The 42,168-nt window shown below is 70.0% G+C and carries 31 protein-coding genes; 14 read left to right on the top strand and 17 right to left on the bottom strand.

Annotation, left to right across the window (positions count from 1 at the left end; translation table 11 throughout):
- The 5 genes from ftsZ to murB form a co-directional block, all read right to left on the bottom strand.
- The coding region (ftsZ, locus tag MET9862_RS16180; protein WP_142583942.1) for a cell division protein FtsZ at positions 1-1,599 on the bottom strand (1,599 nt) is incomplete at its 3' end.
- 95 nt (positions 1,600-1,694) lie between these two features.
- On the bottom strand, positions 1,695-3,017 hold the full coding sequence (gene ftsA / locus MET9862_RS16175; RefSeq protein ID WP_142583941.1) for a cell division protein FtsA: 1,323 nt from the start codon (positions 3,015-3,017) through the stop codon (positions 1,695-1,697).
- 59 nt (positions 3,018-3,076) lie between these two features.
- Positions 3,077-4,009, bottom strand: a complete 933-nt coding sequence (locus MET9862_RS16170; RefSeq protein ID WP_142583940.1) for a cell division protein FtsQ/DivIB — start codon at positions 4,007-4,009, stop codon at positions 3,077-3,079.
- The gene (locus MET9862_RS16165; RefSeq protein WP_142583939.1) at positions 3,976-4,899 is read right to left on the bottom strand and encodes a D-alanine--D-alanine ligase; all 924 of its coding nucleotides are present in this window, start codon (positions 4,897-4,899) and stop codon (positions 3,976-3,978) included. Before MET9862_RS16165 ends, MET9862_RS16170 begins: the two co-directional genes overlap by 34 nt.
- Before the next feature lie 35 nt (positions 4,900-4,934).
- The gene (gene murB, locus MET9862_RS16160; RefSeq protein ID WP_142583938.1) at positions 4,935-5,858 is read right to left on the bottom strand and encodes a UDP-N-acetylmuramate dehydrogenase; all 924 of its coding nucleotides are present in this window, start codon (positions 5,856-5,858) and stop codon (positions 4,935-4,937) included.
- A 149-nt stretch (positions 5,859-6,007) separates the two neighbouring features.
- Between murB and MET9862_RS16155 the strand changes: the two genes are divergently transcribed.
- Entirely contained in the window at positions 6,008-6,265 is a 258-nt protein-coding gene (locus MET9862_RS16155) for a type II toxin-antitoxin system RelE family toxin (protein ID WP_142583937.1), read from the top strand.
- A 4-nt stretch (positions 6,266-6,269) separates the two neighbouring features.
- The gene (locus tag MET9862_RS16150) at positions 6,270-6,659 is read left to right on the top strand and encodes a helix-turn-helix transcriptional regulator (RefSeq protein ID WP_244612743.1); all 390 of its coding nucleotides are present in this window, start codon (positions 6,270-6,272) and stop codon (positions 6,657-6,659) included.
- A gap of 16 nt (positions 6,660-6,675) precedes the next feature.
- Here the strand turns inward: MET9862_RS16150 and murC are convergent, their stop codons facing one another.
- From murC to MET9862_RS16135, 3 genes are all read right to left on the bottom strand, one after another.
- Positions 6,676-8,082, bottom strand: a complete 1,407-nt coding sequence (gene murC, locus MET9862_RS16145; RefSeq protein ID WP_142583936.1) for a UDP-N-acetylmuramate--L-alanine ligase — start codon at positions 8,080-8,082, stop codon at positions 6,676-6,678.
- Between the two features lie 62 nt (positions 8,083-8,144).
- The gene (gene murG / locus MET9862_RS16140) at positions 8,145-9,254 is read right to left on the bottom strand and encodes an undecaprenyldiphospho-muramoylpentapeptide beta-N-acetylglucosaminyltransferase (protein ID WP_142583935.1); all 1,110 of its coding nucleotides are present in this window, start codon (positions 9,252-9,254) and stop codon (positions 8,145-8,147) included.
- The gene (locus tag MET9862_RS16135; RefSeq protein ID WP_142583934.1) at positions 9,251-10,417 is read right to left on the bottom strand and encodes an FtsW/RodA/SpoVE family cell cycle protein; all 1,167 of its coding nucleotides are present in this window, start codon (positions 10,415-10,417) and stop codon (positions 9,251-9,253) included. The genes murG and MET9862_RS16135 overlap by 4 nt, the downstream gene beginning before the upstream one ends.
- Before the next feature lie 250 nt (positions 10,418-10,667).
- Between MET9862_RS16135 and MET9862_RS16130 the strand changes: the two genes are divergently transcribed.
- A complete protein-coding gene (locus MET9862_RS16130) occupies positions 10,668-12,143 on the top strand; it encodes a methyl-accepting chemotaxis protein (RefSeq protein ID WP_142583933.1) in 1,476 nt (491 codons plus the stop codon).
- A 72-nt stretch (positions 12,144-12,215) separates the two neighbouring features.
- Here the strand turns inward: MET9862_RS16130 and glgB are convergent, their stop codons facing one another.
- The 7 genes from glgB to MET9862_RS16095 all read right to left on the bottom strand — a co-directional run bounded on the left by glgB (position 12,216) and on the right by MET9862_RS16095 (position 31,924).
- Positions 12,216-14,495 (bottom strand): 1,4-alpha-glucan branching protein GlgB, encoded by a 2,280-nt coding sequence (gene glgB, locus MET9862_RS16125; protein WP_142583932.1) that lies wholly within the window; start codon positions 14,493-14,495, stop codon positions 12,216-12,218.
- Positions 14,496-17,756 carry a maltose alpha-D-glucosyltransferase gene (gene treS, locus MET9862_RS16120; RefSeq protein WP_142583931.1) on the bottom strand — a complete coding sequence of 1,087 codons (3,261 nt, stop codon included), beginning with the start codon at positions 17,754-17,756 and terminating at the stop codon, positions 14,496-14,498.
- 150 nt (positions 17,757-17,906) lie between these two features.
- Positions 17,907-21,290 carry a maltotransferase domain-containing protein gene (locus MET9862_RS16115; protein WP_142583930.1) on the bottom strand — a complete coding sequence of 1,128 codons (3,384 nt, stop codon included), beginning with the start codon at positions 21,288-21,290 and terminating at the stop codon, positions 17,907-17,909.
- Positions 21,291-21,405: 115 nt separating this feature from the next.
- A complete protein-coding gene (locus MET9862_RS16110; RefSeq protein ID WP_142583929.1) occupies positions 21,406-26,304 on the bottom strand; it encodes a malto-oligosyltrehalose synthase in 4,899 nt (1,632 codons plus the stop codon).
- The gene (treZ, locus tag MET9862_RS16105) at positions 26,301-28,106 is read right to left on the bottom strand and encodes a malto-oligosyltrehalose trehalohydrolase (RefSeq protein WP_142583928.1); all 1,806 of its coding nucleotides are present in this window, start codon (positions 28,104-28,106) and stop codon (positions 26,301-26,303) included. The genes MET9862_RS16110 and treZ overlap by 4 nt, the downstream gene beginning before the upstream one ends.
- A gap of 160 nt (positions 28,107-28,266) precedes the next feature.
- A complete protein-coding gene (gene glgX, locus MET9862_RS16100) occupies positions 28,267-30,378 on the bottom strand; it encodes a glycogen debranching protein GlgX (RefSeq protein ID WP_142583927.1) in 2,112 nt (703 codons plus the stop codon).
- Positions 30,379-30,502: 124 nt separating this feature from the next.
- Positions 30,503-31,924 (bottom strand): alpha,alpha-trehalose-phosphate synthase (UDP-forming), encoded by a 1,422-nt coding sequence (locus MET9862_RS16095; RefSeq protein WP_142583926.1) that lies wholly within the window; start codon positions 31,922-31,924, stop codon positions 30,503-30,505.
- Between the two features lie 505 nt (positions 31,925-32,429).
- Here MET9862_RS16095 and MET9862_RS16090 point away from each other — a divergent pair.
- The 7 genes from MET9862_RS16090 to MET9862_RS16060 all read left to right on the top strand — a co-directional run bounded on the left by MET9862_RS16090 (position 32,430) and on the right by MET9862_RS16060 (position 36,678).
- Positions 32,430-32,945 carry a hypothetical protein gene (locus MET9862_RS16090; RefSeq protein ID WP_142583925.1) on the top strand — a complete coding sequence of 172 codons (516 nt, stop codon included), beginning with the start codon at positions 32,430-32,432 and terminating at the stop codon, positions 32,943-32,945.
- Positions 32,946-32,953: 8 nt separating this feature from the next.
- Positions 32,954-33,367: a phage holin family protein gene (locus tag MET9862_RS16085; RefSeq protein WP_142583924.1), complete on the top strand. Its 414-nt coding sequence runs from the start codon at positions 32,954-32,956 to the stop codon at positions 33,365-33,367.
- Positions 33,364-33,744, top strand: a complete 381-nt coding sequence (locus tag MET9862_RS16080) for a DUF3618 domain-containing protein (protein WP_438616621.1) — start codon at positions 33,364-33,366, stop codon at positions 33,742-33,744. Before MET9862_RS16085 ends, MET9862_RS16080 begins: the two co-directional genes overlap by 4 nt.
- A 34-nt stretch (positions 33,745-33,778) precedes the next feature.
- Entirely contained in the window at positions 33,779-34,585 is an 807-nt protein-coding gene (locus MET9862_RS16075; protein WP_142583922.1) for a hypothetical protein, read from the top strand.
- A gap of 119 nt (positions 34,586-34,704) precedes the next feature.
- Positions 34,705-35,775: an apurinic/apyrimidinic endonuclease family protein gene (locus MET9862_RS16070; RefSeq protein ID WP_142583921.1), complete on the top strand. Its 1,071-nt coding sequence runs from the start codon at positions 34,705-34,707 to the stop codon at positions 35,773-35,775.
- Positions 35,776-35,813: 38 nt separating this feature from the next.
- Positions 35,814-36,365 carry an RBBP9/YdeN family alpha/beta hydrolase gene (locus MET9862_RS16065; protein WP_142583920.1) on the top strand — a complete coding sequence of 184 codons (552 nt, stop codon included), beginning with the start codon at positions 35,814-35,816 and terminating at the stop codon, positions 36,363-36,365.
- 88 nt (positions 36,366-36,453) lie between these two features.
- A complete protein-coding gene (locus MET9862_RS16060) occupies positions 36,454-36,678 on the top strand; it encodes a hypothetical protein (RefSeq protein WP_142583919.1) in 225 nt (74 codons plus the stop codon).
- A gap of 3 nt (positions 36,679-36,681) precedes the next feature.
- Here MET9862_RS16060 and MET9862_RS16055 read toward each other — a convergent pair whose 3' ends face one another.
- Together MET9862_RS16055 and MET9862_RS16050 are read right to left on the bottom strand one after the other, a co-directional pair.
- Positions 36,682-37,707: a YcjF family protein gene (locus MET9862_RS16055; RefSeq protein ID WP_142583918.1), complete on the bottom strand. Its 1,026-nt coding sequence runs from the start codon at positions 37,705-37,707 to the stop codon at positions 36,682-36,684.
- A 19-nt stretch (positions 37,708-37,726) separates the two neighbouring features.
- Positions 37,727-39,172: a YcjX family GTP-binding protein gene (locus tag MET9862_RS16050; protein WP_244612744.1), complete on the bottom strand. Its 1,446-nt coding sequence runs from the start codon at positions 39,170-39,172 to the stop codon at positions 37,727-37,729.
- A 516-nt stretch (positions 39,173-39,688) separates the two neighbouring features.
- Here MET9862_RS16050 and MET9862_RS16045 point away from each other — a divergent pair.
- From MET9862_RS16045 to MET9862_RS16030, 4 genes are all read left to right on the top strand, one after another.
- Positions 39,689-39,967, top strand: a complete 279-nt coding sequence (locus tag MET9862_RS16045) for a hypothetical protein (RefSeq protein ID WP_142583916.1) — start codon at positions 39,689-39,691, stop codon at positions 39,965-39,967.
- A gap of 42 nt (positions 39,968-40,009) precedes the next feature.
- Positions 40,010-40,141 (top strand): hypothetical protein, encoded by a 132-nt coding sequence (locus MET9862_RS30460; RefSeq protein WP_280178973.1) that lies wholly within the window; start codon positions 40,010-40,012, stop codon positions 40,139-40,141.
- 840 nt (positions 40,142-40,981) lie between these two features.
- On the top strand, positions 40,982-41,374 hold the full coding sequence (locus MET9862_RS16035) for a hypothetical protein (protein ID WP_142583914.1): 393 nt from the start codon (positions 40,982-40,984) through the stop codon (positions 41,372-41,374).
- 66 nt (positions 41,375-41,440) lie between these two features.
- Positions 41,441-41,695, top strand: a complete 255-nt coding sequence (locus MET9862_RS16030; RefSeq protein WP_142583913.1) for a hypothetical protein — start codon at positions 41,441-41,443, stop codon at positions 41,693-41,695.
- Positions 41,696-42,168: the final 473 nt, after the last annotated feature.

The raw sequence follows: 42,168 nt of genomic DNA, 5'->3' as shown, positions 1-42,168 counted from the left end.
GCGCGGGGCCGGAGCGGCCGGAGCCTGGGGCTGGGGGGCGCGCGGCTGGGGACGCGGGGCCGGAGCAGGCTCGGCCTCCTCGCGCCGGCCGCCGAAGCCGACTGTGGCGAGGCGGCGCAGCAGGGAGGTGCGCTTGGCGTCGGCGGGCTCGGCTGCCGGCTCCGCCCGGTTCGCCATGATCTGGTTCTGGGCGATCGGCGGCAACTCGTGGATCTGCGGCATGCGCGGGGCTCGAGCCATCGGCGCGGCGGCCGGGGCGGCCGGGCGCGGCGGCACGAACGGGCCGGCATGGTGCTGGGGCATGGCCTCAGGCTGAGGGGCGGCCGGAGCGGGCACGAAGGGCGCTGCGGCCCGGGGCTGCGCATGGGTCAGCACCACGTCGTCGCGCATCAGGGATGCGGCTTCGGCAGCGGCCTCCATGGAGGGCAGCACTGGGGCCGAGGCGGGAGCCGGGGCGACCGGGATGTGAGCGGCCGGGGCCTGAGCCAGCGGTGTCTCGGTGCGGATCGAAGGGATCGCCTGACCAGCGGCGGCGCGGGTGCGAGCCTCGGAGCGCAGGCGTTCGGCGACTTCGGCGATGCGCTGCTCGGTCTCGGCAATGGCCGGGTTGTTCGGCGAGTTCGCCGAGATCAGGGCCGGCTCGATGCCGGTGGCGACCACCGAGACGCGGATGATGCCGTCGAGGCTCTCGTCGAAGGTGGCGCCCAGGATGATGTTGGCGTCCTGATCGACCTCTTCACGGATGCGGGTCGCGGCCTCGTCGAGTTCGTAGAGGGTCAGGTCCGATCCGCCGGTGATCGAGATCAGCAGGCCGCGCGCACCCTTCATCGAGACATCGTCGAGGAGCGGATTCGCTATGGCCGCCTCGGCCGCGCGGTTGGCGCGCTTCTCGCCGGAGGCCTCGCCAGTTCCCATCATCGCCTTGCCCATGCCGCGCATGATCGCGCGCACGTCGGCGAAATCGAGGTTGATCAGGCCCTCCTTCACCATCAGGTCGGTGATGCAGGCGACGCCCGAGTAGAGCACCTGATCGGCCATCGCGAAGGCGTCGGCGAAGGTGGTCTTCTCGTTGGCGACCCGGAATAGGTTCTGGTTCGGGATCACGATCAGCGTGTCGACCGCGGCTTGAAGCTCCTGGATGCCGGATTCGGCCGTGCGCATGCGGCGCATGCCCTCGAACTGGAACGGCTTCGTCACGACGCCGACCGTCAGGATGCCCATGTCGCGCGCCGCCCGGGCGATGACCGGCGCGGCGCCGGTGCCGGTGCCGCCGCCCATGCCTGCGGTGATGAAGCACATATGGGCGCCCGAGAGCTGGTCGCGGATCTCGTCGATCACCTCGTCGGCGGCGGCCGAGCCGACCTCCGGGTGCGAGCCAGCGCCAAGACCCTGCGTGACGTTGAGGCCCATCTGGATCACCCGCTCGGCCTTCGAGGAGGTGAGCGCCTGCGCGTCGGTGTTGGCGACCACGAATTCGCAGCCGAGGAGGCCCGACTCGATCATGTTGTTGACGGCGTTGCCGCCCGCACCGCCGACGCCGAACACGGTGATACGGGGCTTGAGTTCGCGGATGTCGGGCGCCTGGAGGGAAATGGCCATGGTGTCGAGCCTCTCGTGACCTCTGTGTTGCGTGCGGCGCATCAGGCGCCGGATTTTCTCGATCGGCCCGCCCTCGCGGAGGAGCCGGGAAATCGTCAGAAGCTTTCGCGGATCCAGCGAACGACCTTGGGGAGGTAGCGATCGGTCCCGGTCGCGGCGAAGGCGCCGGGCCCGCGGGGCTCGAAATGCTCCGCGTGCGCCACCTGCGGGTAGACGAGCAGGCCGACCGCCGCTGAGAAGGCGGGGCCCTTTGCGGCCTCGGGCAGACCGCGGATGCCGAGCGGCCGGCCGATGCGGACCTGGCCCTGCATCACCCGGCGGGCGACCTCGGGCATGCCGACGAGCTGGCTGGCGCCGCCGGTCAGCACAACCCGGCGCCCGGCCTGGGCCGCGAAGCCCGCGTTGCGCAGGCGGTCGCGGACCAGCTCAACCACCTCCTCGACTCGCGGCTTGATGATGCGCACGAGCTGCGAGCGCGGCACATGGGCGGGCGCCTCGCCCTCCTCCTCGCCGACGCCGTGCACGGCGATCATGTCGCGCTCGTCGGAAGGCGTGGCGATGGCCGAGCCATAGAGTGTCTTCAGCCGCTCGGCCGCCGCGACGCGGGTCGAGAGGCCGCGGGCGATGTCCATGGTGACATGGTGGCCGCCCACCGCAATCGCGTCCACGTGGACGAGATGACCGCCAGAGAAGACGCCGACGCTCGTGGTGCCGCCGCCCATGTCGACCACGCAGACGCCCATCTCCGCCTCGTCGTCGACGAGGGCTGAGAGGCCCGCCGCGTAGGGCGTGGCGATAACCGCCTCGACGCCGAGATGGCAATGCTCGACGGCGAGCATGACGTTGCGCGCGGCCGCAGCCTCCGCGGTGACGACGTGGAGATCCACGCCGAGCGCCTCGCCGATCATGCCGGAGGGATCAATGACAGCACCCTGGCCGTCCAGGGCGTAGCCGGTCGGCAGGGCATGCAGCACGGCGCGGCCGGGGCTGACGCCGTGGGCACTCGCGGTCTCGAGCACGCGCTCCACGTCGTGGCCGGTGACCGTGCCGGTGCGGACGTTCACCCGGGCCTGGAAATGCTGCGACGCGAGCCGTCCGCCCGACATGTTCACGATGACCGACTGGACCTCGACCTTCGCCATGCGCTCGGCAGCGTGGACGGCCTGCCGGATCGCGCCCTCGGCGGCCTCGAGATCGACGATGGCGCCGCCCTTCAGGCCGAGTGAGCGCTGGTGGCCGATGCCGATGATGCGCGCGAGATGAGTACGGCCCTTCAGAGTGGACATCGCTTCGGCCGGCTGCAACTCGGCGATCAGGCAGACGACTTTGCTCGTGCCGATATCCAGCACGGAGAGTGTCGTCGCACGGCGTGCGGAGAGCGGCTTCAGTCGGGGCGTGAGGCCGTGATGGCTGTGCATCGAACGCTACCGGGCGACGGGTTGGGCTGGGGCGGGGCGGCGGGACGTCTCGAGGGCGGTCACGAACTGGTGCCCTTCTTCGTCTTCTTCTGCGCCTCGGCGCGGGCAGCGGCGGCCTCTTCGGTCAGGCGGACCACGACGCGGTCGGGGAGGCGCAGATCGAGGGCGATGATGTCTTTCTCGAGGATGCGCTCGTTGCGCTCCAGCTCCACCAGGCGGTTGAGCGCCGCTGCCGGATCGGATTCGGGAAGACGGATGTCGACGCCGTCGAGCTTCAGGGTCCAGCGCCGGCCGGAGACGAAGGTGCCGGCCTTCACGCGCTCGGCGAGAGCCCCCGACGCGGCGATCAGGGCGAGGTACTCTCCGAGCTTGGCGTTGGCGCCCTCGCCGACCACCAGCGGCAGGCTGGCGTAGCGGTCGTCGCGCAGGGTGTCGATCACGGTGCCGTCGGCCGCGATGACGCTGACCTCGCCGTTCCGCTGCCAGAGGGCGGCGGGCTCGCGCTCGACCTGCGTGATCACGATCTCGTTCGGGTAGATCTTGCGGACGGAGGCCGAGGCGATCAGCGGCACGGCGAGCAGCCGCGCGCGCACCTCGACGACGTCGAGGAAGGGCACCGAGGTGCGCCAGTCGATCCCGGCAGCGGCCAGCACCTCGCGCTCGTACATCCGCGAGATCCCGGAAATGGTCACGCGCTCGACGCCGAAGCCGGCCAGCCGCGCCGCGATATCGAGGGGGCGGCCATGCTCGGCCACGAACCCGTCATAGCGCCCGCTCGCCACGAAGCCGGCCAGCGCGACGGATGCGAAGGCCGCCGACAGCGCGACGGCGCCGAGGCCGCGGGGCAGGCGCCGCTCGAGCGGCTCCTTGGGCCTGAACCCCGAGCGGCGGAGCGAGCGGGGCAGGCGCTCGGCGAGCCCGGAGACCAGCCGCGCGGCGAGGCCGGGGGCGGCGGGGCTCAGCGGCCCAGAGAAGCGTCCTCCACCATCCATCGGACGAGCTCACCGAATCCGTAGCCCGCATGGGCCGCCATCTCCGGCACAAGGCTCGTCTGGGTCATACCGGGTTGCGTGTTGACCTCGAGCACGACGAGGGCACCGGTTCCACCCGGTGTATCGTCGTAGCGGAGGTCCGCACGGCTGACGCCCCGGCAGCCCAGTGCTTGATGCGCCGTTAACGCCAACTCTTGGACACGCTGGTAAACATTTGGTTTAAGGTCGGCCGGCAGCACGTGGATCGACCCCCCCTCGGCGTACTTCGCCTCGAAGTCGTACCACTCGCCCGAGGCCGGCTTGATCTCGATGACGCCGAGGGCTGTGTCGCCCATCACCGCGCAGGTCAGCTCGCGGCCGGCAATGTAAGTCTCCACAAGGACTTCCTCGCCGTAGGTCCATTCGTCCGAGGCCAGGATCTGGGGCGGGTGCGAGCGCCCGTCGCGCACGATGATGACCCCCACGGACGAGCCTTCCGAGACCGGCTTGACCACGTAGGGCGGGGGCAGGACGTGTGACTTCGCGGCCACGTCACGGTTAACGACGCGGCCCTCCGGCACGGCGACGCCGGCCGCCCTCATCACCACCTTGGCCCGCTCCTTGTGCATGGCCAGCGCCGAGGCGAGCACGCCGGAATGGGTGTAGGGGATCGTCAGGATCTCCAGGAGGCCCTGGATGGTGCCGTCCTCGCCGGCCGGCCCGTGCAGGGCGTTGAAGGCCACGTCCGGGCGCAGATCGGCGAGCACGGCGGCGATATCCGCGCCGACATCGACGCGGGTGACGCGGTAGCCGACGCTCTCGAGCGCGGCGGCGCAGGCATTGCCGGAGCTGAGCGAGACCACGCGCTCGCTGGAGGTGCCCCCCATCAGGACGGCGACGTGCTTGGGCATGGATGGTCTCCGGTCGTCGAAAGTTCGGGCGGGATTCACGCTGCCGCGGCCACGCCGATGCGCCGGATCTCCCAGTGCAGCGCGGTTCCGGAGGTCTCGCGCACGCGGCGGCGCACCTCCTCGCCGAGAGCCTCGATGTCGGCGGCGGTGGCGTCGGCCCGGTTGATCAGGAAGTTGCAGTGCATGGGCGAGACCTGGGCGCCCCCGAGGGTGAGGCCTCGGCAGCCGGCCGCGTCGATGAGCTGCCAGGCCTTGCCGCCTTCGGGGTTCTTGAAGGTGGAGCCGCCCGTGCGCTCGCGGATCGGCTGGGCTGCCTCGCGGGCCGCGGTGACGCGCTCCATCTCGGCCTCGATCGCGGCGCGCTCGCCCGGACGGCCGCGGAACAGCGCGCTCGTGAAGATGACGTCCTCGGGCGCCGCGCTGTGCCGGTAGGTGAAGCCCATCTCGGCGTGGCTGAAGGTCCGGACCTGCCCGCGCCGGTCGATCCCGCGGGCCTCGACCAGCACGTCGGTGGTCTCGCCGCCATGGGCGCCCGCATTCATGCGCAGCGCCCCGCCGATCGATCCCGGGATGCCGCGGAAGAAGGCGAGTCCGTCGAGCCCGGCCTCGGCCGCAGCCTTGGCGAGGCGCATGTCGGGCACGGCGGTGCCGACCCGGAGCGTGTCGCCGTCCACGGCGATGCTCCCGAAGGCTCGGCCGCCGAGACGGATCACCACCCCCGGCACGCCGCCGTCGCGCACGATCAGGTTGGAGCCGAGACCGATCACGGTGACCGGCACGGCTGGATCCAGCGCCGCCAGAAGGGCGCCCAGATCCTCCTCGTCGGCCGGTGTGAACAGCACCTCGGCCGGCCCGCCGACGCGGAACCAGGTGAGGTCGGCGAGCGGCTGGTTCGCGAGCAGGCGCCCGCGCAAGGCCGGCGCCGCGGCGCGGATGGAATCGTGGAGCGTGTTGGTCATGCGAGAGCGCTGTCCGCCGAATTGGATGCCGGGTCTGCGTGAGAGAGCACGCCAAGACAAAGACTTAGAGCCGCTCCCGATTGCAACGCGATCGGGAGCGGCTCTAAGCTTCGCACTGGCCGGACCGGCTTGCGTGAGGGGAACGCGGCATGGGCAAGGACCTTGTCTTCACGCGCGCGGCCGCGCGGACCTTGAGCCGGATGCCCCGCGATACGGAGGATCTGATCCGCAGGAAGCTGCGGCAGTACGCGTCGGACCCGGCGAGCCTCGCCAACAACGTCAAGACGCTGAAAGGCGAGGGAGAACGCTGCCGCCTGCGGATCGGAGACTGGCGCGCGGTCTTCACGATCGAGGCGGATCGGATCATTGTCCATGCCGTCGGCCCGCGCGGCTCGATCTACGGATAGGAGCGTGACCGTGACGATCGTGCGAACACGGACGCCCTCGGGCGAGGCCATCGTGATTCTGCCCGAGGCCGAGTTCGAGCGCCTGCGCGAACTGGCTGAGGATGCCCTCGACGCAAAGCTCGTGGACGAGTCGGCGGCCCGGCTTGAGGCCGGCGCCGACGAACTCCTGAGCGAGGCGGATCTCGACGCCCTGCGCGCCGCGCCGAGCCCCCTCGCCTTCTGGCGGGAGCGCCGCGGCCTCACGGTTGCGGCCCTCGCGAAGGCGGGCGGGGTTCCCGAGGCGCGCATCGCGACGCTTGAGCGGAACGAGGCCACGGCAGAGCCGGCGCTCTACGAACGGCTCGCCGGGGCCCTCGACGTGGACGTCGAGGACATTCGGCCGGAAGCGGCATGAGCGGCAGGCACGCGCCTCACCCCTTCAGCGCGGCGAGGTCGCCCGGCAGCGCGTAGGCCCATTGGGTGATGTTGCCGGCGCCGAGGCAGACGACATAGTCGCCGGGCTTGGCCAGCCCCGCGACGATCCGCGGCAGATCCTCGGGCCGCTCCAGCGCCTGCGCGTCGCGGTGCCCGCGGGAGCGGAGACCCGCGACCAGGCTGTCACGGTCGATGCCCTCGATCGGCTGCTCGCCCGCCGCGTAGACGGGGGCGACGATCACGGTATCGGCGTCGTTGAAACAGGTGCAGAAATCGTCGAACAGCGATTGCAGGCGGCTGTAGCGGTGCGGCTGGACGACGGCGATGACCCCGTGCTCGGTCGAGGCGCGGGCGGCCTTCAGCACCGCCTTGATCTCCACCGGATGGTGCCCGTAATCGTCGAAGATCGCGGCGCCATTCCACTCGCCGGTGCGGGTGAAGCGGCGCTTGACGCCGCCGAAGCCGGCCAGCGCCTGCCGGATCGCCTCCGGTTTCACGCCGAGCTCATGCGCCACGGCGAGCGCCGCGGTCGCGTTGAGCGCGTTGTGCTTGCCCGGCATCGGCAGGACGAGATCCTCCATCTCCATCCGGTAGCCCGGTCGCCGATCGCGGATCATCACGCGGAAGCGGCTCTGGCCGCCGCGCAGGTCGACGTCGATCAGGCGCACGTCCGCCTGCGGGTTCTCGCCGTAGGTGATGATGCGCCGGTCCTCGATATGGCCGACGAGGTCCTGCACCACGGGATGGTCGATGCACATCACCGCGAAGCCGTAGAACGGGATGTTGTCGATGAAGCGCCGGAAGGCATCCTTGACCGCGTCGAACGAGCCGAAATGGTCGAGATGCTCAGGGTCGATGTTGGTGACGATGGCCACATCCGCCGGCAGCTTCAGGAAGGTGCCGTCGGATTCGTCGGCCTCCACCACCATCCATTCGCCCTCGCCCATGCGGGCATTGGTGCCGTAGGCGTTGATGATGCCGCCGTTGATGACCGTGGGATCGAGATTGCCGGCATCGAGCAGCGTCGCCACGAGGGAGGTCGTCGTGGTCTTGCCATGCGTGCCGGCGATGGCGACGCAGGACTTGAAGCGCATCAGCTCGGCCAGCATCTCGGCGCGGCGCACCACCGGGAGACGGCGCTCGCGGGCGGCCTTCAGCTCCGGGTTGTCGCGGCGGATCGCGGTCGAGACCACGACGAGGGCCGCCTCCTCCACGTTCGCGGCGTCGTGGCCGACGAAGGTGCGCATGCCCTTGTCCGCCAGGCGGCGCACATTGGCGTTGTCGGAGGCGTCCGAGCCCTGCACCGTGTAGCCGAGATTGTGCATGACCTCGGCGATGCCGGACATGCCGATGCCGCCGATGCCGATGAAGTGGATGGGGCCGAGCTTGTCGGGCAGCTTCATGGGTCGAACCGTCGTGTCGCAGGATCCGCAGAGAGCGGTATCCCTGAAGAATCAGGTGAGAATCAGGTGCGCGCGGCCGTCTCGGCGACCACGGTGGCGAGCCGCTCGGCGGCGTCGTGGATCCCGGCGCTTTTGGCCGCCTCCGCCGCGCGGGTCAATTTTTCGGGATTTTCGAATGCATCGACCAGCTCCGCCGTGAGGCGGTCCGGGGTGAAGGCGGTCTGCGGCAGGCTCAGGGCCGCGCCGATGGCCGCGAGCGTCGCGGCGTTGGCCGCCTGGTCCTGATCGAGGGCGCCCGGCAGCGGCACCAGGATCGCGGGCCGACCGATCGCGGCGAGCTCCGAGACCGTCGAGGCGCCCGAGCGCGAGACCACGAGGTGGCTCGCGGCCATGCGGCCGGGCAGGTCCTTGAAGAAGGGCGCGGCCTCGAGGCCGGCGAGGCCCATGGCGAGATAGTCGTTCTGGACGGCGGTGAGGTCCTCCGGCCGGACCTGCTGGACGAGGTGAAGGCGCGCGCGCAGGTCCGCTGGCAGCTGCGCCAGCGCCTTCGGCACCACCTCGCCCATCACCCGCGCACCCTGGCTGCCGCCGAAGACGAGGAGGCGCAGCGTGCCGTCCGGGGCCAGCGCCGGATACGGCGTCCGCGCCGCCTCGATCACGGCGGGGCGCAAGGGGTTGCCGGTGTGGATGCGCGGCGCGGTGGCCTTGGCCGGGACGCCGCGCACCTCCGCGAAGCCGGTGGCGATGGTGCGGGCGCCCCGGGCCAGGAAGGCGTTGGCCCGGCCCATCACCGCGTTCTGCTCGTGCAGCACGGTGGGCACGCGCAGGAGTTGCGCGGCCAGCACGGGCGGCACGGTCGGATAGCCGCCGAAGCCGACCACCGCCGCCGGGTTGATGCGCTTGACCTCCCGGGCGGCGACGCCGAAGCCGCGGCCCAGGGTCAGCACGGCCCGCGCCCGCTTGACGAGGTTGCGCCCCGACGGCGTCGCCGAGGGGATGGTCACGATCTCCGAGGCCGGGAACTCGCCCTTCAGCGCGTCGACCCGGGCATCGGTGGCGAGCGCCACTCGGATGCCGCGGGCGCGCAGCGCGTGGGCGAGGCTCTCGGCGGGGAAGAGGTGGCCGCCGGTGCCCCCTGCGCAGAGCAGGATCGTGGGGGTGAAGACCGTCACCGCATCACCCCGGCGACGGTGGCCGGCGCGGTGCCGGGCGGCTTCTGGCTGAGAAGCGTGCTGCGCGGGCGCTTGCGGGTGAGCGCCACGAGGAAGCCCATGCCGAGCGCCAACGAGATCAGCGAGGAGCCGCCATAGGAGACGAAGGGCAGCGTCATGCCTTTGGCCGGCATGAGCTGGGTGTTCACCGCCATGTTGATGCAGGCCTGCAGGCCGAACAGCGTGGTGAGCCCGGTGATCGCGAGCCGCGAGAAGGTGTCGTCGGTCCGGCGCGCCTGCTTCAGGCAGCGCAGCACGATATAGGCGAAGAGGGCCACGAGGCCGAGGCAGACCAGCACGCCGAATTCCTCGCCGGTGACGGAGAAGATGAAGTCGGTATGTGCATCGGGGAGGTGGCGCTTGGCCACCCCCTCCCCCGGACCCGTCCCGAACCAGCTGCCGGACCGGAAGGATTCCTGCGACCAGAACACTTGGAAGCTGTCACCCGAATCCTTGTCGAGGAAGCGCTCGATGCGCTCCCGCACGTGGTGGAAGAAGGTGTAGGCGGCGAACACCCCGGCCATGCCGATGAGGCCGAGCGCGCCCACCCAGATCAGGTGCAGGCCGGCGACGAAGAACAAGGCGCACCACACCAGCGTGATCAGCATCGTCTGCCCGAAATCGGGCTGCAGGAGCAGCGGCACGATGGTCACGGGCAGGAGCAGCATCCCCAGGATGCCGCCGGGCATGTCGCGGCGCTGCGCGCCCTCCGAGAAGGCCCAGGCCGCCACCACCACGAAGGACGGCTTCACGAATTCCGAGGGCTGCAGGCCGAGCGAGCCGAACTGGATCCAGCGATGCGCGCCCTTGATCTCGGGGCCGAACTTGGCCGCGACGACGCAGAGGACGACGCCCACGGCCCAGGTGATGAGCGCGAGCCGGCGCACGCCGCGCAGCGACAGGAAGGAGACGGCGCAGATCAGCAGGATCGTCGGGACGAGATAGATCGCCTGACGGTTGAGGAAGTAGAAGGTCGGCAGGCCGATGCGCTCGGCCACCGGCGGGCCGCCGCCCATCAGGAAGACGAGGCCGGCCACCATCAGGCAGCCCAGGGCCGCCAGCAGGCTGCGATCGACGGTCCACCACCAATCCGTCAGGGGCGTGCGTTCCGCGCGGGACATCATGGCTGGGGACGCGTCTCCGGGGCGTGCGGCGGGAATCCTGCGCGCCGGCCGCGATCCTGTGCCGGATTGGTAAACGCATCCTTGATGGATGCAGTCCCGCCGGGCGGGCGGAGCGCTGTCGGCCTCAATCGAATGTTAACCTGCATTTTACAACCATAGGTCGAATCGATCGACCGATCGAGACCGGCGGCAGGGTGCGACCGCCGGACGCCGCACCCGGCCGAGCCACACGGCCGCCCGCGAGACGATGATGTTCACAGCCAGGAAATCGCGCGAGGAGCGCGCGAAGCTCGTCGCCCTCGATCGCGTGCAAGCGGTGATCGAGTTCGATCTCGACGGCACCGTGCTCACGGCCAACGAGAATTTTCTGCGCGTCATGGGCTATGCCCTGCCCGAGATCGTCGGGCGTCCGCACGCGATCTTCGTGGCGCCCGAGCAGCGGCAATCGCCGGATTACCGCGCCTTCTGGGAGCGGCTGCGCTCCGGCGCGGGCGCGGCGGCGCAGTTCCGCCGGATCACCAAGGACGGGCGCGAGGTCTGGATCGAGGCCGCCTACAACCCGATCCTCGACGCCTCCGGCCGGCCCTACAAGGTGGTGAAGTTCGCCACCGACATCACCCGCCAGAAGGCCCTGGATGCCGATCTGGCCGGCCAGATCGCGGCGCTCCACAAGGCGCAGGCGGTGATCGCCTTCGACCTCGACGGCACCATCCTCGACGCGAACGAGAACTTCCTCGCCGTCGTCGGCTACCGGCGCGAGGAGATCGTCGGGCGTCATCACAGCCTGTTCGTCGACCCGGCCTATGCGGCGAGCCCCGAATACGCCGCCTTCTGGGCCGGCCTGCGCGGCGGCACCTACCAGGCCGCGCAGTTCCGCCGCATCGGCAAGGACGGGCGCGAGATCTGGATCCAGGCCTCCTACAACCCGATCCTCGACGCGGCGGGCCGGCCCTACAAGGTGGTGAAGTTCGCCACCGACATCACCGAGCAGGTCCGCCTGCTCGCGAGCCTGCGCACCCTGATCGACCGGAACTTCGGGGAGATCGAAGGGGCCGTGCAGCGCTCCTCCCGGGCCGCGACCGACGCTTCCACAGCGGCGGACGCGACCTCCGGCACCGTGCAGATGGTCGCCGCGGCCGCCGAGGAACTCGCCGCCTCGGTCCGCGAGATGTCCCAGAGCATCATGCGCTCGCAGGGCGCGACGGACATGGCCTACGACCGCGTCCAGGCGGCGGACAGCCAGACCAAGCGGCTCGCCGAGACGGCGACCGCGATGACGGGCATCGTCGGGCTGATCCAGACCATCGCCGGCCAGATCAACCTGCTCGCCCTCAACGCCACGATCGAGGCGGCCCGCGCCGGCGATGCCGGCCGCGGCTTCGCCGTGGTGGCCTCCGAGGTGAAGGCGCTCGCCGATCAGGCGGCGCGGGCGACCGAGCAGATCAACGCCGAGATCAGCAGCATCCAGGTCGTCTCCAAGGAGGTGGTCGACGCACTGGGCTCGATCCGCGGCTCGGTCGGGGTGATGCGCGAGACCGTGGTGGCGACCGCCGCCGCGATCGAGGAGCAGAGCGCGGTGACGCGCGACCTCGCCGAGAACATGCAGCATGCCGCCGACGCGGTGGGCTCGATCACCGGCAATATCGGCGCGATCGGCGAGGCCGTGACGCGGGTCTCGGACGCCGTCGCGACCACGCGCGACGCCGCCAAGGTGCTGGCGCGGTAGCGGGGCTGGACGAGGCGCGGCACCCTCCCCCCGCAGAGGGGGAGGGAGAGCGCGGTCAGGCCGCTGCGGGCCTCAGCGCTGCAGCACGAAGATCGTCGTGGAGAGCGGCGGCAGCGTCAGGCCGAGGGATTGGGCGCAGCCGTGGCTCGGGGCGTCCTCGCTGTGGCGGCCGCCCATGTTGCCCATGTTCGAGCCGCCATAGGACTCGGCGTCCGAGTTGAAGGCCTCGCGATAGAAGCCCGGCTCCGGCACGCCGATGCGGTAGCCCTCGCGCGGCACGGGCGTGAAGTTCGAGACCACCACCGCGACCTCGCCCGGCTCCTTGCCCTTGCGGGCCCAGGCGATGACGCTGTTGTCCTGGTCGTCGGCCACCAGCCACTGGAATCCGCCGGGCTCGACATCCCGTGCGTAGAGCGCGGGCGTCGCCTGGTAGAGGTGGTTGAGGTCGCGGATCGCGTCCTTGACGCCGCGGTGCAGCGGGTCGTCGAGCAGGTGCCAATCCAACGACTGGTTGTGGTTCCACTCGCGCTCCTGGCCGAACTCGCCGCCCATGAAGAGCAGCTTCTTGCCCGGATGCCCCCACATGAAGCCGAAATAGGCGCGCAGGTTCGCGAATTTCTGCCAGCGGTCGCCGGGCATCTTGCCGAGAAGCGAGCCCTTCCCGTGCACGACCTCGTCGTGGGAGAGCGGCAGCACGAAGTTCTCGGAGAAGGCGTAGAGCAGGCCGAAGGTCAGGTCGTGGTGGTGGTAGCGCCGGTGGACCGGCTCCTTCGAGATGAACTCGAGGGTGTCGTGCATCCACCCCATGTTCCACTTGAAGCCGAATCCGAGGCCGCCCGTATAGGTCGGGTGCGAGACGCCGGGCCAGGAGGTCGATTCCTCCGCCACGGTGATCGTCCCCGGCGCGTGGCTGTAGGTCGCCTCGTTGGTCTTGCGCATGAAGTTGATGGCGTCGAGATTCTCGTTGCCGCCATACTGGTTGGGGATCCACTCGCCCGGCCGCCGCGAGTAGTCGAGGTAGAGCATCGAGGCGACGGCATCCACGCGCAGGCCGTCGAGATGGTAGTGCTCCAGCCAGAAGCGCGCGTTGGCGGTGAGGAAGGTCGCGACCTCGGCCCGGCCGAAATTGTAGATGTAGGTGCCCCAATCCTGGTGGAAGCCCTGGCGCGGGTCGGCATGCTCGTAGAGATGCGTGCCGTCGAACAGGCCGAGGCCGTGCGCGTCGAGCGGGAAGTGGCCGGGCACCCAGTCGAGCAGGATGCCGATGCCGGCCTCGTGCGCCGCGTCCACGAAGGCCGCGAAATCCTCCGGCGTGCCGAAGCGGCTCGTCGGCGCGAAGAGCGAGACCGGCTGGTAGCCCCAGGAGCCGTCGAACGGGAACTCCGTGATCGGCAGCATCTCGATATGGGTGAAGCCCATCTCCTTGACGTAGGGGATGAGCCGGTCGGCGAGTTCCTTGTAGGTCAGGTAGCGGTTGCCCTCGTCGGGCACCCGCGCCCAGGAGCCGAGATGGACCTCGTAGATCGACATCGGCGCGTGGCGCGGATCGCGCTTGCCGCGCGATTCCATCCAGGCCTTGTCGTGCCAGACGATGTCGGAGGTGCCGTGCAGGACCGAGGCGGTCTCCGGCGGGTGCTGGGCGCGGAAGGCGAGCGGGTCGGCCTTGAGCGGCAGCAATGAGCCGTCGGGCCCGCGGATCTCGAACTTGTAGCTCTGTCCGGCCACCAGGCCGGGGACGAACAGCTCCCAGATGCCGCCATCCTGCCAGAGCCGCATCGGGTGGCGGCGTCCATCCCACTCGTTGAAATCGCCGACGATGCTCACGCGACGCGCGTTCGGTGCCCAGACGGCGAAGCGGAACCCGTCGATGCCGTCGAGCCGGCCGCGCTGGGCGCCGAGCACCCGGTAGACGAGGTTGGTGCCCGGCTCGCGCAGGGTCGAGACGTCGTGCTGCTCCAGGGAGGAGCCGAAGCTGTAGGGGTCGTAGCGGCGGCGGGTGGTGCCGTCCCAGAGCTCGACCTCGATCTCGTAGAGGGGCCGGCCCTCGCTCTTCACGGGAGCGACGAAGAATCCGTCCGGATGGCGCCGCTCGAACGAGACGCGGGTGCCGCCGACGAGGAGCGTGGCACTGCGCGCCTCGGGCAGGACGGCGCGGACCTCCCAGGCGCCCGGCCCCACCTGATGGGGGCCGAGCACCGAGAAGGGATCGCCATGATCGGCGGCCATCATGGCCTTGATCGCGTCCGGATGGAGCCCGGAGCGCGCAGGCGCGGCGGGCGGCGGGGCCTCGGCGGTGGGAGCGGCCGATCCGCGCTCGGTCCCGGTCGCGAAGCTCTCGTCGATCGCCGTCATTCAGTCGCCTTTCATGCCTGCGTCCAGAATATCGAGAACCCCACGTGCGGGAATTTCGATCCAGTCCGGGCGGTTGTTGGCCTCGTAATCGATCTCGTAGAGAGCCTTGATCAACAGGCAGAGGCGCAGCAGCGCGGCTTCGGTCTCGGGCTCCGTCACCGCCGCGGGGCTGCCCGCGACCGCGTCGCCGTAGCCGGCGAGGAACGCCTGCTCGATCATGCTGCGCCAAGCCACGGCCGCGGCGCGCCCGCGCCCCTCGGAATCGGCGAAGCGGCTCGCGATCTCGCGGATCACGGTCTCGGCGCCGTAGGCGAAGGAGCGCAGCATCCCGGCGACGTCGCGCATCGCCGTCGACTTGGCCCGGCGCTCCTCCGCGGGCCGTGAGGGCTCCCCCTCGAAGTCGACGATGATCAGGTCGCCCTCCGAGACCAGCACCTGGCCGAGATGGAAGTCGCCGTGGATGCGCGTCCGCTGCGCGCCGCGCGGGGTGGCGGACGCCAGGCGCTCGATCAGGGCGTCGATCTCGCGGCGGCGGCCGTGCAGCTCTGTCACCGCCGGGCGGTCGAGCCCGCGCTCGACCACGAGCTTCATGCCCCGGAAGGCCCGATCGGCCTGGAGCCGGGCGTCGCGGGCGAGAACCGCCACGTCCTCATCCGTGAAGGGCTCGGGCGTGAAGGCCGGGTCGTCGCTCGGCGCGGCCAGAGCCCGGTGCATCTCGGCCGTGCGGCGGCCGAGCAGGTCTGCCCAGCGCAGATGCGCGCTGAAGGCGTCCTCGGGGCTCGGTGCCTCGCTCTCGGGGGCGAGCACCACCGTCTCGAAGTCGCGGCGCAGGCCCTCCAGCATCACCGTCCAGGCATCGCCCTGATTGAGGACGAAGCGCTGCAGCACGGCGAGGGCGGTGCGGGTGCCGTCCTCGGCCACATGCTCCAGGGTGCCGAGCAGCGCCGGGGTGTTGGTGAACTGCGCGACTTCGGTGAGGAAGCGGCCGACCTCGATCTCGGGATGCGTGCCCGGCTGCAGGCGGCGCAGCAGCTTGAGCATCATCTTTGAGCCGATGGCGATGGAGGTGTTGCTCTGCTCGGCCGAGAGGCGGCGCACCTCGCCGGCCTCGAAGGTCATCTCGGGCTCGAAAGCCGAGGTCTTCGAGAAGACGAGCCGGCCGTTCTCGGTCGGGATCTCGCGACCGGCGCGCATGCCCTCGATCAGGCAGATCGCGAAGTCGTCGGAGCCGGCGGCGCCGTAGAGCAGGCCGGTGCGGGGGCCGCGTCGGACGCGCGCCACCGCGAACGGCATCAGCGTCTCGTCCTCGCGGCCCTCGTCGACGCCGACGGGCACGAAATAGTCCTGCCGCTCGCCGGTCGAGAGCTGGACGGCGACGCGCGGCAGCAGGAAGCGGGCCTCGCCGCCGCTCTCCTTGACCACGGCGCAGTCGACGATCTGCACGCCCTTGATGCGCGACCCCTTGGCGCCGAACCAGCGCCGGGTGCTGAGGAAGGGCGGGATCACGGTCCGCTCAAAGGCGGTGCGCTCGCGGCCCGCCACCAGCGATTCGATGCCGCCGGTGAGCACCAGCGTGAACAGTTCCGGAGGCTCCTGCTGCGGGCCGACCGCGCCGGTATTCGCGCTCGACAGGGAGAACCAGTAGAAGCCGTAGGAGGGCAGCGTCAGCAGGTAGGGCAACTCGCCGATCGGCGGGAACTCCGTGCCGCCGGTCAGCTCGATCGGGACGGCGCTGCGCAACTCCGACAGGTCGAGCTGCACCGCCTGGGGCGCGCGGGACAGGTTCGCGACGCAGAGGATGCGCTCGCCCTCGAACTCGCGGATCCAGGCGAGCACCTTGCGGTTCGACGGGTAGAGGAACTGGATCGTGCCGCGCCCGAGCGCGACCGAGTTGTTGCGGATCGCGATCATGCGCCGCGTCCAGTTCAGCAGGCTGGTCTGCGCCTGGGTCTGCGCCTCGACGTTGATCGCGTCGAAGCCGTAGATCGGGTCCTGCACGGAGGGCAGGAACAGCTTCTGCGGGTTCGCCCGCGAGAAGCCGCCGTTGCGGTCCGGCGACCATTGCATCGGCGTGCGGACGCCGTCGCGGTCGCCGAGATAGATGTTGTCGCCCATGCCGATCTCGTCGCCGTAATAGAGCACCGGCGTGCCGGGCATCGACAGGACGAGGGACTTCATCAGCTCGATCTTGCGCCGATCGTTCTCCAGCAGCGGCGCGAGGCGGCGGCGGATGCCGAGATTGATGCGGGCGCGGCGCTCGGCGGCGTAGAACGACCACAGGTAGTCACGCTCCTCCGCGGTGACCATCTCGAGCGTCAGCTCGTCGTGGTTGCGCAGGAAGATGGCCCATTGGCAGCCTTCCGGGATCTCCGGGGTCTGCCGCATGATGTCGGTGATCGGATGCCGGTCCTCGCGGGCGATCGCCATGTACATGCGCGGCATCAGCGGGAAGTGGAACGCCATGTGGCACTCGTCGCCGTCGCCGAAATACTGCGCCGTCTCCTCCGGCCACTGGTTCGCCTCGGCGAGCAGCATCCGGTCGGGATAGCTCGCGTCGAGGGCGGCGCGGATCGCCTTGATGACGTCGTGCGTCTCCTTGAGGTTCTCGCAGTTCGTGCCGTCGCGCTCGATCAGGTAGGGGATCGCGTCGAGGCGCAGTCCGTCCACGCCCATGTCGAGCCAGTAGCGCATCACCTCGATCACGGCCTCCAGCACGGCCGGGTTGTCGAAGTTGAGATCCGGCTGGTGCGAGTAGAAGCGGTGCCAGAAATACTGCTTGGCGACCGGGTCCCAGGTCCAGTTCGAGACCTCGGTATCGAGGAAGATGATGCGCGTGTCGCTGTAGGGCTCGTCGGTGTCGGACCAGACGTAGAAGTTGCGTTCCGGCGAGCCGGGAGGCGCCTCGCGCGCGCGTTGGAACCAGGGATGCTGGTCCGAGGTGTGGTTGATGACGAGCTCGGTGATGACTCGCAGCCCCCGGGCGTGGGCCGCCTCCACGAAGGCCTTGAAGTCCTCCATGGTGCCGTAGGACGGGTTGATGTCGCGATAATCGGCGATGTCGTAGCCGTCGTCGCGCAGCGGGGACGGGTAGAACGGCATCAACCAGATCGCGGTGACGCCGAGATCGCGCACGTAATCGAGCCGCTGGGTCAGGCCCGCGAAGTCACCGATCCCGTCATTGTTCGAGTCGAAGAACGACTTGACGTGGATCTGATAGATGATGGCGTCTCGGTACCACTGCGGATCGGTGCGATCGATCATCGCGTCGCTGCCTCATGCGTCGGGTCAGGGCGGAGCCGATCCCGCCCGACCAGAGTCGAGGCGTGAACGGGGGCGATGCAGCTTGCGTGCATCATCTCGGCGAGAGCGCGGCGAGCCACGCCGCGTCGGTGTCTGGTCGCACGGGGCGCCTCATCCCGCAACCCGACGTGGCAGCGCCAGGCGCCAGACAATGCAGGAGCGTTCCGCCGGATCGAGGGCGATACGATGGGACTTGCCACGCAGCTCGAAGGTATAGCCCTGGAGCAGGTCTTCCACCGCGACTGCGCCGTCGTCGGGCAGGCCGAGCAGCCAGAGCGGCACCTCGTAGGTGCATTCCTGGCGGCTTTTCGGATCGAGGTTCACCATCACGAAGATGCAGTTGTCGCGTTCCGGCGTCACCTTCGCGTAGGCGATGATGGAGTCGTTGAAAGCGCCGGTGAAATGGATGTTGCGGAAGTCCCAGAGTGCCGGGTTCTCGCGGCGGATCTGGTTCAGCTTGATCACGTGCTCGCGGATGTTGCCGGGACGGTGGTAATCCCAGGCCTTCAGCTCGTACTTCTCCGAATTGAGGTACTCTTCCTTGCCGGGATACGGCGCCGCCTCACACATCTCGAAGCCGTTATAGATGCCGTAGACGGATGAGAGCGTCGCGGCCAGCGTCGCCCGGATCACGAAACCCGGCCGTCCGCTGGTCTGGAGGAAGTACGGGTTGATGTCCGGCGTGTTGGCGAAGAAGTTCGGCCGGTAGTACTCGCCCATCTCGCCCGCGAGCTCGAGGGCGTATTCGGTGAGTTCCTGCTTGGTGTTTCGCCAGGTGAAGTAGGTATAGCTCTGCTGATAGCCGGCTTTGGCGAGCTTCTTCATCATCTTGGGCCGCGTGAAGGCCTCGGCGAGGAAGATCGCGTCCGGATAGGTGCCGTTGACCTCGCCGATCACCCATTCCCAGAACGGGATCGGCTTGGTGTGCGGGTTGTCGACCCGGAAGATGCGCACGCCGCGGGCACACCAGCCGAGCAGGATGTCGCGCAGCTCGATCCAGAGCGAGGGCAGCGCGCCGCCGTAGAAATGGACGTTGGAGATGTCCTCGTACTTCTTCGGCGGGTTCTCGGCGAATTTCAGCGTGCCGTCCGGCCGCCACTCGAACCATTCGGGATGGTTCTTGATCCAGGGATGGTCGGGGGAGCACTGGATCGCGAAGTCGAGGGCGATCTCCATGCCGTAGGCGTGGCTTGCGGCGACGAGCTGCTCGAAATCCTCGAAGGTGCCGAGGTCCGGGTGCACGGCTTCGTGGCCGCCCTCCTCCGCGCCGACCGCGTAGACCGAGCCGACATCGCCCGCTTCAGCCTTCAGCGTGTTGTTCTTGCCCTTGCGGTTGGTGCGGCCGACCGGATGGATCGGCGTGAAGTAGAGCACGTCGAAGCCGAGCTCGCGGATCTCGGGCAGGCGGCGGATCACGTCCTGGAAGGTGCCGTGCCGGTTCGGATCCATGGATTGCGAGCGGGGGAAGATCTCGTACCAGGCCGAGAAGCGCGCGGCGAGGCGGTCGGCGATCACCGGCAGGATCACCGGATAGCGCGAGAGGTTCACCCGCTCGGCATGGGCCCGCACCAGCCGCACCGCGTCCGGCTGGAGGATGCGGTCGAGCTGCGCGGGCGAGCCGCTCTCCTCGGCGGCGAGGGCGGCGACCAGGGCGGCGAGGCGGTCCTTGTCGCGGCCCGTGGCGAGGTCGGCGGCGTTCTGGACCAGGGCGACGCCCTCGATGGTCTCCAGACGCACGTCCACCCCGGCGTCGCGCTTCTTCAGGGTGTCGCGCATCCACGAGGAGAAGCCGTCGCGCCACGCCTCGATCGTGTACTCGTAGCGGGCGTTCCGCTCGAGGGGGAATTGGCCGCCCCAGCGGTCGTTGTCGACGAAGACCATCGGGTCGCGGCGCCAGTCCTCGGTGCCGGCGACGCGCGACAGGATGGCCGCGTCGATGATCTCGTGGCCGTCGGAGAAGATGTCGGCCTCGACGCGCAGGGACTCGCCGACCACGCGCTTCACCGCCGAGCGCCCGCCGTCGAGTTCCGGGCTCACGGCCTCGATGACCACGCGGCCCCTGCCCTCGGGCCGGTCGTTGGTGGGCAGGCGGGCCACCTTGGCGGCCTCGGCCGCGATGATCCGAAGCTCGCCCGGCGCGAGGTCGATCGCGCTGCCCGGGTGGAAGGCGATGGGCTCGGCCTCCGGCGTGCGGTCCACGAAGGGCCCGAGCAGGCCGCCCGCACGGGCGATCAGCGTGCCGGCATCGACGGGGAGCGGGCGGCCGGTCGGGTTGTAGAGCACCAGCACGGCGCTGCGGGCCGAGGCATGGTGGCCGGTATCGTAGCGGATCAGGGCGATCACGTCGGAATCCGGCGCGGACAGGCTCGTCTGCGCGCCCTCGACATTGGCGGCCGGCAATTCGGCCCTCAGGCGGTTGATCGCGGCGATGGAGGCCGAGATGTCGATGCCGGTGTCGCTCTCGCGCGAGGCGGGCGTGGTGTCGACCACGTGCAGCCTGCGGCGATAGCCCCATTCGTAGCCGATCGGCATCAGCACGCCGGCGGAGAAGAAGGCGGCGAGCGCGTAGCGGGCGCGCAGATGCGCCCTGATCTCGGCCGGGCCGCCGACCACCTCGGCGGCGAGCCGGCCCATATCGTGGTTCTCGGGGAAGGCGATGGAGGGCGCGAGCACGCGCAGGCGCTCGTACTGCTCCAGCGCCCAGGGCTTCTTCAGGTCCCACCAGGCGAAGGAGTTGAACAGGTAGTCGAAGCCGGCGCCGGCCGTGTCGCGGGCCTGCGCGAAGGTGCAGCCGAGGGTCTCGGCGGCGAACAGGCTCTCGGGGTCGCGTCCCTTGGCGGACGCGATGATGGTGCGCCAGGTCTCGGCCGGGACCATGTAGGCGGCATCGCAGCGGAACCCCGCCACGCCGAGCCCCTGGAGATGGGCGACATAACCGGCCCAGATCCGGGTCAGCTCGGCCCGTGCGTGCTCGGAGTGGTAGTCGAACTCGGCGAGATCCCCCCAGACGGTGCGCTTGGCCGGATCGTCCGGATCGACCGCGAACGGGCTCGCGATGCTGCCGTCCGGGTTCTTGGCGAAGAGGTCCGGGCGGTCGCGGGCGAGGCGGCCGTCGTTGGCGGCGTGGTTGATGACGAGATCTGTCATCACCTTCAGGCCTTGCGCGGTCGCTGCCGCGCAGAAGTCGCGGATCTGGTCGTCGTCCGTTCGGCCGTCCGGGTCGCGGAATCGGTCGTCGAGCCGGTCGGGATCGGCCACCGCGTAGAGGCTGCCCGAGCCGCCGGTCTGGTGGAACGGGTTGAGATAGACCCAGTCGAAGCCGAGGCCGGCGATGCGCGGCAGTTCGGCCGTCCAGTCCGAGACGCGACCGACGAGCAGCGGGAACAGGTTGTAGATCCGCGGCCCCTCCGCCCGGGGGGCGAAGGCCGCCGGAAGGGCCTCGACGCCGGTCGCCGGGGCGGCCTTGGCCGTCTTCGCGCTGGTCGGTGCGTTCATGCTGGCCTCGTCCTTCGTGGTATCCGCCTAACGCCCGAGCCGCCGGAGCGTGCCGGGGCAGCGGGCGCCCCATGGCTGTGCCACGGCTGTCCCATGGCGTCAGGTCCGTGGATGGTCAGTCCGTCCGTCGCAGCACCGCGAAGGGCAGGTGTCGGAACAGGTCGGCACAGGCGACCCGGTTCCCCTCGAAGCTCGCGCCCGTCACGAGATCGCGCCAGTGCGTGCCCGCACCGAGCGCGAACGCGGTCCCGGCGAGGGCGTCCGCCGACCAGAGCGTGCCCTCGGGCAGGAGCCTAGCAACGAGGCGGGGCACCGCCACGAACAGATCGCCGGCCCCGCCCGCTCCCTCCGAGCGCAGGAAGGCGAGGACGTGAGCCGCCCGCTCGCCGGAGGCCTCGACGGCCCGGTAATCGGCGTCGGCGTAGAAGCCGGGGCGCTCGGCCCGCTCGGCCAGGAGCTTGGCGAGCACCGCCTGCTTCACCCGCCCGTCCGGCCAGTGCGCCAGCAGCTCGGCCGCCGGCCTCCCCTCCTCCAGCGTCCGCTCGCGGGCGCCGTAATCGACCGGGCGGCGGTTGTCGGGATCGACGAAGGAGAAGTCCCAAAACTCGGTGCCCTGGTAGGTGTCGGGCAGGCCCGGCAGGGTGCATTTCAGGACGGTGCGGCCGAGCGAGGCCAGCATGCCGAGCTGGGCGAGACGCCGCGCGAACGGCCGAAGCTCGCGCAGGAAGTCCGAGCCCGGCGCGATCAGCGCCGAGAACAGGCGCTTCACCGCGCCCTCATAGGCCTCGTCCACGTTGACCCAGCTCGAGCGGCGCTTGCCCTCGCGCATCGCCTTCTCGCCGTAGGCGATCAGGCGGTCGCGGAAATCCGTGATCGCCGCCGGGTCGTCCTGATCCAGAAGCTCCAGCGGCCAGGCGCCCAGGATGGCTTGAAAGAACATCCACTGGTCGTTGGCGTCGGGCGCCGGCTCGTCGTCGATCGTGGCGAGGTGCGGGCCGGCGGTGGCGCGCCAGAGATCCCAGGCGCGGGCCCAGGCATCCGGCATCTCGGAGAGCGCGATCAGGCGCGTGCGGGCATCCTCGCCGCGCTTGGTGTCGTGCGTCGCCGTGGTGATCATGGCGTTCGGCCAGTCACGGGCGCGGGCCGCCTGGAGCGCGTGGAAGTGATCCGCGTCGAGGCCGTACTCGCCCGGATCGCCGCCGACCTCGTTGAGGCCGAGCAGCATGGCGAACCGGTAGAACAGGGTGTCCTCGAGGCTCTTGGCCATGACCGGACCGGTGAGCTGCTGGAAACGGCGGCGGAAGCGCAGCACCGTGCGCGGGTCGGGCCGGCCGGGGCCAGAGGTCTCGACGCGTCCGAGCAGCACGTCGCGCGTGAAATCGTGCACCGAGCGGTCGGGCAGGCCCGACCAGCGTTTCGCCTTGGCGACGGCGCCCTCGATCAGGCGCACGTCCTCGGGCTCGATCTCGGCATCTTCCAGTTCCGGCGGCAGGTAGCTGCGATAGGTCGGGAAGCGGGCGATGATCTCGATGAGCGCCCGGCGGGTGGCGTTGAGCGAGAAGTCACGGGTGCGCCGGTCGGAATCGGCAACCGCCTTGAGGTCGGCGGTCAGCACCTCGAGCTCGCTGGCAAAGCTGATCTCGAGGATCTCGGACTTCGCGGCGCGGAGCTGCGCGCCGTAGCCCTCGTCCATGCCGGAGGCCCATTCGTAGAGGCGGCGGATCTTCGCCCGCTTCTCCTTGTCGACGAGGATGCCGTCGAGCTGGTTCAGCACGTCGTAGCCGGTGGTGCCGGCGACCGGCCAGGGACGCAGCCGCTCGCCCGGCTCCAGGATCTTCTCGACCACGACGTAGAAGCCGGGCCCCACGGCTGCCTGCAGCGCCCGGGCATAGCCCAGCGGATCGGCGAGCCCGTCGATATGGTCGATGCGCAGGCCGTCGATCCGGCCCTCGCGCACGTGCCGGAACACGGTCTCGTGCGAGCGGTGGAAGATGTCGGATTTCTCGACCCGCAGGCCCGCCAGGGAGTTCACGTCGAAGAAGCGGCGATAGTTGATGTCGCTCGACGCGATGCGCCAATGGGCCAGCCGGTAGGCCTGGCTCTCCAGTAGGCGGTGCAGCGGCCCGAAGCTGTCGGGGTGCCCCTTGAAGCCGTTGAGCAGCTTCAGGGCGCGGCCCATCGCGTCGCGGATCGCGGGCGAGGCGGCGTAGATCGCCGCGATGCGCTGCTTCAGCCCCTCGGCCTCCGCGGGCAGGGCGCGGCGGCGCTCGGGGTTGGTCTCCTCGCCCATGGTGCGCAGGCGCTCGGAGATGGCGAGCAGCTCGGCCGCGGCGTCGTCGCCGACATCGCCGAGCGCGGCGATCACCCGGTTGAGGATGGTCGGATAGTTGAGCGGCCGGATCGGGAACAGGTGCTCGTAGTGCCAGACGCTGAAGGCGCCGGCTTCGGCGTCGAATTTCAGCTCCAGGGTGCCCTTCTCCAGGGCCTCGCCGTAACGGTCTCCGAGGAAGGGGATGACGAGGTTGCGGTTGGCTCCGAGCCGCTCCCAATCGATGTCGAAGGCGTGGGCGAACGGCGACAGGGGCCCCCATTCCAGGACGGAGAGCCACCACGGATTGTCGGACCCGCCGACACCCATGTGGTTCGGCACGATGTCGAGGAGGAGCTTCAGGCCGTGCGCGCGCAGGCGGTCGGAGAGCTTCACGAAGCCCGCTTCGCCGCCGAGTTCCGGATTGATCGCGCCGTGGTCGACGATGTCGTAGCCGTGGGTCGAGCCCGGCCGCGCCTTCTGAATGGGTGAGGCGTAGACGTGGCTGATGCCGAGCTTGGCGAGGTAGGGAACGATCGCTTCCGCGTCCGCGAAGGTGAAGTCCTTGTGGAACTGGAGCCGGTAGGTCGCCCGCGGCGGCGCCGCCGCGAGCCGTGCGGCGCCGGAATGCGGTCCGCGCTCCTCGGCCGAGAGCGCGGCCGCGAGCTTGGCGAGCGGCCCGCCGGGCTCGGCGATCACCGTGAGGTCGCGATCGAGCTTGCGCCGCCAGTTCGGGTAGCCCTCGGTGGAGCCGGGCACGTTGGCCTGCGAGAGTTCCGAGATCACGTCCTCGTACTGGACGGCGGTGAGGATCGCGGGCGCGCGGGCGAGATAGCGCGCGGCGGCCTCGAAGGGCGCGGCCTCGGGCGGCTCCCAGCTCTGCAAAAGCTGCTCGCCGGCCAGCGCCTCGGTGAGGCGGCGGCGTTCGGTGACGCGCTCGGCCCGCTCGGCCTCAGCGCGTTCCTGGTCGTAGAGGCCGAGCGCCTGCCGGGTGTCGGTGTCGACGCCGCGCCACCAGCCGACGAAGGTCGGCAGGTCGTGCGTGGTGATCGCGGTGAGCGCGTCGCGCGGATAGGCGCCCGGCGCCTTGAAGCGCCCGTCATGCTCGCGCTCGAAGGCGAGGATGCGGTAGCTCAGGATGCCCGCCCGCATCAGCGCGTCGGAGAACCCCTCCGGCGCGGTGCCGAGATCCTCGGCGATGACGAGGCAGGCGTTGCGGTGGCTCTCCAGACGCAGCACCGCCAGCATCGGCTCGAAGGGCATCGCCACGTAGGCGCCGTCATGGGCGGAGCCGCCGAGCGGAATCAGGAAGAGCCGGGCGAGCTGGAAGGCGTGGTCGATGCGGATCGCGCCGGCGTGGCGCATGTTGGCCTGGACGAGCGCCCGGAAGGCGGCGAGCCCGTCGCGCTCCATCTCCAGGGGATCGAAGGCCGGCAGGCCCCAATCCTGGCCCTTGGGCGCCAGGAGATCGGGCGGCGCGCCGATCGAGACGCCGTTGGCGAAGCGCTCCGGGTTCGACCAAGTCTCGGAGCCGCCGCGGTCGGCACCCACCGCCAGATCGCGGTAGAGGCCGATGCGCATGCCCGCATCGCGCGCGGCCTCGGAGGCGGCCTGGAGCTGCCGGTCGGCGAGGTATTGCAGCCAGGCGTGGAAGCTGACCGCCTCCGCGTGCTCGGCCTCGAAGGCGTGCACGGACTCGGTCCCGGCACGGCGGTACGCCTCCGGCCAGTCGCCGAGCCAGTGCGCGCCCTTGCCCTTGAAATGGGCCGACAGCGCCTCGAACAGCGCGTGCGCTTGCAGGCTCGGCCCACCCGCTTCGCGGAAGGCCCGGAATTCCGGATCGTCACCGTTCCGGGCGGAGGAATCCTGCCAGAGCGCTTCGAGGACGGGCGCCAGCACCTCCCAGACGCCCTGGTGATCGACCAGCGAGGCGTCGCGCAGCGCCTCGACCGCGCGGCCCGCGCCGTCGAGCAGCCCTTCCGCCCGCGAGCCTGCGAAGCCGGGCAGGTCGCGCGGCGCGATGAAGAGCGTCTCCAGGAACAGGCGCGAGGAGGGCGAGTAGGGCGAGATCTTGGTGCGGTCGGACCCGAACAGGGCATGGACCGGGCTGAGCCCCAGAAAGGCCGCGCCGCGCAGGCCGGCATCGTGCGCGGCGCGGCCCGCATCCGCATAGGTGCCGATGCCGATATTGTCGGTCGAGCGCAGGCCATAGAGCTGCGCGGCGAGGCCCCAGTCGGCGGCGCCTTCGTCGGCATAGGCACGCGGGCGCCAGCAGCGCCGCGGCGCCGCGATGATCCAGGCCTCGGCCCGCCTCTCGCCGAGCGTGACGGTGAGGTGATGGTAGCCGGGCGTGAGCGGCGGCAGCTCGAAGACCCCCTCCGGTCCGGAGAGGACGGCCCGGCCCTCGCGGGCATGGCCGCGCTCGTCCACCACGCGCCAGACCAGGGCGCCGCTCTCGGCGCGCACCGGGATGCGAGCGGCGCGGCGCGCCTCCACCGGCACCAGCGGCGGGATCAGGCCGCGGCGCAGAGCCTCGACCGTGCGCAGCGACGCGGCGATCTCCTCCTCGGTGCCGACGCGGAAGCCCAGAGCCGCGAGGAGGCCGCGACGGGTCTCCAGCGTGGTCTCGACGGGCTTTCCGAAAGCATCCGTGTAGCCGCTGGCGACGCCGACGAGGTCGGCGAGACGTTCGAGAGTACCGCTCACTGCAGGGAATCCGTCACGAAGACACCGGTCCATCCCGGCAGGCTCGCACCCGATCCGTCGGGCGCGTTGGTCCAGATCACGCGGCCGGAGAGATCGTCCGGCTCGAACGCCGTGGCGCCGAGATTGGCGACGAAGCGCATCCGCCCGGCCCCGAAGGTCCAGGTGCAGTCCACCACGTCGGCGCGCGGCAGCGTGGCCTTCGCACCGTGGTAGCCCGATCGCGCCAGCGGCACGACCGCCTCGCGGCGGATCGCCAGGAGCCGCTTCGTGTCGGCCAGGACCTCGCGATGGGGCGAGCGCGTTCGCTCGGCCCAGTCGAGCTTCGAATCGAGGAAGGTCTTCTCCGCGGTGGGATCCGGGATCACCGAGGTGTCGTCGGCGAACGCCGCGAAGCTCTTGAACTCGCGCCGCCGGCCCTCGCGCACGGCCTTGTTCAGGTCGTCGTCGGGGGCGAAGTCCACGAAGAACAGGAACGGCGTCGAGGCCGACCATTCCTCGCCCATCCACAGCATCGGGATCTGCGGTGCCAGCAGGAAGCCGGCCCGGGCCAGAGCGAGCTTGCCGGGATCGGCCAGTTGGCTCAGGCGCTCGCCGAGCGCCCGGTTACCGACCTGATCGTGGTTCTGCAGGAAAGTGACGAAGGCGGATGGCGGCAGATGGCCGGAGGGCTCGCCGCGCGGGTGGTCGTCCAGCGTCTTGAAGGGCTCGCCCTGGTAGGCGAAGCCCTCGGCGAGGCAGCGGGCGAGGCGCTCCACCGGCTTGTCGCTGAAGCTCGCATAGTAGCCCGCATCCTCGCCGGTCAGCAGGACATGCCAGCAATGGTGCAGGTCGTCCGCCCATTGCGCGTCGTGCTGGCGCGGCCGGCCCGACGGGTCGCGCTCCAGCCAGCGGGCCTGGTTGGCCTCGTTCTCCAGCATCAGGTGGATGTGGCGCTCGGGGAACCGGGCGCGCACCGTCTCGCCGAGCTCGGCCAGGAAATGCGTCTCCGAATCGTCGAGGATCGCATGCACGGCGTCGAAGCGGATCCCGTCGAAATGATACTCCTCCAGCCAGTAGAGCGCATTCTGGATAAAGTATTGGCGCACGACGCGGCCGCTCTCCTTGCCGTCGAAGTTGATCCCGGCGCCCCAGGGCGTCTGGTGGCGCTCGGTGAAGAACGTCTTGGCGTAGGCGTGGAGATAGTTTCCGGCCGGTCCGAAGTGATTGTAGACCGCGTCGATATAGACCATCAGCCCGAGCGCGTGCGCCCGGTCGATCAGGCGCTTCAGGTCGTCGGGCCGGCCGTAGGCGGAGTCGGGCGCGTAGGGCAGCACCCCGTCATAGCCCCAGTTGCGCGTCCCCTTGAAGTCGGCCAGCGGCAGCAGCTCGATCGCGGTGACGCCGAGGTCGCGCAACGCCTCGAGCTTGCCCATCAGCCCGGCATAGCTGCCCTCGGGCGTCGCCGTCCCGACGTGGGTCTCGTAGATGACCGCCTCCTCGAAGGGACGGCCGCGCCAGGTGGCGTCGCTCCAGGCGAAGGCGTTCGGGTCGATCACCTCGCTCGGGGCCGAGACGTCCTCCGGCTGGAAGCGCGAAGCAGGGTCGGGCACCACGAGGTCCCCGTCGATGCGGAAGCCGTAGCGGGCGCCGGCCCGCACGCCCGGGACGACGGCGCGGTGCCAGCCGCCCTCCGCCGCCGAGAGCGGGTGGTCGGCGCCGTCGAGGACGAGGCCGACCTCGCTCGCCGTCGGCGCCCAGAGCGCGAAGCGGACGCCGCCCTCCACGAACTCGGCTCCGAAATCCATGCTGTGGGCACGCCGCATCGGGCTGTCATCCTCGTCCGCGGGGAAAGCGCTCGCGGGCGCACCGGACGCCCTCCATGCAGAAGGCATGCGCGGTCCGTCGGTTCCCGCGCCGCAACTAAGGCGGAGCCGCGGGGCGACAACCGAGCGGGGCGGCAGATTCCCGGGGGAAACCGTCCGGTCAGGCCGGAACGAAGCGCGGCGCGGCGCCGAGGGCCGCGAGCACCTGCACGCTGCGCCCCGGCATGGCCACGGCACCGCCCTCCGGCACGGGATCGGCCCGTCCCGCTTGCACCGCGCCGGTCTCGCTCGCCGTGTCGAAGACCGGGCGCCAGGGGCCGCCGACGATCGGCGCGATGCGGAAATCGCACGGGGTCTCGGCGGCGTTGAACAGCAGGAGAAGCCGGTCCCCGGCCTCGGCATCGTTGCCGATCTGCATGCCGAAGGCCTGCCGGCCATCGTCGCCCCAGGCCTCGCCGTCCATCTCGGTGCCGTCCGGCGAGAGCCAGTGCACGTCGCGCAGCGGCTCGTCCGGATCGATCTGATGACCGTCGAAGAACCGGCGGCGGCGCAGAGCCGGCTGGGCGCGGCGCAGGCGCAGGAGGTTGGCGACGAAGGCGGTCAGCGTCGGATCCGGGTCGGAGGTCCAGTCCATCCACGTCGTCGCGTTGTCCTGGCAATAGGCGTTGTTGTTGCCGCCCTGGCTGCGCGAGCGCTCGTCGCCCATCAGCAGCATCGGCACGCCCTGCGCCAGCATCATCGTGGCGAGGAGGTTGCGCTTCTGGCGGGCGCGCAATCCGAGGATCGCGCGGTCGTCGGTGTCGCCCTCGACGCCGTAGTTGCGCGAGACGTTGTGGCCGTGGCCGTCGCGGTTGCCCTCGCCGTTGGCTTCGTTGTGCTTCTCCTCGTAGGCGACCACGTCGGCCAGGGTGAAGCCGTCGTGGCTCGCCGCGAAGTTGATGCTGGCGAGCGGCGAGCGGCGCGAGGGCGCGAACACCTCGCGCGAGCCGGACAGGCCCTGCGTGACCTTCGCCAGGGTGCCGCGGTCGCCGCGCCAGAAGCCGCGCGCGGCGTCGCGGAACTGGTCGTTCCACTCGCTCCAGCCGCGCGGATAGCCGCCGAGCTGGTAGCCGCCCTCGCCGATGTCCCAGGGCTCGGCGATCATCTTCACGCCCGCCAGCACCGGATCCTGCGCCACCGCCTGGAAGAAGGCGGCCCGCGGCGTGAAGGCCATCGGCGCCCGGCCGAGGCTGGAGGCGAGGTCGAAGCGGAAGCCGGCGATTCCGTAGGCGGTGACCCAGTGGCGCAGCGAGTCGAGGACGAGCTGCATCACCCGCGGATGGTCGAGGTCGAGGGTGTTGCCGCAGCCGGTGCAGTCGATCTCGAGGCTGCGGTCGGCCGGGTCGAGCTTGTAGTAGCTGGCGTTGTCGATGCCGCGGAAGGACAGGGTCGGACCGGTATGGCCGCCCTCGCAGGTGTGGTTGTAGACCACGTCGAGGAAGACCTCGATGCCGGCGGCGTTGAGTTCCCGGATCGCCGCTTTGAGACCGCCGATGCCGCCGCCGCCGAGATAGCGCGGATCGGGCGCGAAATAGGCGAGCGGCTGGTAGCCCCAGTAGTTGACGAGCCCCTTGTCCACCAGGAAGCGGTCGTCGGCGAAGGTCTGGATCGGCAGAAGCTCGAGGGCGGTGACGCCGAGCTTCCACAGGTGCTCGATGACGGCCGGATGCGCCAGCGCCGTGTAGGTGCCGCGCTCCTCCTCGGGGATCGCCGGATGCGTCATGGTCAGGCCCCGGACATGGGCCTCGTAGATCACCGTGTCGGCGAGCGGGCGGCGCACGGGCTTGAGCGCGAGGTTCGGCGCCTCGGGCGCGGTGACCACCCCCTTCGGCATGTAGGCCGCGCTGTCGCGCCGGTCGATCCGGTCCTCGCGCGCCAGGGTCCGGCGATGGCCGTAGAGGGCGTCGTGCCAGCGGATGCGGCCCGCGATCTCGCGGGCATAGGGGTCGAGCACCAGCTTCGAGGCGTTGAAGCGGTGGCCGGAGGCCGGGTCCCAGGGGCCGTGGACGCGGTAGCCGTAGAGCTGGCCCGGCAGCACGCCGCGCAGATAGCCGTGCCAGACGTCGTCGGTGCGGCAGGGCAGCCGGATCGTGCGGCTCTCGTGGCGCTCGCCGGGCTCGAACAGGCAGAGATCGACCGCGGTCGCGTGCTCGGAGAACAGGGCGAAATTGACGCCGCGCCCGTCGAAATGCGCGCCGAGAGGGGCTGGTACGCCGTCATCGACGCCGATCATTCAGGCGGGTTCCGTCCAGGCAGGTTTGGCTCCACGGCCGCGCAGCATCGCGCCAAAACCCTGCGCATGTGTGAAGCGCGGCATCCCCCGGCGCCGCGTGGCAGGCCGGAGGCGGGCCGGCCGCCTATTCGGCGGCCTGGGCCGCGGTCGGCGGCTCGCGCTCCACCGTGCGGAAATGCTCGAGCTCGGTCAGGAAGTTGCGCGCCCACCAATCCACGTCCTCGCGGGTCATCCGCTCGGCCATCGGCTTCCAGCGCTCGAGCCGCTCGCCCCGCGACATGTAGAGCGCGGTACGGATCGCCTCGGCCACCTCGAAGCGGTCATAGGGATTGACCAGCAGCGCCTCGGGCAATTGCCGTGCCGCGCCCGCGAATTTCGAGAGGACCAGGACGCCGGGATCCTCCGCGCTCTGGGCCACGATGTATTCCTTGGCCACGAGGTTCATGCCGTCGCGCATCGGCGTCACGAGGCCGACGCGCGCCGCGCGGTAGAGGCCGGCGAGAACCGGGCGCGGATAGGCCTTGGTCACGTACTGGATCGGCGTCCAGGCCGGGTCTCCGAGCGAGCCGTTGATCTCGCCGACCGTCTCGTTCACCTCCCGGGCGAGCTGCTCGTATTCCGGCACCTCGCTGCGCGATTTCGGCGTGATCTGGATGTAGGTGACGTTGCCGCGCTGGTCCGGGTTCGAGGCGAAGAAGCTCGATACCGCCTCCATGCGCTCGGGCACGCCCTTCGAGTAGTCGAGCCGGTCGACGCCGATCAGCAGCTTGCGGGTGCGCAGGCCGGCGATGGTCTCGCGCACCACCTTGTTCGAGCCCGCCTTTTCGGCGGCCTCCTTGAACCCCTCGACATCGATGCCGATCGGGAAGCTGCGGATGCGGGTGCGCCGCCCGTCGACCATCAGGGAGCCGCCCCCGAGCGGGATCGCGCGCATCGTATCGATGAGGTTGCGCGAGAGGTTCTGCACGTCCGGATCGGTCTGCAGGCCGATCAGGTCGTAATCGGCGATGGCGCGCAGGAGATCGCCGCTCGCGGGCAGCGAGTTGAAGACGTCGGCCGCCGGCCACGGGATGTGGTGGAAATAGCCGATCGGGTTGGCGAGGCCGAGGCCGCGAAGCTCCGAGGCGAGGGGCAGCAGGTGGTAGTCGTGCACCCAGATGATGTCGTCGGGCTCGACGAGCTTGGCGAGCGCGCGGGCGAAGGTGCGGTTGACGCGGCTGTAGCCCGAATAGTCCGAGCGCGAGAAGGCGCCGAGACCGAGCCGGTAATGCATGATCGGCCAGAGGGCACGATTGGCGAACCCGGCGTAATATTCCTTATGGTCCTGGGGAGACAGGTCGACCACCGCGTACTGGACCCGTCCGCGGTCGATCAGCGTCGGCTCCTCCGTCGGGTTCTCGGTGACGGTGCCGCTCCAGCCGAACCAGAGTCCCTCGTAGGAGGAGAACGCCTCCTTCACGGCGACGGCGAGGCCGCCCGCGGCCACCGCCTTGCCGCCCTCCTCCGGAACCGCCACGCGGTTCGATACGATGACTAGGCGTGCCACGCAGCCGGCTCCGGATCCTCGAGCTGGCGGGCGCTCACTGGGACGCGCGCCCGCAACCTGACTTCAGCAAGAACGCGCGGAAGCGAAGCGCGATCCGTCGGGCCCTGAACCAAGCGCGAACCCCCCGCCGGGTCAAGATGCCGGGCCCGTCCTGTCCCGACAAATGCCCGACCCAGGCTTTTCCGGGACGGGGCGGTGCCTGAGCCCGCGCACCGGAATCGATCCGGGGGCGCAGGGCATTCGGTGGGCGTTTTGAGGCAAAGCGGCCCGCCCCGAACGGGGGAGACCCGCCGCGCCCGTCCCGGGAATTGCGCTCTGCCGGTCGATGTCGCCTGCCGCTCCGGCATCCCGACGGTCGCCCTCGGGCCGGCGGCGATCGGAAAAACACTGGCCGGAAGCTTGGCTGCGGCCGGAACCGGTCCGGGCCCGGACGGTTACTCAGCCGAGTTGGAATGCGTTCGCCTGCATCCTCGATGCGGGCGCCGTGGCGAGGAGTTGACCGAAGATGGCCGCCAGCGAGTCTCCCCACCCTTCGAATCCCGGGACGGGACCTGAGACGGCCGCGCCCGCGGGGGCCAGCCCCGCGGCTCGCGAGCAGGCGGATTGGCAGGCGCTGAAGGGCGACGTCGAGGGCCTGGCCGACGAGGCGGCCGAACGCGGGCGCGGCCTCCTCGACGCGGCGCGGCTGCAGGCGCAGGACTATGTCGAGCGCCGCAAGAACGACGCCGCGCAGTCGGTCCACGACTTCGCCCGGACCATTCGCTCGTCGACCAAGGATTTCGACGACAAGCCGAACATCAAGGCCTTCTTCGACAGCGCCGCGGACGGGCTGGAGCAGCTCGGCTCCTCGATCGAGACGCGCAGCTTCAGCGAGTTCTACAACGAGGCCGAGGCCTTCGCCCGTCGCGCGCCCGTCGCCGTCGCCGTTGGCACCTTCGTCGCGGGGCTGCTCGCCGCGCGGCTCATCAAGGCGTCGAGCCTGCCGCCGGACGGCGACGCGCGCGACCGGTTCCGGGCCTGAGGCGCGCCATGGCCGAAGGGACAAACCCGCCGCCTCCCGGACCGTCGAGCATCCAGGCGCTGCTCGGCGACGTGGTGCGCGAGACGAGCGACCTCGCGCGCAAGGAGATCGCCCTGTTCCGGGCCGAGATGGCCTCGAACATCCGCTCGCTCGTCGTCGGGCTCGCCTGCATGGCGGCCTCGGCCGTGTTCGCGGTGGTGGCGCTGATCGTGCTGATCGGCGCCTTCGTGAAGTGGCTCGCCACCATCGTCGGGTCGGAATGGCTCTCGGCGCTGATCGTCGGCGGCGTGCTGCTCGTCATCGCGGTCGGCCTCGCCTTGTGGGCGCGCAGCGCCCTGTCCCTGTCGACGCTCGCGCCGACCCGGACCACCCGCCAGGTCCGCCAGGACGCCCGTGCATTGTCGGAGCGCGTATCCGGATGAGTGGCATGAACGAGTTGGAACGGGAGATCGAGGAGAGCCGGGCCCGGCTCGACCAGACGATCGATCAGATCCAGGGCCGCCTCTCGGCCTCCAGCCTCGTGGACGAGATGCTGGGCAATGCCCGCCGCACGCCGGCCCTCAGCGGCGCCTACGATGGCGCCCTGGAGGCAGTGCGCAAGAACCCGGTGCCGGTGCTGATGATCGCGGCCGGCGTCGGCTGGCTCCTGCACCGCATGTCGCAGGATGCGAGCCGCCGCCGCACGCAGGTCCAGGCCGAGCGCGTGCCGGTGCTGAACACCGGCGCCGCCCGCACCTACGACCCCGACCTGCCGACCGTGAAGACGGTGCAGGACCCCGTCGAAGAGACCCGCCTCTGACCGGGGGCGAGACCGCGCTTTTGAGGAGTTGACGATGAATGACGCTGACGGCGCGCCGAAAGGCCCCGGCTCCTTCGCGGGCGACGCAGGGCTCGACCCGCATGCGCGGGCGGCCGACCATAGCCTGCGGCCGGACCCAAAGGGCGAGCACGATCCCCTTCGCGGTGCGGGCCTCGGCCCGCATGACCGCGCGAGCGATTTCAGCCTGCGCCCGGATCCGGCGGGCACGCATGATCCGCTGAAGGGCGCGGATCTCGACCCGCATGCACGCCGGGCCGATTATTCCGGCACGACGGGGAGCGGCACGACCTCCGATTCCCTGCGTGAGCGGGCCGAGGCCGCGACGGCCGAGGCGCGAGACCGGGTGGCCGAGCATGCCGACGCGATCCAGGGCAAAATCGGTGAGGCGGCCGACGAGGCCCGTGACCGCATCCGCTCGGCTTACGGCGACGCCCGTTCCTGGGCCGAGGACGCGCGCCAGGGCGGACTGCGCCGGATCGACGACCTGACCGATCGAAGCCGCGAGGGCCTCGACCGGGGCCGCACGGCCGTCGAGCAGTTCGTCAACGAGAACCCGCTGCTGGTGGGTGTCGTCGGCGTTGCAGCGGGTTTGCTGCTCGGCGCGCTCCTGCCCCGGACCCGCCAGGAAGACCGCAATCTCGGCCCGTTCGCCGACGAGATGCGCGACCAGGGCCTGCGCTACGCCCGGGAGTTCACCAGCCGCGGCCGGGAATTCGTGCACAACGCCCTCGACCCGGACAACCTGAATGCCGCCGCCCGCAAGGGGCCGGGCGACAACGACGACGGCCGGCCGACCGACCCGGTGCGGCACACGCTCTGACCGGGCGACGGGAGCGCGAAGCGATGCGGGCGGCGCTATCCCGGCGCCGCCCGTTCGCGTATCTGGGGATTCTCGTGCGCGTGATGCGTCCCGAACGGCCCGAGCCGCGTTGACCGCCTATGCGCGACGAACCCCGCCTCGGCTTCTGCTGCAAGTTCATCCCGACCGAGCCCCCCGGCACCCACGCCACCCAGAAGGCGGCGAAGGAGGCCGCGCTCGTCATGAACCTGACGAGCGCCACCATGGCGCATCTCGGCAAGCTTCAGCCGGCCGCACGCCGGGAGAAGCTCGGTGCGATCGTGCTGCACAACCTCGCCGCACTGGAACGGCAGATCGAATGGGTCGGCGCCCGGCCGCCCCTCGAGCGGCTCCTGCGGATCGCGAGCAACGTGCTGCCCGGCTACACGCATCCGATTGCCGCCCCGCTCTACGACGAGCCGGCCTTCGCCCGCGCCATCGCGGACGGACTCGCCCGCATCGGCGCGCGGGCGCGGGCGCTCGGCGTGCGCCTGAGCTTCCATCCCGGCCCATTCTGCCTTCTGGCGAGCCGCAACCCGGCGGCGATTGAGAACGGCATCGGCGAATTGGAGTATCATGCCCGCATCTTCGAGATGATGGGCTTCGGCTCCGGCTGGCATCCGCACGGCGCTCACATCAACATCCATATCGGCGCCCGCGACCCGGGGCTTGCCGGCTTCCGCGAGACGCTGCCGCGGGTGAGCCGGACGGCGCGCGACCTTCTGACGATCGAGAACGACGAGTTCGGCTTCGGCCTGGACGAGCTCCTGACGCTCGCCGACCTCGTGCCCATCGTGCTCGACCTGCACCACCACTGGGTCGAGAGCGGCGGCGCCTATATCGAACCGGAGGATCCGCGCATCGGGCCGATCCGGGAATCCTGGCGCGGCGTGCGCCCGATCGCCCATGTCAGCGTCTCGCGCGAGGGGCTGTGGCCCGACCAGGATCCGGACAGGCTGCCCGATTTCGCGGCCTTGCGCGCGGCGGGCTTCTCGGGGCGCGACCTCGCCGCCCATTCGGACCTGATGTGGAATCGGGCGCTCAACGACCTCGTGGCGCGCCACCTCGCCTGGGCGGATTTCGAGATTGAGGCCAAGGCCAAGAATCTCGCCTCGGTCGGCCTCGCCGAGCAGATCCGCGCCGGGCGGACGGCCCTGCTCGCGGCCGAGTGAGGCTCGACGCGAAGCCCCCCAGGGTCTAGGCAGCCGTCATGAAGACCGCCGACTGCGACATCCTCATCCTGCCCGGCCTCGCCGGCTCGGAGGAGGATCACTGGCAGGCCCGCTGGGCGAGCCGCCTCCCCACCGCCCGCATCGTCGTCCAGGACGACTGGCACGCCCCGGAGCCCGAAGCCTGGCGGAGACGGATCGCGGAGGCGGTCGCTGCGGCGCGCCGGCCCGTCATCCTGATCGCCCACAGCCTCGGCGTGGTCGCCGCGGTCGAGGCCGCGCCGGACTTTCCCCCGGACGTGGTCCGCGGCGCGCTCCTCGTGGCCCTGCCCGACGTCGAGGAGGCGCCGGACCTGCCCGATAGCGTGCGCGCCTTCGCGCCGCTGCCGCGCGACCCCCTGCCCTTTCCGTCCCTGCTGGTCGCGAGCCGCACGGACCCGCACTGCGCCTATGCGCGGGCCGAGGACTTCGCCTATGCCTGGGGCGCGCAGATCGTCGATGCGGGCGATTCCGGCCACATCAACGTGGCGAGCGGCCATGGGCCCTGGCCGGAGGGCCTGATGCGGCTCGCCGGATTTCTGAAGACCCTGTAGGGCGCGCCCGGCCGACGCTTAACGCTTCGTTTACCGTCCCGCCGTCTGGATGGGGGAAGGCGGGCAAGGCCGCCCGCGGGAGACCGACGTGACGCGCAAAGAGCTTCTGGAACGACTCGACACCGCGCTGGCGGCGCTCGGCCCCCGCGCGCCGATGAACTTCAATAGCTCGATCTTCGGCGACGCCGCGCTCCTCAAGCGCATCGAGGCCTTCGAGGCCCAGGCGACCGTGGTCGAGAAGCCGAAGGTCGCCGATTACACGGGCAACATGTTCTCGCGCATCGCCAACCGGCGCGCGGCGGCGGGCAAGTAGCCGCTATTTCGCCTCCGGCTCCGCTGCGCGGAGCAATTCGCCCGCGACGTCGCCGAGCTTCGGCTGCGACTCGCGGGTGAAGGGCAGCGGTCGGCAGACCGCCAGAGCCGCGAGACCGAACCGGGCGGTCATCAGCCCGTTCAGCACGCCCTCGCCGAGCTTGGCCGAGATCCGGGCGGCGACGCCGAGGCCCAGCACCTGCTGCAGCACGCTCTCGCCCACCGCCATGCCGCCCGTCACCGTGAGATGGGCGACGGCCGCCCGGGCCAGGCGGATGAAGCCGAGGAGCCCCGGCCGGCCGCCGTAGATCGCCGCGATCCGGCGCAGCAGCCGCACGGCGGCGAAGACCACGAAGGCCACGTCGACGATCGCCCGCGGGCTCAGAGCCGTCACCGCCGAGACCTGCTTGGCCGCCGTGGCGATGGCGTTGCGGGCCTGCCGGTCGAGGGGCGCGAGCAATTCGTGCTCGGCCAGCCCGATGCGGTCGTCCACATCGAGGATCGCGTCCTCCAGCGTAGCCAGCCGCTCGCGGCCGGGCTTCAGCGCCGCCCGGTCGGCGTAGAAGGCGGAGAGGTCGCGCACCACGCCCTGGGCGGCGGTGTGGTCGCGGGTGGCGATGGCGCCGATGGCCGCCTCGCGCAGGTGCTCGATCCGGCGCTCGCGCCAGAGCCCCGACAGCTCGCGGGCGACGATCGCCGCGAGCGCCAGACCCGCGAGGCCGAGGAGCGCCAGGGCCACCCAGCCAAGCCAGGGCGCCGTGGCGAACAGGTCGGCGATCAGCCGCTCGACCGAGAGGCCGATCGCGATCGAGACGAGGCCGCCCACCGACGACAGGAGTAGCGCGCCCCAGGGCGAGCTTCTCCTGGCCGCCACCGGCACCGGGGTGCCGTCGGCCGCGTCCACGATCTCGAAGGGCTCCTCGACGATGCGGATATCGGCGGGCGGAGGCGGCTCGGCCTCGGCCGTCTCCGGAGCCTGCGGCCCGTTCGGGGGGATGCGGAAGGCGCGCGGCCGTCTGGGATCGCTCATCGGTCCTGTCCCAAGAATTTCACGCGAGCCGGTCGCCAATCAGGAACTGCATCGCCCGGTCGAGACGGATCTGCGGCAGGCTTCCCGGGCGCCCGAGCGCGTCGGGCTTGACGAGGGGCGGCCGGAAGCGCGGGAAGCGCAGCGAGCCCGGCGGCACGGCGCCCTCGAGCACCGCCTCGGGGCGGGCGGGCAGTTCGCCGGGGAAGATCGCGGCCTCGCTCTGCCCGTCGAAGCGCTCGCCGTCGACGATCTCGCCGGCCTCCGGCGTGCCGGCCACCGCGCGCAGCACCGCGCCGCCGTCGTGGACGCTGGTCTCGCGGGTGGCCCGCACGGAGGCGAGCGCCACCGTGCCGACCCTGGCACCGGCGGCCTCCGTGCGGCGCATGGCGCGGGAGACGAGCAGGCGCAGCAGCGCGTCGAGGCGGTCGTGGCTGGTCTGGTGCAGGTGGTCTGCCTTGGTCGCGGCGAACAGGATGCGGTCGGCCCGCGGCGCGAACAGCCGCGACAGCAGGCTGTTGCGGCCGATATTGAGCGAGAGCAGCACCGCGTCGAGCGCCTCCTCCAGCTCGGCGAGGGCGGTCGGCCCGGCATCGACCGCCGAGAGCACGTCGACCAGCACGATCTGGCGGTCCACCCGCTGGAAATGGTCGCGGAAGAAGGGCAGCACCACCTTGGCCTTGTAGGCCTCGAAGCGCCGCGCCATCAGCCCGGCGAGGCTGTCCGGGGCCAGCGTCTCGGGCAGGTCGTCGAGGGGCGCGAAGGTGAGCGCGGGCGAGCCCTTGAGGTCGCCCGGCATCAGGAAGCGCCCGGGCGGCGTGGTGGCGACGGCCTCGGGCCCGGCGCGCAGGGCGGCCAGGTAGGTCTTGAAGGCGTCGCTCGCTCGCTCAGCCACCACCTCGTCGAGGGGCCCGTTCGGGTCGAGGCCCCTGAGCACGTCGAGCCAGGGCGCGGCGAAGGCGGCCCGCCCCGCCCGGCGGGTGCCGTTGATCGTGGCCCGCGACCAAGCGGTATAGTCCTGCTCGATCAGCGCGAGATCGAGCAGCCATTCGCCGGGATAATCGACCACGTCGAGCATCAGCGTGCCCGGGCCGGAGCGCCAGGATCCGGCGCGCTCGTACTCGATGGCGAGGCGGAACTGGCTGATCCGGTCGGTGGAGCGCGGCCAGCGCCGCTCCTCCGTGAGCGCCGCCATGTGCTCCTCGAAGGGGAAGCGCGGCACGTCGTCGTCAGGCTGCGGCACCAGCCGGGCGCGGCGCAGGCGCCCCTCATGGACGGGCGCGAAAGCCGGCAAACCGCGTCCCTCGGTGAGGTGATGGATCAGCGCCGTGGTGAAGACCGTCTTGCCGGAGCGGGCGAGGCCCGTCACGCCGAGCCGGAGCGTCGGCTGGATCAGCAGATCGCTCGACGCCTCGGCGAGGGCCCTGACGGCGGAGCCGGCGCGCGCGGCGAAATCGGACAGGGGCACGGTGATCCGCTCGAGGGGTGGAGAGGAGGCGGTGGAAGCCGGGCTGAGGTGGCGCGCGCAAGCCTCGGCCGCAAGGGCCGAACCGCGCTCGCGCAGCGCGGCTGAGGAGGATTGGCGCGAAGGGCAGAGCGCGCTCGGCTCGCTCATGCGCCGGGGCAGTTAAGGATGGTTTGCGGCGATTGGCTTGGCGCCCGCAAGCGGCCGCTCGGCCCTGCGCCTCTCCCGGCCACTCGGACTACGTTGTGCGCCCATCTTGGGCGTTACAGACGCGCTAGGCCTCGCCTTTCGAGAGCAGTATGTTCAAACCGTCTCTCCGCCGCCTCCGATGTCCGGTCTGCTGCGGCAATGCCTCGACGAAGGCAAGGCTGGAAGTCCGGGCTGGCCCGCGGGAATGCCGCTCACCGTCGGGACTATCTTTGTCGCCTGGGAAGGCGCACAGTACGAATATCACCGGATGGATTGATCCAGGCTTCGGTGGCTGAGGGTCTGTACCCCCGCCTGCAATGGATAGGCGGCATGGCCGATCTCCTCAAATTCCCCACCAATCTACGCCCTCGGCACGCACGCCGGACCTATCAGGTGCACCGGTTCGCCCAGAACGGCGGCGTGCTGAGATCCTGCATCATCACGGCCCGCGACGACGGTGACGCCAAGCGGCAGGCGTCGGGTTTGACCGCAGGAGATCGTGCCGAACTCTGGGCCAGCAACCGCCTCGTTGCCGTATTCGGCGCGTTCGCGAACCCGATCGCGACCGAGATCCGGTTGAATCCAGAGCCTCAGACGACCGGATCGTGACGACCCTTCGTCCGGCCTCACAACATTTCCAGGAGCACGCCCATGGCGACGGAAAAGAAGCGCGGCAATCGCGAAACCAAGAAACCGAAGAAGCCCGTTCCCAAGACCAATGCTGCGGCGCCTTCAACCAAGGGCACCGTCGCGGCCGCTGTGAAGACCACCGGCCGAGGCTGAAGCGGTGCTTCACCTTCATGACGCCTCCGCATGGTAGAGCCAGATCGGCCGCGATTGTGTCCGGTGATGCGGAAGCTGACTACCTTGGTCGTCCGCATATCGCAGCTCCCTGGCCTTCAGGAGCGGGGGCAACTCATCGATCGACTCACGGATCTGGAAGCTGAAGGCATCGCCCGAAATGTTCCGCGGCGGACCGTGGAGATGATCCGGGCCGTCCGTTTGCAGTTGCGCGTTGAAGGCCTGATGCCCCGGACGCCTCCCCCGCGTGGTCACTGATGGGCTGGAGAAGGACTGGCCAGGCGGCGTGCTCGCAGGACCTTTGCCCGCCCGTCACCACCCCGTGCGGTTCAGGGAGTTGGAATGGCCGCCAAATTCAACATGGAGCAAAACACCCAGCTAGCTAGAAGAGAAAGGCGATACATTGATTTCGTCAAATTATGGCACGCTGCGGAACAGATTGGAGATTTAGGGCGTTCTTTTAAAGTAGTTCGGAGGCGTCACCGATGCGGTTCCTCAAGATGTCTTTCGCCTTCTTCGGGCTTACGGTTGCCCCTCTCGCGGCACAAACGGCGGCCTCCCCTCAGCAAAGCCGTGCGCAGTCACCGAACATGCCGCAAGCGCACGAAACTGTGCCGGAGCGTGTTCGCCCGCAGACATCGGTTGCAACCGAGACGGTGAATAAGGATGCGCAAGAGCGTGACGGGGCCAAGCAACCCAAATAGGCCAGGGCTTCAGCCCCTATCGAACGCGACTTCAGACCTGCCGATTGAGGACGTGGCTGGAGGGTCGAACGCTGTCTCGCATTCCCGATCAAGCAGGTCGTTAACGGAGATCGACCTGTTGCCGATTGTCGATTCCGCCGCGCCGGCGTTGTCCGAGCATGCCGATATGCAACGGGAAACAGTCACACGCGCAGATCATGCATTCCGCCTCGCAGATCGGGCGATTGCGGATGAGGTAGCCCGGCACACGGGAGCGACGATGGAGCCTAGCGGGGGCCTCGAAGGTCCTCGTCGGCAGCGACGACGTCTTCGCGTCGGTGTCGAGGTCTTCGATCGGATCGCTGCCATCGGCCGCCGGGAGCAGATCAGCAGGAGCACGCTGATTGAACGCATGGTCACGACTTGGGAGAGGCAACGCCTTGCCGAAGCGGAAAGGATTTCTCCGCGCCAACCGAGCGAGGACGACGACACCTTTATTGCGCGTGTCCTTCGCATCGAGAGCAGCGTTTGACATGTTTACAGGCGAAACTGCTGGCTGAGCAGCGAAACAACGAAGTGTCCGGCCTTAGTTGGCCATATGGATTGGCTGCCTTTCGCCGTAGCCCCGCTTCCTCGCCATGAGCTCTTTCCCAGCATTCTCCAGAGCAAGCTGGGTCCGACCGAAGCGGTCGAGGAGCATGTGAGCCCGATCTGGCGAGATATGGTACTGATCTATGAGCCGCGTGATGATGCCTGCGAGCTCTTCGCGAGCGCCGCTGTGCTTCGTGAAAGCAGCGACAAGAGTGTCAGCAGCCGTCATGATTTTGAGATCCCGTTTGATCTCAACCGTTGAAGGAAGCCGTATCACTTTGCCGAAGCGCGTTTTCCGTCGCATGACACGTCTCCAAACGGCGCCGACTGCGAAACATCGCAGCGATGTAATTTCAATTCTCGCGGCGTCCGAGCATAGTATCAATCTATCAAAATGAAAGATGTTCCGATATTGCCATTATTTTTCGACCGGCGCGCTTTGCCTTTAATTTTTGTCGCTAAAAATAACGAGGGCCACACGTCGAGAATGCTTCGGACGCCTATTGTGACCGATTCCAGAGTCCAGTCGTACGGGAGCCGATGTTTGCTTTGCTCTCGGTCTACCCGGAAGCTGACCGATGCAATTCGACCCATCGCAGTCGTAGGTCGCCGTCCACACAGTTTTCGCCGAGCGGACCTTCGACAACCAAGCCAAGGCCAAGACCAACGTGCGCGCCGCGATCGAGAGCGTGGCGGCGCGGCTCGGCAATACGCCGACCATCTGCCGCAAGTGCT

It is taken from the genome of Methylobacterium symbioticum, from assembly GCF_902141845.1.
Taxonomy (GTDB): domain Bacteria; phylum Pseudomonadota; class Alphaproteobacteria; order Rhizobiales; family Beijerinckiaceae; genus Methylobacterium; species Methylobacterium symbioticum.
Note: the sequence above shows the minus strand (reverse complement) of the source record. Positions and strands in the feature narration are given on the sequence as shown.

Bases quoted from the DNA above. Each gene is read 5' to 3' on its own strand.
- ftsA (WP_142583941.1), bottom strand. From the start codon at position 3,017: ATGCACAGCCATCACGGCCTCACGCCCCGACTGAAGCCGCTCTCCGCA.
- MET9862_RS16170 (WP_142583940.1), bottom strand. From the start codon at position 4,009: ATGGATGGTGGAGGACGCTTCTCTGGGCCGCTGAGCCCCGCCGCCCCC.
- MET9862_RS16165 (WP_142583939.1), bottom strand. From the start codon at position 4,899: ATGCCCAAGCACGTCGCCGTCCTGATGGGGGGCACCTCCAGCGAGCGC.
- murB (WP_142583938.1), bottom strand. From the start codon at position 5,858: ATGACCAACACGCTCCACGATTCCATCCGCGCCGCGGCGCCGGCCTTG.
- MET9862_RS16155 (WP_142583937.1), top strand. From the start codon at position 6,008: ATGGGCAAGGACCTTGTCTTCACGCGCGCGGCCGCGCGGACCTTGAGC.
- murC (WP_142583936.1), bottom strand. From the start codon at position 8,082: ATGAAGCTGCCCGACAAGCTCGGCCCCATCCACTTCATCGGCATCGGC.
- MET9862_RS16135 (WP_142583934.1), bottom strand. From the start codon at position 10,417: ATGATGTCCCGCGCGGAACGCACGCCCCTGACGGATTGGTGGTGGACC.
- MET9862_RS16130 (WP_142583933.1), top strand. From the start codon at position 10,668: ATGTTCACAGCCAGGAAATCGCGCGAGGAGCGCGCGAAGCTCGTCGCC.
- glgB (WP_142583932.1), bottom strand. From the start codon at position 14,495: ATGACGGCGATCGACGAGAGCTTCGCGACCGGGACCGAGCGCGGATCG.
- treS (WP_142583931.1), bottom strand. From the start codon at position 17,756: ATGATCGATCGCACCGATCCGCAGTGGTACCGAGACGCCATCATCTAT.
- MET9862_RS16115 (WP_142583930.1), bottom strand. From the start codon at position 21,290: ATGAACGCACCGACCAGCGCGAAGACGGCCAAGGCCGCCCCGGCGACC.
- treZ (WP_142583928.1), bottom strand. From the start codon at position 28,106: ATGCGGCGTGCCCACAGCATGGATTTCGGAGCCGAGTTCGTGGAGGGC.
- glgX (WP_142583927.1), bottom strand. From the start codon at position 30,378: ATGATCGGCGTCGATGACGGCGTACCAGCCCCTCTCGGCGCGCATTTC.
- MET9862_RS16090 (WP_142583925.1), top strand. From the start codon at position 32,430: ATGGCCGCCAGCGAGTCTCCCCACCCTTCGAATCCCGGGACGGGACCT.
- MET9862_RS16085 (WP_142583924.1), top strand. From the start codon at position 32,954: ATGGCCGAAGGGACAAACCCGCCGCCTCCCGGACCGTCGAGCATCCAG.
- MET9862_RS16080 (WP_438616621.1), top strand. From the start codon at position 33,364: ATGAGTGGCATGAACGAGTTGGAACGGGAGATCGAGGAGAGCCGGGCC.
- MET9862_RS16075 (WP_142583922.1), top strand. From the start codon at position 33,779: ATGAATGACGCTGACGGCGCGCCGAAAGGCCCCGGCTCCTTCGCGGGC.
- MET9862_RS16070 (WP_142583921.1), top strand. From the start codon at position 34,705: ATGCGCGACGAACCCCGCCTCGGCTTCTGCTGCAAGTTCATCCCGACC.
- MET9862_RS16065 (WP_142583920.1), top strand. From the start codon at position 35,814: ATGAAGACCGCCGACTGCGACATCCTCATCCTGCCCGGCCTCGCCGGC.
- MET9862_RS16055 (WP_142583918.1), bottom strand. From the start codon at position 37,707: ATGAGCGATCCCAGACGGCCGCGCGCCTTCCGCATCCCCCCGAACGGG.
- MET9862_RS16045 (WP_142583916.1), top strand. From the start codon at position 39,689: ATGGCCGATCTCCTCAAATTCCCCACCAATCTACGCCCTCGGCACGCA.
- MET9862_RS30460 (WP_280178973.1), top strand. From the start codon at position 40,010: ATGGCGACGGAAAAGAAGCGCGGCAATCGCGAAACCAAGAAACCGAAG.
- MET9862_RS16030 (WP_142583913.1), top strand. From the start codon at position 41,441: ATGGATTGGCTGCCTTTCGCCGTAGCCCCGCTTCCTCGCCATGAGCTC.